General features: G+C 73.4%; 51 protein-coding genes, 1 rRNA gene and 1 pseudogene (1 of these 53 only partly in view). 42 read left to right on the forward strand and 11 right to left on the reverse strand.

Annotated elements, in window-relative coordinates:
• From rrf to ACZ6C6_RS22360, 3 genes and pseudogenes are all read left to right on the forward strand, one after another.
• Positions 1–92 (forward strand): 5S ribosomal RNA (gene rrf / locus ACZ6C6_RS22350); the annotation flags it as partial.
• A gap of 214 nt (positions 93–306) precedes the next feature.
• A pseudogene (locus tag ACZ6C6_RS22355) lies at positions 307–900 on the forward strand (DEAD/DEAH box helicase); the annotation flags it as partial.
• Positions 901–1,578: 678 nt separating this feature from the next.
• Entirely contained in the window at positions 1,579–2,271 is a 693-nt protein-coding gene (locus tag ACZ6C6_RS22360; RefSeq protein ID WP_469205317.1) for a tetratricopeptide repeat protein, read from the forward strand.
• Between the two features lie 49 nt (positions 2,272–2,320).
• Here ACZ6C6_RS22360 and ACZ6C6_RS22365 read toward each other — a convergent pair whose 3' ends face one another.
• Positions 2,321–3,601, reverse strand: a complete 1,281-nt coding sequence (locus ACZ6C6_RS22365; protein ID WP_469205038.1) for a DUF1015 family protein — start codon at positions 3,599–3,601, stop codon at positions 2,321–2,323.
• 71 nt (positions 3,602–3,672) lie between these two features.
• Here ACZ6C6_RS22365 and ACZ6C6_RS22370 point away from each other — a divergent pair, with 71 nt between their 5' ends.
• The 4 genes from ACZ6C6_RS22370 to ACZ6C6_RS22385 all read left to right on the forward strand — a co-directional run bounded on the left by ACZ6C6_RS22370 (position 3,673) and on the right by ACZ6C6_RS22385 (position 7,784).
• On the forward strand, positions 3,673–4,701 hold the full coding sequence (locus tag ACZ6C6_RS22370) for an HAD-IIA family hydrolase (protein ID WP_469205039.1): 1,029 nt from the start codon (positions 3,673–3,675) through the stop codon (positions 4,699–4,701).
• 46 nt (positions 4,702–4,747) lie between these two features.
• The gene (locus tag ACZ6C6_RS22375; RefSeq protein ID WP_469205040.1) at positions 4,748–5,812 is read left to right on the forward strand and encodes a FecCD family ABC transporter permease; all 1,065 of its coding nucleotides are present in this window, start codon (positions 4,748–4,750) and stop codon (positions 5,810–5,812) included.
• Entirely contained in the window at positions 5,809–6,879 is a 1,071-nt protein-coding gene (locus ACZ6C6_RS22380) for a FecCD family ABC transporter permease (RefSeq protein ID WP_469205041.1), read from the forward strand. Before ACZ6C6_RS22375 ends, ACZ6C6_RS22380 begins: the two co-directional genes overlap by 4 nt.
• 80 nt (positions 6,880–6,959) lie before the next feature.
• A complete protein-coding gene (locus ACZ6C6_RS22385) occupies positions 6,960–7,784 on the forward strand; it encodes an ABC transporter ATP-binding protein (protein WP_469205042.1) in 825 nt (274 codons plus the stop codon).
• Positions 7,785–7,798: 14 nt separating this feature from the next.
• On the opposite strand, the gene ACZ6C6_RS22390 is transcribed toward ACZ6C6_RS22385, so the two are convergent.
• Positions 7,799–8,146, reverse strand: coding sequence for an SCP2 sterol-binding domain-containing protein (locus ACZ6C6_RS22390; RefSeq protein WP_469205318.1), 348 nt, complete (start codon positions 8,144–8,146; stop codon positions 7,799–7,801).
• 54 nt (positions 8,147–8,200) lie between these two features.
• Here ACZ6C6_RS22390 and ACZ6C6_RS22395 point away from each other — a divergent pair, with 54 nt between their 5' ends.
• From ACZ6C6_RS22395 to ACZ6C6_RS22420, 6 genes are all read left to right on the forward strand, one after another.
• Positions 8,201–8,473: a hypothetical protein gene (locus ACZ6C6_RS22395; protein ID WP_469205319.1), complete on the forward strand. Its 273-nt coding sequence runs from the start codon at positions 8,201–8,203 to the stop codon at positions 8,471–8,473.
• 7 nt (positions 8,474–8,480) lie between these two features.
• Positions 8,481–9,296 carry a TlyA family RNA methyltransferase gene (locus tag ACZ6C6_RS22400; protein WP_469205043.1) on the forward strand — a complete coding sequence of 272 codons (816 nt, stop codon included), beginning with the start codon at positions 8,481–8,483 and terminating at the stop codon, positions 9,294–9,296.
• Complete coding sequence (locus ACZ6C6_RS22405) at positions 9,293–10,198, forward strand: NAD kinase (RefSeq protein WP_469205044.1); 906 nt, start codon at positions 9,293–9,295, stop codon at positions 10,196–10,198. The genes ACZ6C6_RS22400 and ACZ6C6_RS22405 overlap by 4 nt, the downstream gene beginning before the upstream one ends.
• 74 nt (positions 10,199–10,272) lie before the next feature.
• A complete protein-coding gene (gene recN / locus ACZ6C6_RS22410; protein ID WP_469205045.1) occupies positions 10,273–12,018 on the forward strand; it encodes a DNA repair protein RecN in 1,746 nt (581 codons plus the stop codon).
• 224 nt (positions 12,019–12,242) lie between these two features.
• Entirely contained in the window at positions 12,243–13,328 is a 1,086-nt protein-coding gene (locus ACZ6C6_RS22415) for a glycosyltransferase family 4 protein (RefSeq protein WP_469205046.1), read from the forward strand.
• 57 nt (positions 13,329–13,385) lie between these two features.
• Positions 13,386–14,330 carry a sulfurtransferase gene (locus tag ACZ6C6_RS22420; protein ID WP_469205047.1) on the forward strand — a complete coding sequence of 315 codons (945 nt, stop codon included), beginning with the start codon at positions 13,386–13,388 and terminating at the stop codon, positions 14,328–14,330.
• A gap of 60 nt (positions 14,331–14,390) precedes the next feature.
• Here the strand turns inward: ACZ6C6_RS22420 and ACZ6C6_RS22425 are convergent, their stop codons facing one another.
• Complete coding sequence (locus ACZ6C6_RS22425; RefSeq protein ID WP_469205320.1) at positions 14,391–16,193, reverse strand: glycoside hydrolase family 15 protein; 1,803 nt, start codon at positions 16,191–16,193, stop codon at positions 14,391–14,393.
• Positions 16,194–16,595: 402 nt separating this feature from the next.
• Here ACZ6C6_RS22425 and ACZ6C6_RS22430 point away from each other — a divergent pair, with 402 nt between their 5' ends.
• The 13 genes from ACZ6C6_RS22430 to ACZ6C6_RS22490 all read left to right on the forward strand — a co-directional run bounded on the left by ACZ6C6_RS22430 (position 16,596) and on the right by ACZ6C6_RS22490 (position 30,963).
• Entirely contained in the window at positions 16,596–18,266 is a 1,671-nt protein-coding gene (locus ACZ6C6_RS22430; RefSeq protein WP_469205048.1) for a CTP synthase, read from the forward strand.
• A gap of 90 nt (positions 18,267–18,356) precedes the next feature.
• Positions 18,357–18,983, forward strand: a complete 627-nt coding sequence (locus ACZ6C6_RS22435; RefSeq protein WP_469205049.1) for an NUDIX domain-containing protein — start codon at positions 18,357–18,359, stop codon at positions 18,981–18,983.
• Between the two features lie 205 nt (positions 18,984–19,188).
• Complete coding sequence (locus ACZ6C6_RS22440) at positions 19,189–21,252, forward strand: tetratricopeptide repeat protein (RefSeq protein WP_469205050.1); 2,064 nt, start codon at positions 19,189–19,191, stop codon at positions 21,250–21,252.
• 142 nt (positions 21,253–21,394) lie between these two features.
• Positions 21,395–22,510, forward strand: a complete 1,116-nt coding sequence (gene ald / locus ACZ6C6_RS22445) for an alanine dehydrogenase (RefSeq protein ID WP_469205321.1) — start codon at positions 21,395–21,397, stop codon at positions 22,508–22,510.
• Between the two features lie 368 nt (positions 22,511–22,878).
• Positions 22,879–23,997, forward strand: coding sequence for a ParA family protein (locus ACZ6C6_RS22450; RefSeq protein WP_469205051.1), 1,119 nt, complete (start codon positions 22,879–22,881; stop codon positions 23,995–23,997).
• Complete coding sequence (locus tag ACZ6C6_RS22455; protein ID WP_469205322.1) at positions 23,994–24,578, forward strand: hypothetical protein; 585 nt, start codon at positions 23,994–23,996, stop codon at positions 24,576–24,578. Before ACZ6C6_RS22450 ends, ACZ6C6_RS22455 begins: the two co-directional genes overlap by 4 nt.
• Positions 24,579–24,692: 114 nt before the next feature.
• Positions 24,693–25,682, forward strand: a complete 990-nt coding sequence (locus ACZ6C6_RS22460) for a segregation and condensation protein A (RefSeq protein ID WP_469205052.1) — start codon at positions 24,693–24,695, stop codon at positions 25,680–25,682.
• Entirely contained in the window at positions 25,679–26,320 is a 642-nt protein-coding gene (scpB, locus tag ACZ6C6_RS22465; RefSeq protein WP_365687520.1) for an SMC-Scp complex subunit ScpB, read from the forward strand. The genes ACZ6C6_RS22460 and scpB overlap by 4 nt, the downstream gene beginning before the upstream one ends.
• Positions 26,320–27,480, forward strand: a complete 1,161-nt coding sequence (locus ACZ6C6_RS22470) for a pseudouridine synthase (protein ID WP_469205053.1) — start codon at positions 26,320–26,322, stop codon at positions 27,478–27,480. Before scpB ends, ACZ6C6_RS22470 begins: the two co-directional genes overlap by 1 nt.
• Positions 27,481–27,610: 130 nt before the next feature.
• On the forward strand, positions 27,611–28,258 hold the full coding sequence (gene pnuC / locus ACZ6C6_RS22475; RefSeq protein WP_469205054.1) for a nicotinamide riboside transporter PnuC: 648 nt from the start codon (positions 27,611–27,613) through the stop codon (positions 28,256–28,258).
• Positions 28,255–29,334: an AAA family ATPase gene (locus ACZ6C6_RS22480; protein WP_469205055.1), complete on the forward strand. Its 1,080-nt coding sequence runs from the start codon at positions 28,255–28,257 to the stop codon at positions 29,332–29,334. Before pnuC ends, ACZ6C6_RS22480 begins: the two co-directional genes overlap by 4 nt.
• On the forward strand, positions 29,331–30,065 hold the full coding sequence (locus ACZ6C6_RS22485) for an NUDIX hydrolase (RefSeq protein WP_469205056.1): 735 nt from the start codon (positions 29,331–29,333) through the stop codon (positions 30,063–30,065). Before ACZ6C6_RS22480 ends, ACZ6C6_RS22485 begins: the two co-directional genes overlap by 4 nt.
• A 115-nt stretch (positions 30,066–30,180) precedes the next feature.
• Positions 30,181–30,963, forward strand: coding sequence for a nucleotidyltransferase domain-containing protein (locus ACZ6C6_RS22490; RefSeq protein ID WP_469205057.1), 783 nt, complete (start codon positions 30,181–30,183; stop codon positions 30,961–30,963).
• On the opposite strand, the gene ACZ6C6_RS22495 is transcribed toward ACZ6C6_RS22490, so the two are convergent.
• Positions 30,952–31,653, reverse strand: coding sequence for a nucleotidyltransferase domain-containing protein (locus ACZ6C6_RS22495; protein ID WP_469205058.1), 702 nt, complete (start codon positions 31,651–31,653; stop codon positions 30,952–30,954). The genes ACZ6C6_RS22490 and ACZ6C6_RS22495 overlap by 12 nt on opposite strands.
• A gap of 129 nt (positions 31,654–31,782) precedes the next feature.
• Between ACZ6C6_RS22495 and aroH the strand changes: the two genes are divergently transcribed.
• The 5 genes from aroH to der all read left to right on the forward strand — a co-directional run bounded on the left by aroH (position 31,783) and on the right by der (position 36,264).
• A complete protein-coding gene (aroH, locus tag ACZ6C6_RS22500) occupies positions 31,783–32,145 on the forward strand; it encodes a chorismate mutase (RefSeq protein WP_469205059.1) in 363 nt (120 codons plus the stop codon).
• Positions 32,142–33,227 carry a prephenate dehydrogenase gene (locus tag ACZ6C6_RS22505; protein ID WP_469205060.1) on the forward strand — a complete coding sequence of 362 codons (1,086 nt, stop codon included), beginning with the start codon at positions 32,142–32,144 and terminating at the stop codon, positions 33,225–33,227. The genes aroH and ACZ6C6_RS22505 overlap by 4 nt, the downstream gene beginning before the upstream one ends.
• Before the next feature lie 125 nt (positions 33,228–33,352).
• Positions 33,353–34,069, forward strand: a complete 717-nt coding sequence (gene cmk, locus ACZ6C6_RS22510) for a (d)CMP kinase (protein ID WP_164400931.1) — start codon at positions 33,353–33,355, stop codon at positions 34,067–34,069.
• Positions 34,066–34,728 carry a lysophospholipid acyltransferase family protein gene (locus ACZ6C6_RS22515; RefSeq protein WP_469205061.1) on the forward strand — a complete coding sequence of 221 codons (663 nt, stop codon included), beginning with the start codon at positions 34,066–34,068 and terminating at the stop codon, positions 34,726–34,728. Before cmk ends, ACZ6C6_RS22515 begins: the two co-directional genes overlap by 4 nt.
• Positions 34,729–34,794: 66 nt before the next feature.
• Positions 34,795–36,264 carry a ribosome biogenesis GTPase Der gene (gene der / locus ACZ6C6_RS22520; RefSeq protein WP_469205062.1) on the forward strand — a complete coding sequence of 490 codons (1,470 nt, stop codon included), beginning with the start codon at positions 34,795–34,797 and terminating at the stop codon, positions 36,262–36,264.
• 77 nt (positions 36,265–36,341) lie between these two features.
• Here der and ACZ6C6_RS22525 read toward each other — a convergent pair whose 3' ends face one another.
• Both ACZ6C6_RS22525 and ACZ6C6_RS22530 read right to left on the reverse strand, forming a co-directional pair.
• Positions 36,342–36,671: a hypothetical protein gene (locus tag ACZ6C6_RS22525; RefSeq protein WP_469205063.1), complete on the reverse strand. Its 330-nt coding sequence runs from the start codon at positions 36,669–36,671 to the stop codon at positions 36,342–36,344.
• Between the two features lie 152 nt (positions 36,672–36,823).
• Positions 36,824–37,606 carry a hypothetical protein gene (locus ACZ6C6_RS22530; RefSeq protein WP_469205064.1) on the reverse strand — a complete coding sequence of 261 codons (783 nt, stop codon included), beginning with the start codon at positions 37,604–37,606 and terminating at the stop codon, positions 36,824–36,826.
• A gap of 624 nt (positions 37,607–38,230) precedes the next feature.
• Between ACZ6C6_RS22530 and ACZ6C6_RS22535 the strand changes: the two genes are divergently transcribed.
• Entirely contained in the window at positions 38,231–38,446 is a 216-nt protein-coding gene (locus ACZ6C6_RS22535; protein ID WP_469205065.1) for an I78 family peptidase inhibitor, read from the forward strand.
• A 74-nt stretch (positions 38,447–38,520) separates the two neighbouring features.
• Here ACZ6C6_RS22535 and ACZ6C6_RS22540 read toward each other — a convergent pair whose 3' ends face one another.
• Complete coding sequence (locus ACZ6C6_RS22540) at positions 38,521–39,558, reverse strand: phosphatase PAP2 family protein (protein ID WP_469205066.1); 1,038 nt, start codon at positions 39,556–39,558, stop codon at positions 38,521–38,523.
• A gap of 466 nt (positions 39,559–40,024) precedes the next feature.
• Between ACZ6C6_RS22540 and ACZ6C6_RS22545 the strand changes: the two genes are divergently transcribed.
• Both ACZ6C6_RS22545 and ACZ6C6_RS22550 read left to right on the forward strand, forming a co-directional pair.
• On the forward strand, positions 40,025–41,749 hold the full coding sequence (locus tag ACZ6C6_RS22545; RefSeq protein ID WP_469205067.1) for an MFS transporter: 1,725 nt from the start codon (positions 40,025–40,027) through the stop codon (positions 41,747–41,749).
• A gap of 39 nt (positions 41,750–41,788) precedes the next feature.
• The gene (locus tag ACZ6C6_RS22550; protein ID WP_469205068.1) at positions 41,789–42,997 is read left to right on the forward strand and encodes an acyl-CoA dehydrogenase family protein; all 1,209 of its coding nucleotides are present in this window, start codon (positions 41,789–41,791) and stop codon (positions 42,995–42,997) included.
• Between the two features lie 15 nt (positions 42,998–43,012).
• Here the strand turns inward: ACZ6C6_RS22550 and ACZ6C6_RS22555 are convergent, their stop codons facing one another.
• The gene (locus ACZ6C6_RS22555) at positions 43,013–43,456 is read right to left on the reverse strand and encodes a cell division protein SepF (RefSeq protein WP_469205069.1); all 444 of its coding nucleotides are present in this window, start codon (positions 43,454–43,456) and stop codon (positions 43,013–43,015) included.
• A 365-nt stretch (positions 43,457–43,821) separates the two neighbouring features.
• Between ACZ6C6_RS22555 and ACZ6C6_RS22560 the strand changes: the two genes are divergently transcribed.
• The 5 genes from ACZ6C6_RS22560 to ACZ6C6_RS22580 all read left to right on the forward strand — a co-directional run bounded on the left by ACZ6C6_RS22560 (position 43,822) and on the right by ACZ6C6_RS22580 (position 49,214).
• Positions 43,822–44,991: a DUF5685 family protein gene (locus ACZ6C6_RS22560; protein WP_469205070.1), complete on the forward strand. Its 1,170-nt coding sequence runs from the start codon at positions 43,822–43,824 to the stop codon at positions 44,989–44,991.
• A gap of 435 nt (positions 44,992–45,426) precedes the next feature.
• Entirely contained in the window at positions 45,427–46,392 is a 966-nt protein-coding gene (locus ACZ6C6_RS22565) for an LLM class flavin-dependent oxidoreductase (protein ID WP_469205071.1), read from the forward strand.
• Positions 46,389–47,318 carry an LLM class flavin-dependent oxidoreductase gene (locus tag ACZ6C6_RS22570; RefSeq protein WP_469205072.1) on the forward strand — a complete coding sequence of 310 codons (930 nt, stop codon included), beginning with the start codon at positions 46,389–46,391 and terminating at the stop codon, positions 47,316–47,318. The genes ACZ6C6_RS22565 and ACZ6C6_RS22570 overlap by 4 nt, the downstream gene beginning before the upstream one ends.
• 5 nt (positions 47,319–47,323) lie before the next feature.
• Positions 47,324–48,124, forward strand: a complete 801-nt coding sequence (locus ACZ6C6_RS22575; RefSeq protein ID WP_469205073.1) for a DUF1684 domain-containing protein — start codon at positions 47,324–47,326, stop codon at positions 48,122–48,124.
• A gap of 190 nt (positions 48,125–48,314) precedes the next feature.
• Entirely contained in the window at positions 48,315–49,214 is a 900-nt protein-coding gene (locus ACZ6C6_RS22580) for a S1 family peptidase (protein ID WP_469205074.1), read from the forward strand.
• A gap of 65 nt (positions 49,215–49,279) precedes the next feature.
• Here ACZ6C6_RS22580 and ACZ6C6_RS22585 read toward each other — a convergent pair whose 3' ends face one another.
• The 3 genes from ACZ6C6_RS22585 to ACZ6C6_RS22595 form a co-directional block, all read right to left on the reverse strand.
• Complete coding sequence (locus ACZ6C6_RS22585) at positions 49,280–49,765, reverse strand: phospholipase (RefSeq protein WP_469205075.1); 486 nt, start codon at positions 49,763–49,765, stop codon at positions 49,280–49,282.
• A gap of 137 nt (positions 49,766–49,902) precedes the next feature.
• Positions 49,903–50,454 (reverse strand): hypothetical protein, encoded by a 552-nt coding sequence (locus tag ACZ6C6_RS22590; protein WP_469205076.1) that lies wholly within the window; start codon positions 50,452–50,454, stop codon positions 49,903–49,905.
• Positions 50,455–50,465: 11 nt separating this feature from the next.
• Complete coding sequence (locus ACZ6C6_RS22595) at positions 50,466–51,488, reverse strand: DUF3533 domain-containing protein (protein ID WP_469205077.1); 1,023 nt, start codon at positions 51,486–51,488, stop codon at positions 50,466–50,468.
• 129 nt (positions 51,489–51,617) lie between these two features.
• On the opposite strand from ACZ6C6_RS22595, the gene ACZ6C6_RS22600 reads away from it, so the two are divergent.
• From ACZ6C6_RS22600 to ACZ6C6_RS22610, 3 genes are all read left to right on the forward strand, one after another.
• Positions 51,618–55,130, forward strand: a complete 3,513-nt coding sequence (locus tag ACZ6C6_RS22600; protein WP_469205078.1) for a DNA polymerase III subunit alpha — start codon at positions 51,618–51,620, stop codon at positions 55,128–55,130.
• Complete coding sequence (locus ACZ6C6_RS22605; protein WP_469205079.1) at positions 55,127–56,212, forward strand: DNA polymerase Y family protein; 1,086 nt, start codon at positions 55,127–55,129, stop codon at positions 56,210–56,212. The genes ACZ6C6_RS22600 and ACZ6C6_RS22605 overlap by 4 nt, the downstream gene beginning before the upstream one ends.
• A gap of 222 nt (positions 56,213–56,434) precedes the next feature.
• Positions 56,435–56,658, forward strand: the start of a protein-coding gene (locus ACZ6C6_RS22610; protein WP_469205080.1) for an esterase/lipase family protein. Its footprint extends 670 nt past the window's final position; the window shows 224 of its 894 coding nt (coding positions 1–224); it begins with the start codon at positions 56,435–56,437; the stop codon falls past the right edge of the window.

Raw genomic sequence — 56,658 nt, forward strand, 5'->3', positions numbered from 1 at the left:
CGCCCGGTTACATTCCGAACCCGGAAGCTAAGCCTTTCAGCGCCGATGGTACTGCAGGGGGGACCCTGTGGGAGAGTAGGACGCCGCCGAACAATTTTTGAAGGACCCTTGGTCCCAGCGTTCAGCGCTGGGACCAAGGGTCCTTTTTGTTTTGCCCGAAGCGCGTCGGGTGTCCGGCTGCGCAAGAATGTCTGTAGTACCCCGATGACAGGAGCTCCACCCATGTCCACCAACTCTCCCGACGATCGTTCGGAGCGCGAGCCGCGTCGCCGGGAAGGCGGTGACCGGGGCGGCTTCGGCGGCGGTCGCGACGACCGCTCGCGCGGTCCGCGCCGGGACGACGACCGCGGTGGATACCGCCGCGACGACCGTCCCTCCGGGGGCGGCTTCCGCCGCGACGACCGGGACCGCGACCGGGATCGTGGACCGCGCCGCGACGACCGTCCCTCCGGCGGTGGTTTCCGCCGGGACGACCGAGGTGGTTCCACCGGTGGCGGCTTCCGGCGCGATGACCGGGGCGGCGGCTACGACGACCGTGGTGGGTTCCGTCGCGATGACCGTGCCCCGCGTCGTGATGACGAGCGTGGTGGCCGGCCGGGTGGTTACGAGCGCCGCGACGACCGGCCTCGTGGTCCCCGCCGGGATGACGACAACCGTGGCGGTGGCTTCCGCCGCGACGACCGTCCCTCCGGGGGCGGCTTCCGCCGCGACGACCGTGGGGGCAATTCCGGTGGCGGGTTCCGCCGCGACGACCGCGCCCCGCGCCGCGATGACGACCGTGGCGGGTTCCGTCGCGACGACCGTGCCCCGCGCCGCGATGACGACCGTGGTGGGTTCCGTCGCGATGACCGTGCCCCGCGCCGGGACGACGACCGTGGCGGCTACCGCCGCGACGACCGAGCCCCGCGCCGCGATGACGACCGTGGTGGCCGGCCGGGTGGTTACGAGCGCCGCGACGACCGGCCTCGTGGTCCCCGCCGGGATGACGACAACCGTGGCGGTGGCTTCCGCCGCGACGACCGTCCCTCCGGGGGCGGCTTCCGCCGCGACGACCGTGGGGGCAATTCCGGTGGCGGGTTCCGCCGCGACGACCGCGCCCCGCGCCGGGACGACGACCGTGGCGGCTACCGCCGCGACGACCGAGCCCCGCGCCGCGATGACGACCGCGGTGGCCGGCCGGGTGGCTATGACCGCGACCGCGCTCCGCGCCGCGACGACGACCGTGGCGGCCGTTCCGGCGGCTACGGTCACGACCGCCGCGACGACCGCCGGGACGACCGCCCCCGCGGTCCCCGCCGCGACGACAGCCGCCCGGCCGGCGGTGGCTTCCGCCGTGACGACCGGGACCGGGACCGCGACCGCGGCCCCCGCCGCGACGACAACCGTGGCGGCGGCTACCGCGGCCAGCGGGACGACCGCCGTGACGACCGGGGCGGCTACCGGGGCCGCGACGACCGCGGTGGCCGCCAGGGCGGTTACGAGCGCCGGGACGACCGCGACCGCGAGCCCATCAAGCGGCTGCCCATCCCGGACGACGTCACCGGTCACGAGATCGACCAGGACGTCCGCCAGGAGCTGCTGAGCCTGCCCAAGACGCTGGCCGAGGACGTCGCGCGGAACCTGGTCATGGTGGCCCGGCTCATCGACGAGGACCCCGAGCAGGCGTACGCGTACTCGCGCATCGCCCTCCGGCTCGCCTCGCGCGTCGCCGCAGTCCGCGAGGCCGCCGGTTTCGCCGCCTACGCGACCCAGAAGTACGCGGAGGCCCTGGCGGAGTTCCGGGCGGCCCGGCGGATGACCGGGTCCGTGGAGCTGTGGCCGGTCATGGCCGACTGCGAGCGCGGTCTGGGGCGGCCCGAGAAGGCCATGGCGATGGCCGGTGAGCCCGAGGTGCAGAAGCTGGACAAGGCAGGCCAGGTCGAGATGCGTCTCGTGGCCGCCGGCGCCCGGCGGGACATGGGGCAGCTCGACGCCGCCATCGTCACCCTGCAGAGCCCCGAGCTCGCCTCGAACGCCGTGCACCCGTGGACCCCGCGCCTGCGCTACGCGTACGCGGACGCGCTGCTCGAAGCGGGCCGCGAGGACGAGGCGCGCGAGTGGTTCGGCAAGGCACTGGAGGCCGACAAGGACGGCGCCACCGACGCGTCCGACCGCCTCGCCGAGCTGGACGGCGTCGAGTTCGTGGACGCCCTGGACGACGACGAGGACGAGCCCGTCGCCGCCGACGCGGACCGGGACGACGCCGACGAGGACGGCCCGTCCCAGGCGTAACGCATGAGAAGAGGGCGGCACCCCGCGCGGGTGCCGCCCTCTTTCGCGTTCAGCCCAGGTTCAGGCTGCGCAGGACCAGGCCCGTCGCCGGCTTCGGGCCGAACGACGTCGATTTGCGGGGCATGGTGACGCCCTGGCGGGCCAGGTCCCGGACGAGTTCCTCGCGTACCGGATGCATCAGCACCGCCGTGGAGCCGTTCCGCTCGGCCTGCTCCACCGCGGCGGCCGTGTCGTGGATGTACGCGATGTGCGCCGGGTCGTCCGGGATGCGCCAGACCCGGTCGAGCAGCGAGGAGTGGAGGACCGTCGCGTCGAGGGTGCGCCAGCCGGCCGGGCGGTTCGCCGGGACCGTGCGGGCCAGCAGCGCCGGGTCCGGGCGGTCGACCAGATGGAAGCCCCCGTCGCCCGCGAGCAGGAAGGCGTTGCCCTCCGCGGCCGCCCCGGCCAGGGCCGCCATCGCGTCCGGAAGCGGCCCCGCCACCTCCCGTATCCGGAACAGTCCGGCCAGGGTGGTCAGCGCGTCCGCGACCGGCAGCCCGTGCAGCAGGCGGTGGATGGCGCGGACCCGGAGCGGGTGGCGGGCGGTGTCCACCAGGAGCACGAGGCCGTAGTCCCAGGGGCCCGGGTCCGTGTGCTCCCGCTGGAGCCTGAGATAGGTGGCCCAGCGGTGGTGGCCGTCCGCGATGAGGGCCTGGTGCCGGGCCAGGTCCGCCTGGATCTCCGCGCGTTCGGCGGGATCGGTGACCGCCCACAGCCGGTGGCGGAAGCCGTCCTCCGTGGTCGTGCAGAGCAGCGGCTCGCGCTCGACGGTCCGCTCGACCACCGCGGCCGCCCCCGTCACCGCGTCCTCGTCGCCCCGATACGTCAGCAGCAGCGGTTCCAGATGGGCGGCGGTGGCCCGCATCAGGTCGGCCCGGTCCTCGACCACATGCGCCATGACGTCCTCGTGCGGAAGCACCACGCCCTCGGCCGGCTCCGACAGGGCGAGGGCGCCGATGACGCCCCGTTGCAGGATCTCGTCGTCGCGCTGCTCGTACACGTACAGGGCGGGCTCGGCGTCCGGGGCGAGGACGCCCTCCGCGAGCCAGTCGTCCAGGGTGGCGGCGGCCCGGGCGTTGCGGGCGGCGACCGTGCCGGCCTGCGGCAGGATCAGCCGGACGATGTTGTGCGGGTCCGCCGACTCCAGGTGCAGCAGCCCGTCGGGCCGCACGACCACGTCGTACGGAGGAGAGGTCACCGCGGCGAGGCTGCCGACCCGCTCGGGGACGTACCGCAGGCCACGGAACGGAAGCAGACGCAGGCCCTGGTCCGACGTGCCTCGTGTGTTCATCCACGCATCGTATGCGGGGTGCACCGATGCGCGATGATCGGGGGAGAAGCAGTCGAAGAGGAGCGCGGAACATGAGCGGGACGAGCAGGACCAGGCCGAGCGGCAGCAGCACCGCGCTGAGCGAGGCGTACGACACGGCGCTGCTCGACCTCGACGGTGTCGTGTACGCGGGAGGGCACGCGATCGACCATGCCGTCGAGGCGCTCGGCGCCGCGCGGGACGGTGGGATGCACCTGGCGTACGTCACCAACAACGCGCTGCGCACCCCGGCCGCCGTGGCCGAGCACCTGACCGAGCTGGGCGTTCCGGCCGAGCCCACCGATGTGATCACCTCGGCACAGGCCGTGGCCCGGCTCGTCGCCGACCAGTTGCCCGCCGGTGCCCGGGTCCTCGTCATCGGCGGCGAGGGACTGCGCGTCGCGCTGCGGGAACGCGGCCTCGAACCCGTCGAGTCGGCCGACGACGACCCCGTCGCCGTCGTCCAGGGATACGGTGGCCCCGACCTGCCGTGGGGCCGGTTCGCGGAGGCTTCGTACGCGATCAACCGCGGGCTGCCGTGGTTCGCGTCCAACACGGACCTGACCATCCCGGGCGCGCGCGGCATCGCACCGGGCAACGGGGCGGCCGTCGAGGTCGTCCGCATCGCCACCGGCGCCGAACCGCAGGTCGCGGGGAAGCCGCTCCCGCCGATGCACCGCGAGACCGTGCTGCGCACCGGGGCCGAACGGCCGCTGGTGGTCGGCGACCGGCTGGACACCGACATCGAGGGGGCGTTCAACGGAGGCGTCGACTCGCTGCTCGTGCTGACCGGGGTGACCGACGCGGCCCAGCTGGTGACCGCCGTCCCCGAGCACCGGCCGACGTACATCGACGCCGACCTGCGCGGGCTGCTCACCGGACAGCCCGAGGTGACCGGGGACGGCGAGGGATTCCGCTGCGGCGGCTGGACGGCATCCGCCAGGGGCGGCGCGCTCGTGCTGGACGGCGAAGGCGACGCGCTCGACGGGCTGCGAGCACTGTGCGCGGCGGCCTGGTCGCACGCCGGGGACGGGGCCTGTGACCTGGACGCGGACAAGGCCCTGGCCCGGCTCGGGCTGTGAGGACGGGCCCGGGGCCCACGAAGGCTGGGTAGGCTAACCTAACCGGGTGTTGGTTGAAAGCCCCCCGGATTCCAGTTCCGGCCCGATAACCGCGCCGGACCAGGCCGCCGCTCCCCGCAGGCGTCACGCGGCGAGAGCGGCGGGGCTCCTGGCGGCGGTCGCCGTCCTCGTGCTGGTGTGTCTCGCGTCCATCGGAATCGGCGCCAAGGCGCTGCCGCTCTCCGACGTGTGGCACGCCCTCTTCCACTACGCGGGCAATGGCGACGACGTCCTCGTACGCGAGGTCCGCGTCCCCCGCACGGTGCTGGGGCTGCTCGTGGGCGCCGCGCTGGGGCTCGCCGGGGCGGTGATGCAGGCGCTGACCCGTAACCCGCTCGCCGAACCCGGCATCCTCGGTGTCAACGCGGGGGCCTCGGCCGCCGTCGTCTCCGCGATCAGCTTCTTCGGCGTGACCTCGCTGACCGGCTATGTGTGGTTCGCCTTCGCGGGCGCCGCGACCGTCTCGGTGGCCGTGTACTTCCTCGGCGGAAGCCGGTCCTCCACCCCGGTGCGGCTCGCGCTCGCCGGGACGGCCGTGACCGCCGCGCTCTACGGGTACGTCAACGCCGTACAGCTGCTGGACTCGGCGGCACTGGACCGGCTGCGGTTCTGGACGGTCGGCTCGCTGGCCTCCGCGAACACGGAGACCGTCGGCAAGGTGTGGCCGTTCATCGCGGCGGGCGTCCTGCTCACCGTGTTCATCGCGCGCCCGCTCAACGCCCTGGAGATGGGCGACGACACCGCCCGGGCCCTGGGCGCGCACCTGACCAGGACCCGGGTGCTCGCGATGCTCGCCGTGACGCTGCTCTGCGGGGCGGCGACCGCCGCGTGCGGGCCGATCGTCTTCATCGGGCTGATGATCCCGCACCTGGTGCGCACCCTCACCGGTCCGGACCTGCGGTGGATCCTGCCGTACGCGGCGGTCCTCTCCCCGGTGCTCCTGCTCGGCGCGGACGTCGTCGGCCGGGTCATCGCCCGCCCCTCGGAGCTCCAGGTCGGCATCGTCACCGCGCTCATCGGCGGGCCCGTCTTCATCTACCTCGTACGACGCAAGAGGATGTCGCAGCTGTGAGCGCCACGAGCACGAAGGAGACGGCGCGTGCCGTCCTGCCGGTACGGGCCGTGCGGACGGGCGGGTACTCGTTCCGCATGAACGTGCGGGCGGCCCTGGTCGTCCTGCTCCTGGCCCTCGTGGCGGCGGGCGCCGCCGTCGTCCTCATCGGCAGCGGCGACTTCTCGATGACGCCCGGCGAGGTTCTGAACACGCTCTTCGGCCACGGCACCTTCCAGCAGGAGTTCATCGTCAGGGACCTGCGGCTGCCCCGGGTCCTCGTCGGACTCCTCGTCGGCGGGGCGCTCGGTGCCGGGGGCGCCGTCTTCCAGACCATCTCCCGCAACCCGCTCGGCAGCCCCGACGTGCTCGGCTTCGGGCAGGGCGCCACGGTCGGCGCGCTCACCGTGATCGTCCTCTTCGGGGGCGACGCGAACGAGGTCGCGGCCGGTGCGGTCGTCGGCGGCCTGCTGACCGGTCTCGCCGTCTACCTGCTGGCGTGGAAGCGCGGGGTGCACGGCTTCCGGCTGGTCCTGGTGGGGATCGGGGCGGCCGCCATGCTGACCGCCGCGACGCAGTACCTGATCACCAAGGCGAACCTGGTCGACGCGACCCGTGCCGTCGTCTGGATGACCGGCTCGCTCGACGGGCGCGACTGGGCGCAGGTCTGGCCGCTGCTGGTCGTCTGCGCCGTGCTGCTCCCGCTGGTGTACGGGCACGGCCCGGCCCTGCGCGTCATGGAGATGGGCGACGACGCGGCGTACGCGCTCGGGGTACGGGTGGAACGCACCCGTCTCCTCCTCATGGGCGCCGCCGTGCTGCTCGTCGCCGTCGCCACGGCCGCCGCCGGGCCGATCGCCTTCGTCTCGCTGAGCGCCCCGCAGCTGGCGCGCCGGCTGACCCGGTCGCCCGGGCCGAACCTGGTCGCCGCGACGTTCATGGGGGCGGCGCTCCTGCTCGTCGCCGACTGGATCGCGCTCGACGCGTTCGGCGACCGCCAGCTGCCCGTGGGTGTGGTCACCGGGGTGCTCGGTGGCTGCTATCTGGTGTGGCTGCTGGTGACCGAGCGCAAGGCGGGGCACATATGAGACCCCGTACCGCCGACCCTCTTCCACCGTTCGACAGCCGACCGTCCGACAGCCGACCGTCCGACCCCCGGAGTACGACCATGCAGCGCCTCACCGCGGACTCGGTGACCCTCGGATACGACCATCGGGTCATCGCGGAGAACCTTTCGGTCGAGATACCCGACCACTCGTTCACCGTGATCGTCGGCCCCAACGCCTGCGGCAAGTCGACGCTGCTGCGGGCGCTCTCCCGGATGCTGAAGCCGATCCGCGGCCGGGTGCTGCTAGACGGCGAGTCGATCCACGGACTGCCCGCCAAGAAGGTCGCGAAGACGCTGGGCCTGCTGCCGCAGTCCTCGATCGCGCCGGAGGGCATCACGGTCGCGGACCTCGTGGCGCGCGGGCGGTACCCGCACCAGGGGCTGCTGCGGCAGTGGTCGCCCGAGGACGAGCGAGTGGTCCAGGAGTCGATGGAGGCGACGGGCGTCGGTGAGCTGGCCGATCGCTATGTCGACGAATTGTCCGGCGGCCAGCGTCAGCGGGTCTGGATCGCGATGGCCCTCGCCCAGCAGACGCCGCTGCTGCTGCTCGACGAGCCGACGACGTACCTCGACATCCAGCACCAGATCGATGTGCTGGACCTGTGCGCCGAGCTGCACGAGACCCAGGGGCGGACGCTGGTGGCCGTCCTGCACGACCTGAACCACGCGGCGCGGTACGCCACGCATCTGATCGCGATGCGGGGCGGGGAGATCGTCGCGGAGGGGGCGCCGGGGGAGATCGTCACCGCGGAGCTGGTGGAGCGGGTGTTCGGGCTGCGGTGCCAGGTGATCCCCGATCCGGAGACCGGGACGCCTCTGGTGGTGCCCGCCGCGCGGGCGCGCGGCGGGGCTGAGAAGACGTCCTCAATCGCCGGACGGGCTTGATGGGACCGGCGCCGTCACAGCAGTGACTTCAGTTTCAGGAGGTCTCTGAAGCCCGCCTCCAGGCGGACCCGGCCCGAGGCCCAGGCCTTCGCGAAGTTCAGGTCGCCGTCGACCAGGGCGACCAGGTCGTCGCCGGTCATCGCGAGGCGGATCTCGGCCTTTTCGCGGGGTGGGCCCTCCAGTGTGTCCAGGACCCGGATGCGGCCGCCGGACAGGCGGCCGGTGAACGTGATGTCCAGGTCCCGGATGTGGCAGCTCAGCGAGCGGTCCAGGTCGGCGGCGCGGCGCACGTCGCCGTCGGCCCCCGCGAGGTTGTCGGAAAGTCTGTCGAGTGCGCTGCGGCACTCCGCCATGGTCGCCATCATGATCGACGTTACCCCAGCGCTTCGCGGTAGCGTTTCCGCATGAGCGACCCGATGCCCGAGCCCGAGACGGACGCCCCGCCGGAGCCGGCCGAGCCCGCGGGGCCCGCGCCCCTCGGCGTCGTACGGACGCCCACCGGCGACGCGGAGGTGGACGGCCTGCTGGAGCGGCTGGCCGACGCCGACCACCTCGCGGCGGACGGACACACCGAGGTGTACGAGGATGTACACCGGGGCCTGCGCGAGGCACTGAGCGCGCTGGACGCCGGGCCCGCCCCCGCACCGGGACCACCCGTACCGGTGCCCCCGTACAACCACAGGAGCTGAACCGAACGTGGCAGGAGTCGCCCGTCGCCGTCTCGACGCCGAGCTGGTACGCCGCAAGCTGGCCCGGTCGCGCGAGCACGCCAGCCAGCTGATCGCGGCGGGCCGGGTGACCGTCGGCGGCAACACCGCGACCAAACCGGCCACCCAGGTCGAGACCAGCGCGGCCGTCGTCGTCACCAAGGACGACAGCGACCCCGAGTACGTCTCGCGCGGCGGCCACAAGCTGGCCGGCGCCCTCGCCGCCTTCGTCCCGCTCGGGCTGGAGGTCGAGGGCCGCCGGGCGCTGGACGCGGGGGCCTCGACCGGCGGGTTCACCGACGTCCTGCTGCGCGCCGGGGTCGCCCAGGTGGTGGCCGTGGATGTCGGCTACGGGCAGCTCGCCTGGTCGCTCCAGTCCGACAAGCGCGTCGTCGTCAAGGACCGCACCAACGTCCGGGAACTGACCCTGGAGGCCATCGACGGCGAACCGGTCGACCTGGTGGTCGGCGACCTGTCGTTCATCCCGCTCGGACTCGTGATGCCGGCCCTCGTCCGCTGCACGGCCCCCGGCGCCGACCTGGTCCTCATGGTCAAGCCGCAGTTCGAGGTCGGCAAGGAACGCCTCGGCAGCGGCGGTGTGGTGCGCAGCCCCGAACTGCGCGCCGATGCGGTACGGGAAGTGGCCCGCCGGGCGTGGGCGCTGGGCCTGGGGGTGCGGGGCGTGACCGCGAGCCCGCTGCCGGGGCCCTCCGGGAACGTCGAGTACTTTCTGTGGCTGCGGGCCGGAGCACCGGAACTCGATCCCGCGGATGTCGACCGTGCAGTGGCGGAGGGGCCCCGTTGACGACGCATGAGGCACGTACAGTCTTCCTTCTCGCGCACACCGGCCGCCCGGCCGCGATCCGCAGCGCGGAGCTCGTCGTGCAGGGGCTGCTGCGCAACGGCCTGGAGGTGCGGGTCCTCGCCACCGAGGCGGCCGACCTGCCGCTGCCCCCGTCCGTGGAGACCGTCACGGATGCCACGCCGGAGGTGCTCAACGGATGCGAACTGCTGATCGTCCTCGGCGGTGACGGGACGCTGCTGCGCGGCGCCGAGCTCTCCCGCGCCTCCGGTGTGCCCATGCTCGGCGTCAACCTCGGCCGGGTCGGCTTCCTCGCCGAGGCCGAGCGCGACGACCTCGACAAGGTGGTCGACCGGGTAGTCACCCGCGCGTACACGGTCGAGGAGCGCATGACGATCGACGTCCTGGTGCACAGCAACGGGGACGTCGTACACACCGACTGGGCGCTCAACGAGGCGGCCGTGCAGAAGGTGTCGCCCGAGCGGATGCTCGAAGTGGTCCTGGAGATCGACGGCCGCCCGGTGACCGGGTTCGGCTGCGACGGCATCGTGTGCGCGACGCCCACCGGGTCGACCGCTTACGCCTTCTCGGCCGGCGGGCCCGTGGTCTGGCCGGAGGTCGAGGCGCTGCTGATGGTCCCGATCAGCGCCCACGCCCTGTTCGCCAAGCCGCTCGTGACCTCGCCGGACTCGGTGCTCGCCGTCGAGGTCCAGCCGCACACCCCGCACGGGGTGCTGTGGTGCGACGGGCGCAGGACCGTCGAGCTGCCCTCCGGGGCGCGGGTCGAGGTGCGGCGCGGTGCCGTGCCCGTCCGCCTCGCCCGGCTGCACCAGGCGTCCTTCACGGACCGCCTCGTGGCCAAGTTCGCGCTGCCCGTCTCGGGATGGCGGGGCGCGCCGCACTGACCCCGGGCGGTCGCACGATCCGGCGGCCCGGGCCGTGGCCCGTGTGCACGCGGGCCGGGAAACCTCGTATGGTCATGTCCGTGTTGGAGGAGATGCGGATACGGTCGCTCGGGGTCATCGACGACGCGGTGGTGGAGCTTTCACCCGGCTTCACCGCGGTGACGGGTGAGACCGGCGCCGGCAAGACCATGGTCGTCACCAGCCTGGGGCTGCTGCTCGGCGGGCGTGCCGACCCCGCCCTGGTGCGGATCGGTGCCAAGGCCGCGGTGGTCGAGGGCCGGATCACGGTGGCCGACGGCGACGCTGTGGCGCTGCGCGCCGAGGAGGCCGGGGCCGAGATCGAGGACGGGGCGCTGCTCATCAGCCGCACCGTCTCCGCCGAAGGGCGCTCCCGGGCGCACCTCGGCGGCAGATCCGTGCCCGTGGGCGTGCTGTCCGAGCTGGCCGACGAACTCGTCGCCGTGCACGGCCAGACCGACCAGCAGGGCCTGCTCAAGCCCGCCCGGCAGCGCGGCGCCCTCGACCGGTACGCGGGCGACGGGGTCGCCGTCCCGCTCGCCAAGTACGCGGCGGCCTACCGGCGGCTGCGGGACGTGGCGGCGGAGCTGGACGAGCTGACGACGCGCGCCCGTGAACGCGCCCAGGAGGCCGACCTGCTGCGCTTCGGCCTCAACGAGATCGCCGCCGTCGAACCGCTGCCCGGGGAGGACACCGAGCTGGCCGCCGAGGCCGAGCGGCTCGGCCACGCCGACGCGCTCGCCTCCGCCGCGGCCCTCGCGCACACCGCGCTGGCCGGCAACCCGGAGGACCCGGAGGCCCTGGACGCCACGACGGTGGTGGCCGCCGCCCGGCAGGCGCTCGACGGGGTGCGCTCGCACGACCCGGCACTCGCCTCGCTCGCGGACCGGGTCGGCGAGATCTCGATCCTGCTCGCGGACGTCTCCGGCGAACTGTCCGGTTACGCGGACCAGCTCGACGCCGATCCGCTGCGGCTCGCCGCCGTCGAGGAGCGGCGCGCCGCGCTCACCGCCCTCACCCGGAAATACGGGGAGGACATCGCCGCCGTACTCGCCTGGGCGCAGGAGGGCGCGGCCCGGCTCACCGAGCTGGAGGGCGACGACGACCGGATCGGTGAGCTGACCGCCGAGCGGGACGCCCTGCGCGCCGAACTCTCCGGCCTCGGACAGGCGTTGACGGACGCCCGGACGGCTGCCGCCGCCTCCTTCGCGGAGGCGGTGACCGAGGAGCTGGCGTCCCTGGCCATGCCGCATGCCCGGGTGTCCTTCGACATCCGGCAGGCGGAGGCGGCGGACGAGGCGTCCGGCATCGAGATCGGCGGCCGCAATGTGGCCTACGGCCCGTCCGGCGCCGACGAGGTCGAACTGCTCCTCGCCCCGCACCCCGGCGCCCAGCCGCGGCCGATCGCCAAGGGTGCGTCCGGCGGTGAGCTGTCCCGGGTGATGCTCGCGGTCGAGGTGGTCTTCGCGGGCTCCGACCCCGTGCCCACGTACCTATTCGACGAGGTCGACGCGGGCGTCGGCGGCAAGGCGGCCGTCGAGGTCGGGCGGCGGCTCGCGAAGCTGGCGAAGTCCGCCCAGGTGGTCGTCGTCACGCACCTGCCCCAGGTAGCCGCGTTCGCCGACCGGCAGCTGCTGGTCGAGAAGACCGTGGACGGCTCGGTGACCAGCAGCGGGGTCACCGTCCTGGAGGGCGAGGACCGGGTGCGGGAGCTGTCCCGGATGCTCGCGGGCCAGGAGGACTCCGAGACCGCCCGGGCCCACGCCGAGGAACTGCTCGCCACGGCCCGCGCGGACGGGTAGCCGTTCCGGCCGGGGCGCGCCCTGGGTGCGTGCCCCGGCTCTCGCACCCGCCGTACGGGTGTCGTGGCGCCGTACACGCTTTCACCCGTGCGGGTGGTGTCGGCTGTCCGATTTGTCGTGGTGAGCCCCGGAGTAACGGTTCCGTCGTGCCGGAACGTGCGTACGGACTGGCATCCTTGGCCGTGTTCGTACCCCCGACTCGGGAGCCCCGGGAGCCAATCGACGTGTCACAGCTGCGCACGGTCCAGGTACTCGGCGGCGGCAGTGCCGGCAGCAGCACGCACGCCGGCTCGCTGGCCGCCGGGCTGGTCGCCCGGGGAGTGCGGGTCACCGTCTGCGCGCCGGCCGCCCTGAACCGCATCCACGAGTTCGCCGCCACCGGCGCTCGCTTCGCGCCCGTGCCCCGGCGCAGCGACCCGGCGGCCGTCGCGGCCCTGCGCACCGCCTGCGCCGACGCCGACGTCGTCCACGCGCACGGCCTGCACGCCGCCGTGCGGGCCGCCCTGGCGATCGGTGGGCGGCGCACCCCCCTGGTCGTCACCTGGCACACCCGGGCCCACGCCGAGGGAGCCCGCCGCAGGCTGCTGCACCTCCTGGAGCGCAGGGCCGTGCGCACGGCGGCCGTGGTGCTCGCCACCTCCTCCGACCTGGTCGACCGGGCGCGCGCCCGGGGCGCCCGCGACGCCCGGCTCGCGCCTGTCGCCGCCCCCCGGCCGCAGGGCGGGGCCGGGGCTCCGGCCGTCAAGGTCCGCGCCGAACTGGGCGCGGTGGAAAGGCCGTTGATCGTGGCGCTCGGCAGTCTCGTACCGCATCACGGCTACGGCACCCTGCTCGACGCGGCGGCCGCCTGGCGCCTGCTCGACCCGGTACCGCTGGTGGCCGTCGTCGGCGAGGGGCGTGAGCGGGCTGTTCTGCGGCGGCGGATCACGGCCGAGAGCCTGCCCGTCGAACTGCTCGGCGACCGGTCCGACGCCGCGGCCATCCTGGCCGCCGCCGACGTCGCCGTCCTGCCCAGCCGCTGGGAGTCCCGCTCGACCTCCGCCCAGCAGGCGCTGCGGGCCGGGGTGCCCCTCGTCGCCACCGCGGTCGGCGGCACGCCCGAACTCGTGGGGGACGCCGCCGTCCTGGTGCCGTACGCGGACGCCGAGGCGCTGGCCGCCGGGGTGGCCCGGCTGGTCGGCGACCCGGCCGAGCGGGACCGGCTGGCCGCCGAGGGCCTGCGACAGGCGGCGAGTTGGCCGACCGAGGACGACACGGTGGCCCAGGTGCTCGCGGTGTACGACGAGCTGACCCACCCGCTGGCCCGTTGACAGCCCTCAGCCCGGCTGCGATCTTGAAAAATCGGACCGGGCAGCTGGGGAGGGCGCATGGGCGGGGAAACACAGGCGTACGGGGACGGGAGGACCGCCGTCGGCGCGTTGCCCGGACCCCTCGTCTCCACGGACTGGCTCGCGGCGCGGCTCGGCGCCCCCGGGCTGCTGGTGCTCGACGCGTCGGTGGGCGCTCCCGGGCAGGCACCCGCCGCGTCGGGCGGCGCGCACCGGGGGAGCGCGACGCGGATCGCGGGGGCCGGGGTCTTCGACATCGACGGCGCGCTCTCCGACCCCACGGCACCGGTGCCCCACACGATGCCGGACGCCGCCCGGTTCACCGAGGAGATGCGGGCGCTCGGCCTGCACGACACGGACACCGTGGTCGTGTACGACACCGCCGGGATCTACTCCAGTGCCCGGGCCTGGTGGATGCTCCGCGCCATGGGCTTCGACCGGGCCGCCGTGCTCGACGGGGGCCTGCCCGCCTGGACCGCCGCCGGACTGCCGGTCACCGAGGACGCGCCCGAACCGGCCCCTGGCCAGGGGGACTTCACGGCCCGGCCCCGGCCCGGACTCCTGGCCGGCGCGGGCGAGGTGGCCAGGGCGCTGGCCGATCCGGAGGCGGCGGTGCTCGACGCCCGGACCCGGGGGCGGTTCGAGGGCACGGAGCCGGAGCCGCGGGCCGGGCTGCGCGGCGGCCATATGCCGGGTGCCGTCAGCCTGCCGTTCGGACGGCTGCAGGACGAGGGGCGGATGCGGGCGCCCGACGAGCTGCGCGCAGCGTTCGCCGGTGCGGCCGGTGACCGCGAGCGGCTGTACTTCAGCTGCGGGTCCGGGGTGACCGCCTGCGTCCTCGCGCTCGGGGCCGACCTGGCCGGATACCGGGACCTGACCGTGTACGACGGGTCCTGGAGCGAGTGGGGGCTGCCCCCGGCGGACCCGGCGGCCCCGGCGCACCCTGCGGACCGGCCGGTCGCGACGGGCCCGGCACCGGGCTGACACGGCTCCGCCCGGCGGCCGGAGAGCGGCAGCCGGGCGGAGAACGCGCACCGAGGGGCGTCAGCCCACGTACGCCCCGCTCGCCGTCAGGCGCAGGGCCGTGTCGATCAGGGGCACGTGGCTGAACGCCTGCGGGAAGTTGCCCACCTGGCGCTGGAGGCGGGCGTCCCACTCCTCGGCCAGCAGGCCCAGGTCGTTGCGGAGGGACAGCAGGCGCTCGAACAGCCGCCGCGCCTCGTCGACCCGGCCGATCATCGCGAGGTCGTCCGCCAGCCAGAACGAGCAGGCCAGGAACGCGCCCTCGTCGCCCTCCAGACCGTCCACGCCCGCGTCGTCGCCCGCCGTCGGGTAGCGCAGGACGAAGCCGTCCTCCGTGGACAGCTCCCGCTGGATCGCCTCGATGGTGCCGATGACCCGCTTGTCGTCGGGGGGCAGGAAGCCCATCTGCGGGATCAGCAGCAGGGAGGCGTCCAGTTCCCTCGATCCGTAGGACTGGGTGAAGGTGTTGCGCTCGGGGTCGTAACCCCGCTCGCAGACGTCGCGGTGGATCTCGTCGCGCAGCTCGTGCAGCCGCTCGACCGGGCCCTCCGCGTCACCGGACTCGATGAGCTTGATGGTCCGGTCGACCGCGACCCAGGCCATCACCTTGGAGTGCACGAAGTGGCGGCGCGGCCCGCGCACCTCCCAGATGCCCTCGTCCGGCTCGTTCCAGTGCTTCTCCAGGTACTCGATCAGCTTGAGCTGGAGCCCGGTGGCGTAGTCGTTGCGGGCCAGGCCCGTCATGTGCGCCAGGTGCAGCGCCTCGGTGACCTCGCCGTACACGTCCAGCTGGAGCTGGCCCGCCGCGCCGTTGCCGACGCGGACCGGGGCCGAGCCCTCGTAACCCGGCAGCCACTCCAGCTCCGCCTCGCCCAGCTCCCGCTCGCCCGCGATCCCGTACATGATCTGCAGGTTCTCCGGGTCCCCGGCCACCGCGCGCAGCAGCCACTCGCGCCAGGCGCGGGCCTCCTCGCGGTAGCCCGTGCGCAGCAGCGAGGAGAGGGTGATCGCCGCGTCGCGCAGCCAGGTGTAGCGGTAGTCCCAGTTCCGGGAGCCGCCGATGTCCTCGGGCAGCGAGGTGGTCGGCGCGGCGACGATGCCGCCGGTCGGCGCGTACGTCAGGGCCTTCAGCGTGATCAGCGAGCGGACCACCGCCTCGCGGTAGGGCCCGTGGTACGTGCACTGCTCGACCCACTCGCGCCAGAAGTCCGCGGTCGCCTCCAGCGAGCCGTCCGGGTCCGGGAGCGCGGGCGGCTCGTGGTGCGAGGGCTGCCAGCTGATGGTGAACGCGATCCGGTCACCGGGGGAGACGGTGAAGTCGGAGTACGTCGTCAGGTTCTCGCCGTAGGTGTCGGCGGGCGTGTCCAGCCACACCGAGTCCGGGCCGGCGACGGCGACCGTACGTGAGTCCACCTTGTGCACCCAGGGGGTGACGCGGCCGTAGCTGAACCGCATGCGCAGCTCCGAGCGCATCGGCACCCGGCCGCTGACGCCCTCCACGATCCGGATCAGCTGCGGCGCGCCGTCGCGCGGCGGCATGAAGTCGGTCACTCTGACCGTGCCGCGCGGCGTGTCCCACTCCGATTCGAGGATGAGGGAGTCCCCGCGGTAGCGGCGGCGGTCGGCCGCGGGCGGCTCCGCGCCCTCGGGGCGGGCCGGCCCCAATCGCCAGAAGCCGTGTTCCTCGGTGCCCAGAAGGCCCGCGAAAATGGCGTGTGAATCGAAGCGGGGCAGGCACAGCCAGTCGGCTGTACCGTCCCGGCAGACCAGGGCGGCGGTCTGCATGTCTCCGATGAGTGCGTAATCCTCGATGCGCCCGGCCACGTGCATCTCCAGTCGAACGGCCATGTCGCCCCGTGGGGCGCTTACTGCGGGTCAAGAGGTTGTCGCAAGGGGTTGTTGTGGGGGGACCTGCGGACTTCCGGCCTCGCCCGAGCGAGTGTCCGAGCAGGATACGACGCAGCCGGGTGATCCGCGCGACCCTCTTGCCAACCGGATTCAGCCGATCGAGTGGGATGCGAGTGGCATATGCGGCTCACGCCGCGCTCGCGGGCCGGTGGCCGGAAGCAGTCTCCCCCCGGCGCTGATACCCTGGTAGCCCGTGGACCGGTGGTCGTCGGCGAGAGCAGACGAGGCCCCCGAACCGCAGCGACGGCATCTCCGGAATCTCCGGACGGCAAGCCGGTACGCACCTCATGATCGCGACCACGGGAGCCCCCTTTGGCTATGCAGCCCACATCCACGACGACCAAGCACATCTTCGTCACCGGGGGTGTCGCCTCTTCCCTCGGCAAGGGTCTGACTGCCTCCAGCCTCGGCGCCCTGCTCAAGGCGCGCGGTCTCCGGGTCACCATGCAGAAGCTCGACCCGTACCTCAACGTCGACCCGGGCACGATGAACCCGTTCCAGCACGGCGAGGTCTTCGTGACCAACGACGGTGCGGAGACTGACCTCGACATCGGCCACTACGAGCGCTTCCTCGACGTGGACCTCGACGGCTCGGCCAACGTCACCACCGGCCAGGTCTACTCGCAGGTCATCGCCAAGGAGCGGCGCGGCGAGTACCTGGGCGACACCGTGCAGGTCATCCCGCACATCACCAACGAGATCAAGCACCGCATCCGCCGCATGGCCACCGACGACGTCGACGTGGTCATCACCGAGGTCGGCGGCACGGTCGGCGACATCGAGTCGCTGCCGTTCCTGGAGACCGTGCGCCAGGTCCGCCACGAGGTCGGCCGGGACAACGTCTTCGTCGTCCACATCTCGCTGCTGCCCTACATCGGCCCCTCCGGCGAGCTGAAGACCAAGCCCACCCAGCACTCCGTGGCCGCCCTGCGCAACATCGGTATCCAGCCGGACGCGATCGTGCTGCGCGCCGACCGCGACGTGCCGACCGCCATCAAGCGCAAGATCTCGCTGATGTGCGACGTGGACGAGGCCGCCGTGGTCGCCTGCGTGGACGCCAAGTCGATCTACGACATCCCCAAGGTGCTGCACACCGAGGGCCTGGACGCCTACGTCGTGCGCAAGCTGGACCTGCCGTTCCGCGACGTCGACTGGACCACCTGGGACGACCTGCTGGACCGCGTCCACAACCCCGACCACGAGGTCACCGTCGCCCTGGTCGGCAAGTACATCGACCTGCCCGACGCCTACCTCTCGGTCACCGAGGCCATCCGGGCCGGCGGTTTCGCCAACAAGGCCCGGGTCAAGGTCGAGTGGGTCGCGTCCGACGACTGCAAGACCCCGGCCGGTGCGCAGAAGGCCCTCGCGGGTGTGGACGCGATCTGCATCCCCGGCGGCTTCGGCGAGCGCGGCGTCGTCGGCAAGGTCGGCGCGATCCAGTACGCCCGCGAGAACAAGGTGCCGCTGCTCGGCCTCTGCCTCGGCCTCCAGTGCATCGTGATCGAGGCGGCCCGCAACCTCGCCGGCATCCCCGACGCCAACTCCACCGAGTTCGACGCCGCGACCTCCCACCCGGTCATCTCGACCATGGAGGAGCAGCTCGCGTACGTCGAGGGCGCCGGCGACCTGGGCGGCACCATGCGGCTCGGCCTGTACCCGGCGAAGCTCGCCGAGGGCTCGCTGGTCCGCGAGGCGTACGACGACCAGCCGTACGTGGAGGAGCGCCACCGCCACCGCTACGAGGTCAACAACGCCTACCGCGCCGAGCTGGAGAAGAAGGCCGGGCTGGTCTTCTCGGGCACCTCCCCGGACAACAAGCTGGTCGAGTACGTCGAGTACCCGCGCGAGGTCCACCCGTACCTCGTCGCCACCCAGGCGCACCCGGAGCTGCGCTCCCGGCCGACCCGCCCGCACCCGCTCTTCGCCGGTCTGGTGAAGGCGGCCGTCGCCCGCAAGACGGGCGCCGCCGGGGGCGGGCAGGGCAAGTAGGCGGCACCTCCGCAGGCGTTACGGTTGACCGGGGCGCGCGTCCGAGCAGGGACGCGGGCCCCGGTCAACGTTTTTCGTGGGAGGACGCAGATGGGTTTCCAGGACACGCCCGAGGAATGGCGGGTCACCGAGAGCGCGACCCCGTTCCGGGGGAAGAAGACCAGCGTCCGCACCGACGACGTCGAGATGCCCGACGGTACGGTCGCGCACCGCGACTACCAGGTGCACCCCGGATCGGTCGCCGTGCTCGCGCTGGACGACGAGGGCCGCGTCCTCGTCCTGCGCCAGTACCGCCACCCGGTCCGCCACAAGCTGTGGGAGCTCCCCGCCGGGCTGCTCGACGTGCCCGGCGAGAACCCGCTGCACGCCGCACAGCGCGAGCTGTACGAGGAGGCGTACGTCAAGGCCGAGGACTGGCGGGTGCTCACCGACATCTACACCTCGCCCGGCGGCTCCGACGAGGCCGTACGGATCTTCCTCGCCCGGGCCGTCTCCGAGGCGGAGGGCGAGCGCTTCGAGGTCGCCGACGAGGAGGCCGACATGGAGCTGGCCCGGGTGCCGCTCCAGGACCTCGTGCGCAAGGTGCTCGCCGGGGACCTGCACAACAGCTGCCTGGTCGTGGGCGTGCTCGCGCTCACCGCGGCCCTCGCGGGGGACGGCGTCGACGCGCTGCGCCCCGCCGACGCGCCCTGGCCCGCCCGCCCCTTCGAGGCCTGACGGCCCGTCTGAAACCTCGCGGTGCGGTCGATGGGATCGGCCATGCGGTCACTCCCGTGCATCCCCCGATCGTAAAAAATGCTGATCCGATCGGGGGATGCCCGGGTCGCGCTCCCCCTTCTCAGGCCACCCGCCTGAACTACGCTTCGAATGCCCTGACCGGAGTCCCGCAGGGCGACGCGTGCAGCGAAGTGGAGCGTGGCCCGTGACGGATCAGGCGGTGGACACCAGCGGCCCGGCCGAGGCAGCGGGGACCGAGGAGCCGCCCGCCCCGGAACCGACCCGATTCTTCGGCCGCGAACGCGAGTTGAAGGAACTGCGCGACGACATCGAGCGCGCCGGACTCGACACCATGGCCGGCCGCCGCAGTGCCCGCGCCAGAGTCCTCCTGATCGCCGGACGCCCTGGCTCCGGCCGCACCGCGCTCGCCTCCGAACTCGCCCGCCGGCTCCTCGAAACCGGCGACTACCCCGACGGGCTGCTCCGCGTCCGGCTCACCGAGACCGGCGGCGGTGCCGTCCCCCCGGAGCGCGCCGCCCGCGACCTCCTGGGCCGCCTCGGCCTGGCCGGACCGCCCGGCGCCGACGCCGACGAGCTGACCGAGATGGTCCGCGAGGCCCTGGCCGTCCGCCGGGCCCTGCTCCTCCTGGACGACGCGACGGACGCCGAACAGGTCGACCCGCTCCTCCCCGACAACCCGGACTGCCTCGTCGTCGCCACCTCCGAGGGCCCGCTCACCGGCATCCCCGGCGTCCGGCCCTGCACCATCGGCGGCCTGGACGCGGGCTCCGCCGTCCAGCTCCTCGGCCGCGCCACCGGCCAGGTCAGGATCACCGTCGACCCGCTGACCGCCCAGACCCTGGCCGAGGAGTGCGGCGGGCAGCCGGCCGCCCTCGTCCTCGTCGGAGGCTGGCTCGCCGCCCGCCCGACCGCCTCGGTGGCCGACGCCGGGCGGCAGCTGCGCGAGCTGCCGGACGACCCCGAACTGCCCGCCGGGACACGCCCGCTGACCCGCGCCTTCCGCCTCGTCCACGACTCGCTGCCGGCCACCCCCGCCCGGATACTGCGACTGCTCTCCCTCGCCCCCGGCGGCCTTGCCGACGCCCACACCGCATCCGCGCTGGCCGGCTGCTCCGTCTCGGCAGCCCGGACCACCCTGGACGACTTCGTGGCCCTCGGCCTGCTGCGCCGCGAGGGCACCGACGAACCGCAGTACGAGGTGCCGGGCTGCCTCGCCGGGCTGCTGCGGGCGCTCCTGGAGGACCGGGACCGCCCCGCCGAGATCCAGCTCGCCCGGGCCAGGATGCTGGAGCGCACCGTGCGCCTGCTCCAGTCCTGCCGCGCCGTCACCGACCCCGAGGGCTCGCCGTCCCGCCGCAAGCTGGCCGGACTCCCGCGCACCCTGCGCTTCCCGAACCCGGAGACCGCCGCCGCCTGGCTGCGCGCCCGCAGGCCCGCCCTGCTCGCCGCCGCCCGGATCGCCGTGGAGGACGGGGACCTCGACACGCTGGCCCGCCGACTGGTCGCCGCGCTGGTGCGGGCGCTCGCCGCACACGAGGGCACCGAGGCCGCAGCGCCCGACCTCTACGCCCTGCACGGCCTGGTGCTGGCCGTCGCCGAGCGCCGCGACCTGCCCCGCGAGCGGGCGGCGGCCCTGCTCAACCTGGCCGACCTGGACGCCGGGACCGGCCGCACCCGTGAGGCGCTGGCCCGCTACCGGGCGGCGCTGGACGCCGGGCGGGCCGCCAGGGACCCGTATGCCACCGGGCGGGCCATGGAGTCCGTGGGCGGCGCCTACGCGGAGCTCGGCGACTACCACCGGGCCTCCGACTGGTACGGCCGGGCGCTCGCCCAGCGCCTCACCCAGGGCGAGCCCGCCGAGGCGGCACGCCTGTACGGGCGGCTCGGCACCGTCCACACCTATGCCGGGCGGTACGGCGAGGCGTTGCGGAACTGGCGGGCCGCCGCGGCGGGCCACCGCAGGCTCGGCGACCTCGCGGCCCAGGCGCGGGCGCTCAGCGAGACGGCCCGGGTCCAGGAGTACGCGGGTCGCCCGCAGGAGTCGCTGCGCACCTGCCGGGAGGCGGTGGAGTGGGCGCGGCGGGCCAAGGACGTACGGCTGCAGGCGGCGCTTGAGCTGCGGCTCGCGGACACCCTGGACCGGCTCGGTGACCCCGCGGCGGCCGGGCTGCACCGGGGCACGGCCGACAGATTGCTGGGCGAGGAGGGTGCGACCTGCGAAACCGGCAGTGCTTCATCGGAAAAATAATGCTTTGCAAGGCTAGACAGCGGGAAGCCCTTCATTAGACTGGCTGTACCGCGGCCATTCGCGGTGCCTTCACATGTGATGCATCTACCCTTTTTGCATTGCTGTGCCCGGATTATCCTCTGAGCCAAGGACCGTGATCGACATGAAGGTCGGCATCCCCCGCGAAGTCAAGAACAACGAGTTCCGCGTGGCGATCACGCCCGCCGGTGTGCATGAGCTCGTCCGCCACGGCCACGAGGTCGTCGTCGAGCGGAACGCCGGTGCGGGCTCCTCCATCACGGACGAGGAGTACGTCGCGGCCGGGGCGGAGATCCTGCCCACGGCCGACGAGGTCTGGGCCGCCGCCGACCTGCTGCTCAAGGTCAAGGAGCCGGTCGCGGAGGAGTACCACCGCCTCCGCAAGGGCCAGACGCTCTTCACCTACCTGCATCTCGCGGCCTCCCGCGAGTGCACCGACGCGCTCCTGGAGTCGGGCACCACCGCCATCGCGTACGAGACCGTCGAGACGGCCAACCGGGCGCTCCCGTTGCTCGCCCCGATGTCCGAGGTGGCGGGCCGGCTGGCCCCGCAGGTCGGCGCGTACCACCTGATGCGCTCGGCCGGCGGCCGCGGCGTGCTGCCGGGCGGCGTCCCCGGCACGGCGGCCGGCCGTGCCGTCGTCATCGGCGGCGGTGTCTCCGGCTGGAACGCCACCCAGATCGCGGTGGGCCTCGGTTTCCACGTGACGCTGCTGGACAAGGACATCAACAAGCTCCGCGAGGCGGACAAGGTCTTCGGCACCAAGGTGCAGACCGTCGTCTCCAACGCCTTCGAGCTGGAGAAGGCCGTGGTCGAGGCCGACCTCGTCGTCGGTGCCGTGCTGATCCCCGGCGCGAAGGCCCCGAAGCTGGTCACCAACGAGCTCGTCGCCAAGATGAAGCCCGGAAGTGTACTTGTCGACATTGCAATTGATCAGGGCGGCTGCTTCGAGGACTCGCACCCGACGACGCACGCCGAGCCGACCTTCCAGGTCCACGATTCGGTCTTCTACTGCGTCGCGAACATGCCCGGCGCGGTGCCCAACACCTCGACGTACGCCCTCACCAACGCGACGCTGCCCTACATCGTGGAGCTCGCCAACCGCGGCTGGGCGGAGGCGCTGCGCCGGGACGCCGCGCTCGCCAAGGGCCTCAACACCCATGACGGACAGGTCGTTTACCGTGAGGTGGCCGAGGCGCACGGCCTCGACCACGTCGACCTGCACACGCTCATCGGCTGACCGGGGTCAACCCCTCCGTCAACTCCGTGCGTCCGGCCGGACCTTGCTGTCAAGGTCCGGCCGGACGCATGCCGGGGTCGCACGCGCCCCCGAGCAACTCGTCTCGAACGTAACCCTTTAACCGTTTCGTACACCCGGGAAAAGTGTGTACCGAGGGTTGCGCGCCCTTGACAGCGGGGCGTTCGATTGCCGACACAACGGGCCGGGTCCGGCGGATTGTGTTGCTGCGGACAGGGGACACGCCATAGAGTCGCCAATCGTCGGCATGGTGCCACGCTGACCTATCGATAAGTTTCCTGGTCACGTCCAAGGAGGTAAGACGACTTGTGAATGAGTCGACAATTACTCCCGGGGGTGTTCAACCAGGGATGCCTGCGCGGGGCCAGAGCCCGAACGGGCTGAAGGCTGTCGGCTCCGTCGCTGTCCGCACCTTCTCCACCCACCAGCACATGACGACAGCCCCCCAGATGATGGACGGCCTACACGTGAACGCCATGGCCGGCAACGAGAGTGGCCGGGACACCGCCCCCCTCGCCGACTTCGCCGAGACGCCCCAGGCGCATTTCTACGACCCCGACGCCGAGTACGAGCCCGACCCGGAATACGCGGCCACGCTCGCGCCGGACGCCGCCCGGCAGCGCCGCGAGCGGATCGGTCCGACCGGCCGCCCCCTGCCCTACTTCCCGATCCCGGGCCCGCTGGCCGACCACGGCCCCGCGAAGATCATCGCGATGTGCAACCAGAAGGGCGGCGTCGGCAAGACCACGTCGACCATCAACCTGGGCGCCGCGCTCGCGGAGTACGGACGACGCGTCCTGCTCGTCGACTTCGACCCGCAGGGCGCCCTCTCGGTCGGCCTCGGGGTCAACCCGATGGAGCTCGACCTCACCGTCTACAACCTGCTCATGGAGCGGGGCATGGCGGCCGACGAGGTCCTGCTGAAGACCGCGGTCCCCAACATGGACCTGCTCCCCAGCAACATCGACCTCTCCGCCGCCGAGGTGCAGCTCGTCAGCGAGGTGGCCCGCGAGTCGACGCTCCAGCGCGCCCTGAAGCCGCTGATGGCCGACTACGACTACATCGTGATCGACTGTCAGCCCTCGCTCGGCCTGCTCACGGTGAACGCGCTCACGGCCGCGCACAAGGTGATAGTCCCGCTCGAGTGCGAGTTCTTCGCGCTGCGAGGTGTGGCGCTGCTCACCGAGACGATCGAGAAGGTCCAGGAGCGGCTCAACCCGGAGCTGGAGCTCGACGGCATCCTCGCCACCATGTACGACTCCCGTACGGTGCACAGCCGCGAGGTCCTGGCGCGGGTGGTCGAGGCGTTCGACGACCACGTCTACCACACGGTCATCGGGCGCACGGTCCGCTTCCCGGAGACGACGGTCGCGGGTGAGCCCATCACCACGTACGCCTCCAACTCGGTCGGTGCCGCCGCCTATCGCCAGCTCGCCAGGGAGGTGCTCGCCCGGTGTCACGCCGAGTGAGTCTGCCCGGGGCCGACGAACTGTTCCGTACGACCGGGGGGATGGGGCTCCAGTCCTCGTCGCCCGCCGAGCGGAGGCGCAAGGCGAACGGCGAGGCCCGGGTCCCGGCTCCGGCCGGTGAGAACGAACCCGGGGCCGAGACGCCGGGGGAGACCGCCCCGGACGCCGGCACCACGCCCGCCCGCCCGGAGCACTCGGCGGCCGGCGCCGACGCGGGCGACTCGCGCAGCCGGTCCGCCGACGGCGACCGGGTCGCGGTGGCCGCCCAGGCCGGCCGCCGCCCGCAGCCGCCCGGCGAACCGGCCCCGGCGCCCGTCGTGCAGCAGCAGCGCAGGCGCGGCGGCGGACGCGGTGCGAACCGGCGGCCCAGCGGCCGCGAGCGCCACGACGAGAAGATCACGGTCTACGTCTCCGCCGAGGAGCTGATGGACCTGGAGCACGCGCGCCTCGTCCTGCGCGGCGAGCACGGCCTCGCCGTGGACCGGGGCCGGATCGTCCGCGAGGCGGTCGCCGTCGTCCTGGCGGACCTGGAATCACGCGGCGACGCGAGCATCCTCGTACGGCGGCTGCGCGGCCGCTGACCGCTGCGGCGCCGGTAGCCTGCCCGGGAGGACCGCCGCCGGACGCGCGGCCCCGCTCCTTCCGTACGGGCCGCCGCCCGCTGCCGTAGCCCGCCCCGCGCACCCTGGACCTCCATGCCGACACCCGACGAGCCCGCCCGCACCGCCCGCCGCCGCCTGGGGCGCGGGCCGGGGGCGGGGGGCGTGCCCGTGGAGACGCCGGCCCCCGTCGCGGAGCCCGTGCCCGAGGCGACGGCGCCCGAGGAGACGGTGCCCGCGCCCGCCGTCCCCGACGCACCCGCCGCCGCCGACGACGGCCGGTTCACCGTGCGGCTCGCGAACTTCGAGGGCCCCTTCGACCTGCTTCTCCAGCTGATCTCCAAGCACAAGCTGGATGTGACCGAGGTCGCCCTGTCCAAGGTCACCGACGAGTTCATGGCCCACATCCGGGCGATGGGCCCCGACTGGGACCTGGACCAGACGACCGAGTTCCTGGTGGTCGCCGCGACCCTCCTCGACCTGAAGGCCGCCCGGCTGCTCCCCGCGGCCGAGGTGGAGGACGAGGCGGACCTCGCGCTCCTGGAGGCCCGGGACCTGCTCTTCGCGCGGCTCCTCCAGTACCGCGCGTACAAGCGCGTCGCCGACATCTTCAGCGGACGGCTCGAAGCGGAGGCCCGGCGCTTCCCCCGTACCGTCGGCCTCGAACCGCACCACGCCGCACTGCTGCCGGACGTCGTCATCAGCATCGGTGCCGAGGGCTTCGCCCGGCTGGCCGTGAAGGCGATGCAGCCGAAGCCCGCGCCGCAGGTGTACGTCGACCACATCCACGCCCCGCTGGTCAGCGTCCGGGAGCAGGCGGGCATCGTGGTCGCCCGGGTCCGCGAGTCCGGGGAGATCAGCTTCCGGGCGCTGACCGAGGACGCGCCGGACACGCTCACCGTCGTCGCCCGCTTCCTCGCCCTGCTGGAGCTGTACCGGGAGAAGGCCGTCGCCCTGGACCAGGACGTGGCGCTCGGCGAGCTGATGGTGCGCTGGGCCGGGGAGGCGGGCGCCGAGCCCGTCGTGACGGACGAATTCGACCAGGAGGCCACGGACGCCTCCGCAACCCCCGAGGAGACGCCATGACGGACCCCGCCGGCTCCGCGGTCGCGGACCTCGACCTCAAGCCCGCCCTGGAGGCCGTCCTCATGGTCGTGGACGAGCCCGCCACCGAGGAACACCTGGCCAAGGTGCTGGAGCGCCCCCGGCGGGCCGTGGCCGCCGCGCTGCGGGAGCTGGCCGACGAGTACACCGTGCAGCGGCGCGGCTTCGACCTCCGGCTCGTCGCGGGCGGCTGGCGGTTCTACACCCGGCCCGAGTACGCGGCGGCGGTCGAGGGCTTCGTCCTGGACGGCCAGCACGCCCGGCTGACCCAGGCGGCCCTGGAGACCCTGGCGGTCGTCGCGTACCGGCAGCCGGTGAGCCGGTCGCGGGTCTCCGCGGTGCGCGGGGTGAACTGTGACGGGGTCATGCGGACCCTGCTCCAGAGGGGTCTGGTCGAGGAGGCGGGCACGGAACCCGAAACAGGTGCGATCCTGTACAGGACGACGAACTACTTTCTGGAGCGGATGGGCCTGCGTGGCCTTGATGAGCTCCCGGAGCTCGCGCCCTTCCTCCCCGAGGCGGACGCGATCGAGGCCGAGACGCCAGAGGGTGTGCCGTCGTTCGATCCGGACGCACCGGACACCCCGGAAACTCACGCAGACGACAAGACGGACTTTTGATGCGAAGCAGTGGCAGGAACAGCGGTAGCGGCGGCAGGAGCGGCGGCAGCGGCGGGGGCCGGAGCGGCAGGAACAACAGCGGCACCGGCAGGAACAGCAACCCGAACGCGCGGGCCCCCCGCTCCGAGCGCGAGGACCGCCGGAACGAGGAGCGCCCCCGCAAGCCCAGGCCCGAGGAGCGCCGCTACGACCTGGGCTCCGACAAGCCCGCAACCGGCGACGGCGTCCGCAAGGGGCGCGGCGCGGCGGCCCGGGGCGGTGCCAAGGGCGGCCCGAAGAGCCCGCAGGGCGGCGGCGCGAAGGGCGGGGCCCGGCGCGGCCCGTACGGCGCCCCGGCGCGTCCGCGCGAGCTGGACGCCAAGATCGAGCAGCGCAACCGCGACCGGTACGCGAACAAGCCCGAGATCAAGACGCCCAAGACGCACCCGGGCGCCGAGCAGGAGGGCGAGCGGCTGCAGAAGGTCCTGGCCCGCGCCGGCATGGGCTCCCGCCGCGCGTGCGAGGAGCTGATCGACCAGGCGCGCGTCGAGGTGAACGGCGAGGTCGTCGTCGAGCAGGGCATGCGCGTCGACGTGCACAAGGACGAGATCAAGGTCGACGGGCTGACCGTCGCCACCCAGTCCTACCTGTTCTTCGCGCTGAACAAGCCGGCCGGTGTCGTCGCCTCCATGGAGGACCCGGACGGGCGTCAGTGCCTCGGCGACTACGTCACCAACCGTGAGACGCGGCTCTTCCACGTCGGCCGGCTGGACACCGAGACCGAGGGCATCATCATGCTCACCAACCACGGCGAGCTGGCCCACCGTCTCACCCACCCCAAGTACGGCGTGAAGAAGACGTACCTGGCGGCCATCCAGGGCCCCCTCCCGCGCGACCTGGGCAAGCGGCTCAAGGACGGCATCCAGCTGGAGGACGGCTACGCCCGCGCCGACCACTTCCGCGTCGTGGAGAACACCGGCAAGAACTACCTGGTCGAGGTGACCCTGCACGAGGGCCGCAAGCACATCGTGCGCCGCATGCTGGCCGAGGCGGGCTTCCCCGTCGACCGGCTGGTGCGCACCGGCTTCGGCCCGATCGCGCTGGGCGACCAGAAGTCGGGCTGGCTGCGCCGGCTCACCAACACCGAGGTGGGCATGCTGATGCGCGAGGTCGGTCTGTAGCCCGTCCCCGTAAGCGGCGCCCGAAGGCCCGCGGCCGGTTCCCCGGAATTTTCCGGAGAGGAACCGGCCGCGGGCCTTCCGCATGCCCGGCCGAGCATTTATAGTCACCTTGACCATTAAGGAGGCGGGCGTGAGTCTCGCGGACATACTCGATCCCCTGCAGCAGCCCCTGGTGACGGTTCTGGACACCCCGGTCAGCTGGACCGAGGTGCTGGGCTTCGGCAGCGGCGCGCTGTGCGTCTGGCTCGTGGCCCGCCAGCACCTCGCCAACTGGCCGATCGGCATCGCCAACAACCTCTTCTTCATCCTGCTGTTCACCCAGTCCGGCCTGTACGCCGACGCCGGACTCCAGATCGTCTTCATCGCCCTCGCCGCCTACGGCTGGTGGACCTGGACCCACGGGGGTGGACCAGGGGCCGACGGGCTGCCGGTGCGCCGCACCACGCGCACCGAGTGGACCTGGCTGCTCGCGGCGGGGGCGGTGGGGACCGTGGGGCTGACCGTCCTGCTCGACCGGGCGACCGACTCGACCGTGCCGTTCTGGGACGCCTTGACGACCGCACTCTCGCTCGCGGCGACCTACGGGCAGTGCCGGAAGCTGGTCGAGTCCTGGTGGCTGTGGATCGCAGCCGATCTCGTGTACATCCCGCTGTACGCGTACAAGGAGCTGTACCTGACCTCGCTGCTGTACGTCGGCTTCCTGACGCTGTGCCTGACCGGCCTGCGCAACTGGCGCCGAGACCTCACGGCGGCCGACCCCGCGAAGGTTCTGGCATGAAGCGCTACCCGCACGGACTCGTGCTCGGAAAGTTCTACCCGCCGCACGCCGGCCACCACCACCTCGTCCGCACCGCCGCCGCCCGCTGCGAACGGCTCACCGTCCTGGTCTGCGCCGCGTCGGTGGAGTCCGTCCCGCTCGCCGACCGGGTCGACTGGATGCGGCAGGCCCACCCCGACGTGACGGTGGTCGGCGCCATGGACGACACCCGCATGGACCTGCACGACCCGGCGATCTGGGACGCCCACATGGCCGTCTTCACGGCGGCGGTGCCCGAGCGGGTGGACGCCGTCTTCACCTCGGAGCCGTACGGGGACGAACTGGCCCGCCGCTTCGGCGCCGAGTCCGTCTGCGTCGACCCCGGCCGCACCGCGTACCCGGTCTCCGGCACCGCCGTCCGCGCGGACCCGGCCGGCCGCTGGGGCTTCCTCGAAGCGCCGGTGCGGGCGGCGCTCGCCCGCCGCGTCGTCGTCCTCGGCGCGGAGTCCACCGGCACCACCACGCTGGCCCGCGCGCTCGCCGCCCACTACCGGCAGCGCGGCGGGGTCTGGGCGCACACGGGGTACGTGGCCGAGTACGGGCGCGAGTTCAGCGAACGGAAACTGGCCGAGCTGCGCGAGCGGTGGCCCCGGGCCCAGTGGGAGGACGTCACCCTCTCCACCCACGACTTCCCGCACATCGCCGAGGTCCAGAACGCCCGCGAGGAGGAGGCCGCCCGCACCGGCTCCCCGGTGCTCTTCTGCGACACGGACTCCTTCGCGACGACCGTCTGGCACGAGCGGTACGTGGGCGGGCGCAACCCCCTCGTCGAGCGCGTCGCGGACCGGGCCCGGCACCACCTGTGGCTGCTCACGGACCACGAGGGCGTCGCCTTCGAGGACGACGGGCTGCGCGACGGCGAGGAGCTGCGCCCCTGGATGACCGACCGCTTCCGGGCCGAGCTCACCCGTACCGGCCGGACCTTCATCGAGGTGACCGGCAGCCGTGAGGCGCGCCTCGCCCGCGCGGTCGAGGCCGTCGACGCGCTGCTCGCCGAGGGCTGGGACTTCGCCGCGCCCCTCCCGGAGCACCGATGAGCGCCGCCGCCCCCGAGGGCTACGACCCGAGCGCCTTCGAGCCCTTCGCGGTCACCGTGGACCTGGCCGTCTTCACGGTCCGCGAGTCCCGGCTGCACGTCCTGCTGGTCGAACGCGGCGCGGAGCCGTACCGGGGCCAGTGGGCGCTCCCCGGCGGCTTCCTGCTGCCCCGCGAGTCCGCCGGGGCCGCCGCCCGCCGCGAGCTCGCCGAGGAGACCGGGCTGAGCGACGCCACCGTCTCCGGCCTCCACCTGGAGCAGCTGCGCACGTACAGCGACCCGGACCGCGACCCCCGGATGCGCGTCGTCTCCGTCGCCCACACCGCCCTCGTCCCGGACCTGCCCGAACCGCGCGGCGGCGGGGACGCGGCGGGGGCGCGCTGGTGGGACGCGGCCCGGACGGGCCCGCTCGCCTTCGATCACGAACGCATCCTCGCGGACGCCCGCGACCGGGTCGGCGCCAAGCTGGAGTACACCTGCCTGGCCACCGCGTTCTGCCCGCCGCACTTCACCCTGGGCGAGCTGCAACAGGTCTACGAAACGGTCTGGGGCGTCGAGCTCGACCGCCCCAACTTCCGCCGCAAGGTCCTCGCCACTCCGGGCTTCGTCCAGCCCGCCGAAGGCGCCCCCCGCCGCACCGGCGGCCGCGGCAAACCGGCCGCCCTCTACCGCGCGGGCGACGCCACGACACTGCACCCCCCGCTGCTGCGACCGGAAGGACGGCAGGCATGACGCCACCCGTACGGAGAGGGCCGCGCCGGGCGCGCTGACCGGGCTCGCGCCGATGGCTGCCGCCTTCACACAGGGTGGCCCGCACGAGGCCGGGGCCCTCTGGGACGCTTGAGCCATGCCCACGTACACCACGCTCCTCCAGGAGGCCGGGCTCCCGGTCACCGACCTCGGGCCGGTCCTCGCCGGTGAACCGCACCCCCTGCTGTTCGCCACGGTCTCAGGGGCGCACCTGTACGGCTTCCCGTCCCGGGATTCGGACGTGGACATGCGCGGGGTGCATCTGCTGCCTGCGGAGGACCTCGTCGGGCTGCGGGAGCCCGAGGAGACCCGCTCGCGGATGTGGGACCGGGACGGGGTGGAGATGGACCTCGTCACGCACGACCTGCGCAAGTTCGTCCGGCTGATGCTCAAGCCCAACGGCTACGTGCTGGAGCAGCTGCTCTCGCCGCTGATCGTGCACACCACCCCACTGCACGCCGAGCTGGTGGCGACGGCCCCGCAGGTCCTCACCCGCAACCACGCGCACCACTACCGGGGGTTCGCCAACACCCAGTGGCGGCTCTTCGCGCGCACCGGCGAACTCAAGCCGCTGCTGTACACCTTCCGGGCGCTGCTCACCGGCATCCACCTGATGCGCAGCGGTGAGGTGCTGGCCCACTTGCCGACGCTGCTCACGAGGGTGGAGGCGCCTGCCTACCTGCCCGGCCTGATCGCGGCCAAGGCGGAGGCCGAGCACGGGGGAGCGGACGGCGTGGACGCGGCTGCGGCCGGCCGGGACGTCGAGGCGCTGCACGGGGTCCTCGACGTGGCGCAGGAGAAGTCGGGGCTTCCGGACGGAGCGGGCGGCTTCGACGCGCTCCATGCCCTCGTGGTGCGGGCCCGGCTCTCAGCGCGCTGACGCCAGCGCCGACGCCCGGCGTGTGCGGACGAGGAAGTCCTCGACGCGGGCCCGGTCCGGCTCGGGCGGCAGCGGGGAGGTGTCCGCCGCCTCGTCGTTCTCGGTGCCGAGCCGGGTCATGCGGCGTTCGACCTCGGGCCAGGGGACCTCGCCGCGCTTGACCGCGAGGAGGGCTTCGCGGGCCTCGCCCACCTCGATCGTCAGTTCGCCGGTGCGCAGCAGGTCCCGGCAGCTCACCAGCAGCCGCAGCAGATGCATCGCGTGCTTCCAGCGCGGGGCGCCGTACTGGCGCACGTCCGCTTCCAGCTTCCGGCGCTGGGCCAGGGCATAGCGTACGAACGAGTCGTGCGCCCGGCGGGAGAGGAAGGCGCCGCGCAGGGCGAGCAGTTCCCTGCCGGTGTCGTCCACGTGGTCCACGAGCGGCGAGTGCAGGCACTCCAGCACGTTCGGGTTGGCCCGCAGCGCCAGCTCGCAGAAGCGTTCCAGCTCCCAGGAGAACTGCTCGTCCGCCGGGCCCTCGACGTGCGTGGGCGGCTTCTCGAAGCGCCAGAACAGCGGGGTCGGTGCCAGGAACACGCCCCGCCGGTCGGTGTCGCTGGACTCGGTGGCGAGACCGAAGGCACGCGATCCCATCACACAGGAGTACACCGTGTGGTCGCGCACCAGGTCCTCGTCGGTCGGCGTGATCATGCCGGGAGGCTACGCGAGGACCGGGTGCGGGCGCGTCTCACGAAAAGGGCGGGCGGGCACGGGACCCCGCCGCCCCTCTACGCTGATCGCACACGCACGAAGCGGTACGGAACGAGCGAGGAGCACTACGTGGCGGTACGAGCGGTCCGGGGCGCCGTCCAGCTGGACCGGGACGAGAACGGGCACCTGCACGAGCGGGTCGGTGCCCTGCTCGCCGCCGTCCTGGAGCGCAACGAACTCGTCGCGGACGACCTGATCAGCATCTGGTTCACGGCCACGCCCGACCTGCACAGCGACTTCCCGGCCGCCGCCGCGCGGTCCATGGGGATCGTCGACGTACCGTTGATCTGCGCCCAGGAACTCGACATCGAGGGGGCCATGCCCCGGGTGGTCCGCCTCCTGGCGCACGTCGAGACCTATCTGTCCAAGGCCGAGATCAACCACGTCTACCTCGGCGCCACCGCCGCCCTGCGCAAGGACATCGCCCAGTGAGAACCGCCGTCGTCATCGGTACCGGCCTCGTCGGGACCTCCGCGGCCCTCGCCCTCGCGGGCCGGGGCATCGCCGTCCACCTGGTCGACCACGACCCCGAGTCCGCCGCGACCGCCGCCGCGCTCGGCGCCGGTACGGACGAGCCGCCCGAGGGCCGCGTCGACCTCGCGGTCGTCGCCGTGCCGCCCGCCCACACCGCGACCGTGCTCGCCGCCGCCATGCGCGACGGGGTCGCCCGCGGCTACCTCGACGTCGCCAGCGTCAAGGGCGGGCCGCGCCGCGAGCTGGAGGCGCTGGGGGCCGACCTCACCCCGTACATCGGCACGCACCCGATGGCCGGCAAGGAGCGCTCCGGGCCGCTCGCCGCGACCGCCGACCTCTTCGAGGGGCGGCCCTGGGTGCTCACCCCGACCCGGGACACCGACACCGAGGTGCTGAACCTCGCCCTGGAGCTGGTCGCGCTGTGCCGGGCCGTCCCGGTCGTCATGGACGCCGACGCCCACGACCGGGCCGTCGCGCTCGTCTCGCACACCCCGCAGCTGATCTCCTCGATGGTCGCGGCGCGCCTGGAGGACGCCGACGAGACCGCGGTGCGGCTGTGCGGGCAGGGCATCAGGGACGTGACCCGGATCGCGGCTTCCGACCCCCGCATGTGGGTGGAGATCCTGTCCGCCAACCCCGGTCCCGTCGCCGACGTCCTCGCGGGCGTCGCCGCCGACCTGGAGGAGACGGTCACCGCGCTGCGCGGGCTCCAGTCCGCCGACGAGGAGAAGCGGCACGCGGGCACCGAGGCCATCCGCGATGTCCTGAGCCGGGGCAACGCGGGCCGGGTCCGGGTGCCCGGCAAGCACGGCGCCGCCCCGGCCTCGTACGAGACGGTCGCCGTCCTGATCAGCGACCGGCCCGGCGAGCTGGCCGCCATCTTCACCGACGCGGACCGGTCCGGGGTCAACATCGAGGACGTGCGCATCGAGCACGCCAGCGGCCAGCAGGCCGGTCTCGTCCAGCTCATGGTCGAACCCAGCGCCGCCCCCGTCCTGGCCGCCGCCCTCCGCGAGCGGGGCTGGTCGATCCGTCAGTAGGGACCGTGCGACCATGACCGGTCGCACACTTGTCCACAGGGGTGACCGGACCCGTCCCCGCACTCGGTAACCTTGTGCGGGGCGGGTTCACGCGTCCCGCCCAGCCCGCCCCGAGCACCAGGAAGGTGTCCACCACCGTGGAAACCGTAAGCGCCGCCGTCCGGACCGCCCCGGCCGCCGTGATCGTCGCCATCGACGGCCCCTCCGGCACCGGCAAGTCCAGCACCTCCAAGGCCGTCGCCGCCCAGCTCGGCCTCAGCTACCTGGACACCGGCGCCCAGTACCGCGCCATCACCTGGTGGATGCTGAACAACGGCATCGACGTGCACGACGCCGCCCAGGTCGCGACCGCCGCCGCCAAGCCGGTCATCGTCTCCGGCACCGACCCCGCCGCCCCGACGATCACCGTCGACGGCGAGGACGCCTCCGGTCCGATCCGCACCCAGGAGGTCACCTCCAAGGTCAGCGCCGTCAGCGCCGTCCCCGAGGTGCGCACCCTGATCACCGAGCTCCAGCGCACCATCGCCGCCGAGGCCGAGAAGGGCATCGTGGTCGAGGGCCGCGACATCGGCACCACCGTGCTGCCCGACGCCGACATCAAGATCTTCCTCACCGCGTCGCCGGAGGCCCGTGCCGCCCGCCGCAGCGGCGAGGTCAAGGGCTCCGATCTCGCCGCCACCAAGGAGGCGCTGATCAAGCGGGACGCGGCCGACTCCGGCCGCAAGACGTCCCCGCTCGCCAAGGCGGCCGACGCGGTCGAGGTGGACACCACCGAGCTGACGCTCCAGCAGGTCATCGAGTGCGTCGTCACCCTCGTCGGGGAGAAGCGGGCCGCGAAGTGACCGACGCCACGAGCGCGCCCTCGCCGCGTGGTGCGGCGGTCGGGCGCGGCATCGGGATCGGCCTGATGTACGGGCTCTTCAGGCCCCGTGTCCTCGGTGCCTGGCGGGTCCCGGCCTCCGGACCCGTCATACTCGCGGTGAACCACTCGCACAACATCGACGGGCCGATGCTGATGGGCACCGCGCCCCGGCCCGTCCACTTCCTGATCAAGAAAGAGGCGTTCGTCGGCCCCCTCGACCCGTTCCTGCGCGGAATCGGGCAGCTGGAGGTGGACCGTACGACCGCCGACCGCACCGCCATCACCCGCGCGCTCGGCGTGCTGGAGGACGGCGGGGTGCTCGGGATCTTCCCCGAGGGCACCAGGGGCGAAGGAGACTTCGCCTCGCTGCGCGCCGGGCTCGCGTACTTCGCGGTGCGCAGCGGGGCGCCGATCGTCCCCGTGGCCGTCCTGGGAAGCACCGAGCGCCGCGGCAGGTTGATATCGGCACTGCCTCCGCTGCGCAGCCGCGTGGACGTCGTCTTCGGGGACGCTTTTCAGGCGGGCGACGGCAGCGGCAGGCGTACGCGTAAGGCGCTGGACGAGGCCACGCTGCGCATCCAGGCCCGGCTGACCGGCCACCTGGAGCACGCCGGGCGCCTCACCGGGCGCACCGGGTAAGACTTGAGTAGTGGACCGCGCGCGCTGCGTGGTCCATCGATGATGATGCAAAGAGGAACGGACTTCATGAACGACCAGATTCACTCCGGCGGCTCGGACCACGAGCACGGAGAGCTTGGCGATGCCGAGTACGCGGAGTTCATGGAGCTCGCCGCGCAGGAGGGATTCGACCCCGAGGAGGTCGAGGGCGCGCTCGACGAGGCGGGGCACGGGCCACTCCCCGTGCTCGCCGTCGTCGGCCGGCCCAACGTCGGCAAGTCGACCCTGGTGAACCGGATCATCGGCCGCCGCGAGGCCGTCGTCCAGGACAAGCCGGGCGTCACCCGCGACCGCGTCACCTACGAGGCCGAGTGGGCGGGCCGCCGCTTCAAGGTCGTGGACACCGGCGGCTGGGAGCAGGACGTCCTCGGCCTGGACGCCTCCGTCGCCGCCCAGGCGGAGTACGCCATCGAGACGGCCGACGCGGTCGTCTTCGTCGTGGACTCCACCGTCGGCGCCACCGACACCGACGAGGCCGTCGTCAAGCTGCTGCGCCGGGCCGGCAAGCCCGTCGTGCTCTGCGCCAACAAGGTGGACGGGCAGAGCGGCGAGGCGGACGCCACCGCCCTCTGGTCGCTCGGCCTCGGCGAACCGCACCCGGTCTCCTCGCTGCACGGCCGCGGCACCGGCGACATGCTGGACGCCGTCCTGGAGGCCCTGCCCGAGGCCCCGCCGCAGTCCTTCGGCACGGCCCTCGGCGGACCGCGCCGCATCGCGCTCATCGGCCGCCCGAACGTCGGCAAGTCCTCGCTGCTGAACAAGGTGGCCAACGAGGACCGCGTCGTCGTCAACGAGCTGGCGGGCACCACCCGTGACCCGGTGGACGAGCTCATCGAGCTGGGCGGCGTCACCTGGAAGTTCATCGACACGGCAGGCATCCGCCGCCGCGTCCACCTCCAGGAGGGCGCGGACTACTACGCCTCGCTGCGCACCGCCGCCGCCCTGGAGAAGGCCGAGGTCGCGGTCATCCTGATCGACTCCAGCGAGACGATCAGCGTCCAGGACCAGCGCATCGTGACCATGGCCGTGGAGGCGGGCCGCGCCGTCGTGCTCGCCTTCAACAAGTGGGACACGCTGGACGAGGAGCGCCGCTACTACCTGGAGCGCGAGATCGAGACCGAGCTCGCGCAGGTCGCCTGGGCCCCCCGGGTCAACGTCTCGGCCCGCACCGGCCGCCACATGGAGAAGCTGGTCCCGGCGATCGAGACCGCGCTCGACGGCTGGGAGACCCGCGTCCCCACGGGCCGGCTCAACGCCTTCCTGGGCGAGATCGTCGCCGCTCACCCGCACCCGGTCCGGGGCGGCAAGCAGCCCCGCATCCTGTTCGGCACCCAGGCGGGCACCAAGCCGCCGCGCTTCGTCCTCTTCGCCTCCGGCTTCCTGGAGCACGGCTACCGGCGCTTCGTGGAGCGCCGTCTGCGCGAGGAGTTCGGCTTCGAGGGCACCCCGATCCACATCTCGGTCCGGGTCCGCGAGAAGCGGGGCCGCAAGAAGTAACCCCGTACGAGGCGGTACGCGACAGCCCCGGAGCGCTCGGTCACCGAGCGGTCCGGGGCTGCGTCGTACGCGAGGGCTCAGGCGTCCCGTGAGCCGGGCGGCAGCGCCGCGGGCCGGGTGCGCCCCGCATGGCGGCCCACCCGCTGCCAGCCGCCGAGGCTCCCGGAGCGCGTGCCCGTCCCGGAGCGGTCGCCCCCCGCCGTGACCGTTCCGCCGGGCGAGGAATGGCCCGAGTGGCCGCGCAGCGGGGCGCGCGAGCCGAAGAGGCCGAGGGCCTGGAGGCCCAGACTCTCCTCGCCGGTCCGGTCACCCGGCAACGCCCGGAACGAGCGGCGGTACTCGGAGTACAGCGCGTCGTAGATCGGGGTGTGGGACGGGCCGCCCGAGGGGTCCTGCGAGGGACGCATGGCAGGGATCGGGCTCGGAAGCTGGTGGGAGGGGTCGTATGAGTGCACGTAGGTGCCAACGACCTCGTCGGCCGTCGGATGCGGGCCCGCCGCGGAAACACCCGTCGGACAGACAACTGTTCGCCGTCGGCGCTCCGGATGCGCGGTCACGGTCAGGTCCCGGCCAGCGGCATGGCGGCGGCGACCAGCAGCCCGGCGGCCGATGCCTTCTCCAGCGCGTCGCGCAGCAGGTCCTCGCGGGGCTGCTGGCCGATGGAGCCCGCCGGGGCGGCGTAGACCAGCACGGTCTGCGACTTGTTGGCGGCGGTCCGCCAGCCCTCGGTGACCTGGAGCGGCGCGTGCGCCTGCCACCAGGCGACCGGGGTGCCGCCCCCCGTACCCGGCTGGAGCACGGCGTGCAGCTGGCCCATGGCGAGCAGGATCGACCAGCCGTGCAGCACCTCCGGCACCTGCTCCATGCGGTGGACCGGCTGGAAGCCCTGTTCCAGGAGGAGCTGGAGGAACTGGTCGCCGTCCCTGCCGTCCGTGCCCGGGCGGGCGATCGCGCCGGTCGGCTCCACGACCAGGGCCGGGTGCAGCTCGTCGTCGATCAGGACGAGGCCGCTGGTGATGCCGAGGACTGCCTGTTCGGGGACGACCCGCTCCGGCTCCCCCTGCTCGCCGCCGGTGATGCTGCGAACGGCGCCCTGAAGCTGCTCCTCGGCGACCTGGACGACCTGCGAGGGGATGCAGCTGGCGTGCGCGAAGGCGAGCACGGCGGTCTCTTCGCCGACGAACAGCACGGTGCTGGTGCGCTCCTGCTCGGAGTCGCCGGGGGTGCGGCAGGAGGTGCAGTCGTAACTGCCCGGGGCGTTGTCGCCGATGAGCAGCCGGTCGGCTTCGGCGTCGCCGATCTCGGCGCGTACGTCCTCGCTGACGTCGAGCATGCGCGGCACGGGTGGCTCCTCGAACTCGGTACGTGCGCCGGGCGGTTCCCGGCTCAGAGATGACAACGGGCGAGCCACTGCCGGGGTCACGCGGGAAGCCGTACGGAATCGGCCGCGGACGCGCCGGGAAGGCGGGGGACCGGCCGTGGACCACCCGACAAAGAGGGAGGAAACCGCCCGTGCGGTGGGCCCGCCGGAGGCGGCCGGGTCGGGGCGGCGGCCGGTCCGGAGGGCTCCCCCGCCGCACGCCGGAATGCGCGGAACCGGGTTGTCCGCTATACGGTCCGCCGGCCGCGGACCGGCCCGTCCGATGGTATGTCTGTCGGTTCCGGGGATAAGGGTGCGATAAGAGCGGGTGAATTATCGGCGAAGCCGGTCAATGCGGAACGTTTTCCCGCCGGGAATTCGGCCCCGTTCCCGGGTGGAAATCCTCGTCGTTTTCCCACCGGTCCGAAGATCGTTCACCGGCCTGTGCGATTACTGTGCGTCCGGTTGTGAATCGCACGTTCGGGTGAAGGGGGTCGGGGGGAACACGTGTCGGCATCCTGTGACACAAGTGTGACCGGTGAGGGACGTAAGGATGCCGTGCGCCCCCGCTACCGCCCCTGCGGCCGGGCGCCTACGGTGAGAGGTATGGCACCCATACCGACTCCTCCCGCCCAGCCCGACGACGCCACCGGCGCGTATGTGGGGCTCCCCGCAGAGACCGCCGAACAGCGGGCCCGGGAGCGCGGCTGGTCCACCGTACGGGCCCTGCCGCCGGGCATGGTCATCACCATGGAGTTCCAGGCGGGCCGGATCAACTTCGAGGTCGACGGCGGCGTCGTCAGGCGCTGCTGGACCGGCTGAGCCGCCGGACGCCGGGCGTACGCGTGAGGGGCCCCGACCGGATGTGGTCGGGGCCCCTCACGCGTACGCCGGGATCAGCCGCCGGCGACCGGCCGGGCCGGAGCCGTTCCCCCGCGCGGCGTCCGGTCGGCGTGCGGCGGGCGCCGGCTGCCGGCCGGCGTCACCGGGGACCGCTCCGAGCGCACCGCGTGGGCGGTGGCCGGGGCCGGATGGGGCCGCGGGCGTCCGCTCGCGGCTGTTGGGCGCCCGGTCTGGCCACGCGCCGGGCCCTGCGCCGACGGCTCCTCGACGGGCGGCTGCGCGGCGGGCTGTGCGGACGGCTGTCCGGCCGGGACGGGCGCCGGGGCGTCGGCGGCGGGCGCCGGGGCCGCGGGGCGGCTGCCGGGGGCGCCGAGCCGTGCGCGGGCGGCGAAGATCCAGTTCTCGGCGCGGGTGATCAGCGGTTCCACCCAGGGCAGGCCGAGCAGGATCAGCAGGCCCGCGGCCCAGCCGAGGAGCACGTCGCTCAGCCAGTGCGTACCGAGGTAGACCGTCGTCAGGCCGACGCCGAGCGAGACGATCGCGGACATGGCCGACAGATAGCGCCTGGCCCGCGGGGTGGCGGCCAGGTAGGCGAGGATTCCCCAGGTCACGACGGCGTTGGCGGTGTGGCCGGAGGGAAATATATCGCCGCCGGCGAAGAGCTCGGCCGATCCGATCCTGGTCGCGTAGTGCGGGCCGAGCCGGCCGAGGCCGATCTTGACCGCGCCCACCGTCAGGTTGAGCAGCAGCAGCGAGGCGCCGAGCGTCAGCAGCGGACGCAGGGTGTGCTGCCGCCAGGAGCGCCAGCCGAGCCAGCAGGCGACCATGACCGCGGTGGGCCCGCGCTGACCGAGGACCACGTAGTAGTCGAGGGCGGCGTGGATTTCGGGCCACTGCTGGTAGGGCCGGAAGAGCATGACCTTCCAGTCCAGGGCCACCAGCCAGGACGACATGAGCACGGCAACGACGATGGCCAGATAGAACGCCAACGTCCCGCCGAAGAGAGCGATGCGGTGACGGCTCATCCGCGGTGTCTCTATCTTCGGCGGTTCCGGCTCCCGGTCCAGCCGGGCGAAGATGTCGGTACGCACCCAATCGACGTTACAGCGAGTGAGTGGGCGCGCCTGTCGATCCGGGCGCTTTGTGATGACGATGTGATGTGGAGTATGTCTCAGCCACCGGGTTTTTCCAGGGAGTCTGAATAACTTCCCCATTCTTTTCGGCCTGTTATGCGATACCTGTTCGACAAGTAATTCGCTGAAGCTTGCGAAGAATTCCGGGGATCGCGAAGTGTGTTTATCCACGGTGCGGCGGAGCGGAACGGAGGGTGTCAGTCCGGTTACCGTACGGCTTCGGGCGGGGGCTCCCGCGGCGCCGCCGGGCGGTGCGCGCAGTGGCATACGCCACACTCCACCTGGTCGGACGGTATGAGATGGACCACGTGTGGCCCCGCCGAACTCGCGTACGCTGACGGATCACTCGCCCGTCGACGCCGGGCCCGGACACCGCGTCCCGTGGGCCCGCCGAGAGCGAGGGGACCATCTGGGAGGTAGATGCATGTCCGGGACGCCCACCGCCCGAATCCGCCTGCGCGCAGCCGCCGACGGTGCCAACCGCTGGGTCGTCCTGGTCGTCCTCTGCCTCAGCCTGCTGCTCGTCGCGCTCGACGCGACCGTGCTGCACGTGGCCGTCCCCGCCGTCACCGAGGACCTGCGGCCCAGCGCCGCCGGTCTGCTGTGGATCGTGGACGCCTACCCGCTCGTCTGCGCCTCGCTGCTGATCCTCTTCGGCACCCTCGGCGACCGGGTCGGACGCCGGCGCGTCCTGCTGCTCGGTTACGCCCTCTTCGGCGCTGCCTCGGCCGTCGCCGCCCTGGCCGACAGCGCCGGCGTGCTCATCGCGGCGCGGGCCCTGCTCGGCGTCGGCGGGGCGATGATCATGCCCGCCACCCTCTCGATCCTGCGCCAGGTCTTCCCCGACCGGCGCGAACGGGCCGTGGCGATCGGCGTCTGGTCCGCCGTGGCCGCCGTCGGCGCCGCCACCGGGCCCGTCATCGGCGGCTTCCTCGTCGAGCACTTCTGGTGGGGCTCGGTCTTCCTGATCAACATCCCGCTGATGGCCCTGATCCTCCCGGTCGGCCGGCTGCTGCTCCCCGAGTCCCGGGGCAACGACGACGGACCCTGGGACGTGCTCGGCGCGCTGATGGCCGCCGCCGGGGTGCTCGGCGTGGTCCTCGGTGTGAAGCGGGCCGGCACCGGGGAGGGCCTGGCAGACCTCGCGACCCTGGTGCCGCTGCTGCTCGGGGCCGTCCTGCTCGCGGCCTTCGTGCGGCGCCAGAAGCGGCGCACCCACCCGCTGATCGACATCGGCATGTTCACCCGGCCCGCGTTCTCGACCGCCGTCGGCTGCATCGTGCTGGCCATGCTCGCCCTGGTCGGCCTGGAACTCGTCGCCGTCCAGTACCTCCAGCTCGTCCTGGGCCTCAGTCCCCTGGAGACCGGCCTCAGGCTGCTGCCGCTCACCTTCGCCGCGATGGCCGCCGGTGCCACCGGCTCCCACACGCTGCGCCGGGTCGGGCCGCGCCGGATGGTCGGCTGGGGCTTCGTCCTGACGGCCGCTTCGGTGCTGACCCTGACTGTGATGGGCCGCGACGACCGGCCCGTCCTGCTGGCCGCCGCCTTCGTGGCCCTCGGCTTCGGCCTCCAGTCCACGCTGTTCGGCGCGTACGAATCGATGCTCAGCGAGGCCCCCGCCGACCGGGCGGGCGGGGCGGCCGCGATCGGGGAGACCTCCTACCAGCTGGGCGCCGGCATGGGGATAGCGCTCCTCGGCAGCGTGATGAACGCCGCCTATACGCCCGGCCTCGCGGGGCTGCACGCCGACGGCGTCCCCGCGTCCGCGGCGGCCGGGGCCGCCCACTCCCTCGGCGAGGCCTACCAGCAGGCCGCGGCGCTGGGCGGGCCGCTCGGCTCCGTCCTGCGCACCACGGCCCGGGACGCCTTCATCGACGGGCTGCATGTGACGCTGCTGGTCAGCGCGGGGCTCCTGCTGCTCGGGGCGCTGGCCGCGCTGCGGCTGCCCGGGGCGATGGAGTGCGCCCCGAAGCTCTGCGAGCCCCGGGAACCGGTGGAGCGCCCGGACGGCACACCGCCGCGCGAGGCCGCGGACCGGGTCGACGCGCCGCCCCGGGTGCCCGCGCGGCGCCGGCCGGGCGGGGCGGGCCCGGGACACCCTGGACGTCCGGCACCCCGGGTCGTAACGTCGGCCCGGCACCGTAACTAACGCCGCTAGTTTTCGCGCACCCGCCGGAGGCACACCCTCATGTCCACCGCCCCCTCGAAGCTCCCGCCCTTCGACCCCCGGGACCCGATCGGCGTCGACGACCTGCTGAGCCCCGAGGACCTCGCGATCCGCGACACCGTCCGCACCTGGGCCGCCGACCGCGTCCTGCCGCACATCGCCGAGTGGTACGAGAACGGCGAGCTCCCCGGCATCCGCGAGCTGGCCCGGGAGCTGGGCGCCCTCGGCGCGCTCGGCATGTCGCTCCAGGGCTACGGCTGTGCCGGCGCGACCGCCGTCCAGTACGGGCTGGCCTGCCTGGAGCTGGAGGCGGCCGACTCCGGCATCCGCTCGCTCGTCTCTGTACAGGGCTCCCTCGCCATGTACGCCATCCACCGCTACGGCTCCGAGGAGCAGAAGCAGCGGTGGCTGCCCGGCATGGCGGCGGGCGAGACCATCGGCTGCTTCGGCCTCACCGAGCCCGACCACGGCTCGGACCCGGCCGCCATGCGCACGTACGCCAAGCGCGACGGCGAGGACTGGGTGCTCAGCGGCCGCAAGATGTGGATCACCAACGGCTCGGTCGCCGGGGTCGCGGTCGTCTGGGCCCAGACCGACGAGGGCCCGGCCGGCACCGGCATCAGGGGCTTCGTCGTCCCGACGGACGCGCCGGGCTTCTCCGCGCCCGAGATCCGGCACAAGTGGTCGCTGCGCGCCTCGGTCACCAGCGAACTGGTCCTGGACGAGGTGCGGCTGCCGGCCGACGCCGTCCTGCCCGGGGTCACCGGGCTGCGCGGGCCGCTGAGCTGTCTGAGCCACGCCCGCTACGGCATCGTCTGGGGCGCCATGGGCGCGGCCCGGTCCAGCTTCGAGGCGGCCGTCGACTACGCGCGCACCCGGGAGCAGTTCGGGAAGCCGATCGGCGGCTTCCAGCTCACCCAGGCCAAGCTGGCCGACATGGCCGTCGAGCTGCACAAGGGCATCCTGCTCGCCCACCACCTGGGCCGGCGGATGGACGCGGGGCGGCTGCGCCCCGAGCAGGTCAGTTTCGGGAAGCTGAACAATGTGCGGGAGGCCATCGAGATCTGCCGCACCTCGCGCACGATCCTCGGCGCCAACGGGATCTCGCTGGAGTATCCGGTGATGCGGCACGCGACCAACCTGGAGTCGGTCCTCACCTACGAGGGGACCGTGGAGATGCACCAGCTGGTCCTGGGGAAGGCGCTCACCGGCCTGGACGCGTTCCGATGAGCGCCCGGAGGGCGGTCAGCTCTGGTTGAAGAAGCCGTCGGCCGGGCGGCCGACGGCTTCGCCGTTCATCACCTGGGTGTCGGCGGGGGTCAGCAGGAAGACGCGGGTGGCGACGCGGTCGATCGACCCGCGCAGTCCGAAGATCAGGCCCGCGGCGAAGTCCACCACGCGCTTGGCGTCGGCGGAGTCCATGGACGTGAGGTTCATGATCACCGGGACGCCGTCCCGGAAGAGCTCGCCGATGGCGCGGGCGTCCCGGAAGCTGTCCGGGGTCACGGTGGCGATCCGGCGGCCCGTCTCCTGGGCGGTCTCGGAGGCCACCCGCACCCGGGGATCGGTCACCCACGCCTGGCCGGTGCCGGTCCGCGCACCCTCGGCGTACTCGTCGTCGTCGTAGTACCGCTCGTCGTTGTCCTCTACGAGGCCCAGCCAGGCACTCGCCTTGCGCACCGATCCCATGGACGCCTCCTCTCACCGCGGTTCCTTGGTGTTCCGCATCTCTTTCGTATCCCTATGGTCGTCCATGATGCGGATCGTGCGCCAAGGGGATAGGCGGCGCGCAGGGCATTCGTGACGGTACTGGTGCAGAGGATGTGGCGATTCGTCAGGGTTCGTACGGTTAAAGGGCCCTGAAGAAAGAAAATATGATGTCCGGGCCGTACGGGTGACATGGGGGACGTACGGGTGAACCGGACGCTGGGTACGATGCCGTCGCGTCCGCGCCCGAGTGCGGCGCATACGCGAACGAAACCCGGGGGACGGCCGTGTTCGGAATAGTCAGGCCCTGTACGCATCGCCTCTCCGAGAGGCTCAAGACCGAGTGGATGGCCCATCTCTGCGGGCTCTGTCTGGCACTCCGCTCCGACCACGGGCAGTTCGCCCGGGTCGTCACCAACTACGACGGCCTGATCGTCTCGGTCCTGACGGAGGCTCAGGCCGAACGCACCCCGGGCCAGCGCCGCACGGCCGGCCCCTGCCCCCTGCGCTCCATGCGCACCGCGCCCGTCGCGCGCGGCGAGGGCGCCCGGCTCGCCGCCGCCGTCTCGCTGGTCCTCGCCTCGGCGAAGGTGCGGGACCACGTCGCCGACCGGGACGGCCTGTTGGCCCGCCGCCCGGTCGCCGCGGCGGCCCGCCGGGTCGCGGCGAGCTGGGACCGGGCCGGGGCGCGCACCGGTGCCCAGCTCGGCTTCGACACCGCGGTCCTGGTCGACGCCGTCGACCGGCAGACCGGCATCGAACTCCTCGCAGGCCCCGGCACTCCGCTGCTGACGGTCACCGAACCCACCGAGACCGCCACCGCCGCGGCCTTCGCGCACACCGCCGTCCTCGCGGGCAAGCCGCACAACGCCGGACCGCTCGCCGAGGCCGGACGCCTCTTCGGGCGCCTCGCGCACCTGCTGGACGCCGTGGAGGACCAGGAGGCCGACGCGGCGGCGGGTGCCTGGAACCCGCTCACCGCGACGGGCACCTCGCGCGCCGAGGCCCGGCGGCTGGCCGACGACGCGCTGAAGGGCGTACGGCTGGCGCTGGCGGACGCGGAGTTCACCGACGGCCGGCTCGTCCATGTGCTGCTGACCCACGAACTGCGGCGCTCGGTGGACCGGGCCTTCGCCACGGACGTCTGCTCCCACCGGTCCGGCGGACTCCTGACCGCGTCCGGCGGACCGTCAGGAACGGCGCCCACGGGCTCCTTCGGGCCGCCACCGGGCAATCCGTACGCGCCCACGGGGCCGGGCGGACCCTCCGGGCCCCGGCCGCCCGAGCCGCCGCGCGACCGGCGCGGACTCGTCATGGGCTGCCTGGTGTGGGCGGGGCTCGCCTGCACCTGCCAGATGTGCTGCGGCACCTTCGAGGACCCCTGGTCGCGTCAGCGGCGCGAGGGCCTGTGCAGTCAGTGCGACTGCGGGGACTGCTGCGACGGCTGTGACGCGTGCAGCAATTGCTGCGACTGCTGCAGCTGCTGCGACGGTTGTGACTGCGGGTGCGACTGCTGAGGCGGTGTCACCTGGACGTCGTCACCCCTGCGTCCCGCTCCGCGGCATGGCGGAGCGGGACGCGGCGAGGGGAGGGTGTGCTGCTGTGCCGGATGTGCGAGGGCGCGCCTGGACAAGGGTGGGGCGGGCGCGGGGAGCAGGGCGTCGGCTCAACAGGAACAGGACCACACGCGACCGAAGTCGATGTGGGAGCGCTTGACCAGCCACTGCTGCGATTGCATGGCCCCAGTGGAACAGCCATCCGATGACCCGTCAACTGCCCTGATACGTACTGCTCACAGTGTGGACAGGCTTGACAGCCGGCCTCCGGCACCGCTTGTCTCGGGGCAGGACCGGGCTGAGGGGCCCGTCCGCCACGCTTCACGCTGCTGCGATTCCGCGTCTCGCGCCGAGGGCGCGCCCCGTGTCCGATCACCGTATCCACGGAGCCTCCGCATGCACGCGCGTACATCCGCATCCCGTCCTGCCCTCCACCTGGCCGCCGAGATCGGTGGCCCGCCCCGGTACGACGCCGCCCACCACACCGGCCTCGCCCGGCTCGCGGAGGGCGGCGCGCTCGACTTCGTCACCCTCGGCGACTCCTACGCCCGGCCGGGCCCCGACGCGCTCGCCGTCCTGGCCCGGGTGGCCCCCGCCACCCGCCGCATCGGCCTCGTGCCGACGGTCACCGCCACCCACACCGAGCCCTCCCGCCTGTCGTCCGCCGTGGCGACCCTGGACTGGGTCAGCCGGGGCCGGGCGGGCTGGCGGCTCGGGGTGTCCGCGACAGAGGCCGAGGCCCGGCTGTTCGGCCGCCGCCCGGCCGCGTCCGCCGACGCGCTGTGGGACGGGGCCGGGGAGTGCGCGGAGCTCTGCGCCCGGCACTGGGACCACTGGGAACCGCCCCAGGGCCACCCCGTCCTCGTCATCGACGGCACGCCCGAACCGGCCAGGGCGGCCGCCGCCCGCCACGCCGACGTCGTCCTCGTGCGGGCCGCCACCCCCGAGCGGACCGCCGCGATACGCGAGGACGTGCGCCGCCGCGCCGCCGCGCACGGCCGGGATCCCGACGCGCTGCTGGTGTTCGCCGCGCTCACCGTCGACCTCGGCGACGCCGAGACGGCGCCGGAACCGGGGCTGGCCGACGAGCCGCCACCGGCCGACCGGGGGACCTACTACCGGGGCGGCCCGGTCGACTTGGCCGCGCTGATCACCCGGTGGTACCGGAGCGGCGCGGTCGACGGCTTCCACCTCACCCCGATCACCCCCGGGCGCGACCTCGAACGGATCGTGAACGGCACGGTGGCCCTGCTCCAGCACCGCAGCCTGTTCCGGACGTTCTACCCGGGCGGCACCCTGCGCGAGCACCTGGGGCTGGCCCGGCCCGCCCGCCGGTACGCATCCGCCGGGGCGCGCGCATGACGGCCGCGCGGCCCCGCCGGATGCACCTCGCCGCGCAGGTCCCCGGCGCCGGGGAGCGGGCCGGGTTCGCCTCGTACGAACAGCTCGCGCGCACGGCGGAGCGGGGCCTGTTCGACTTCCTGCTCGTCGCCGAGGGGGCGGCCGGCGGGCCCGACGCGCTCACCGTGCTGGCCGCCCTCGCCGCCGGGACCGACCGGCTCGGGCTCGCCGCCGGTACCGCCCTCGGGGAGCCCTACGAGCCGGCCCGCCGCCTCGCCACCCTCGACCACCTCAGCGCCGGCCGGGCCGCCTGGCACGCGCACCCCCCGGCCGGCGGGCACCCGCGCGCCGCCGAGTGCGTCGCCGTCGCGCGGGCGCTCTGGGACTCCTGGGCGCCCGACGGCACTCCGCGCCCCGTCGCCCGTCACGGGCGGCACTTCGCGGTGGAGGGCGAGTTCACCGTGGAGCGCTGTCCGCAGGGCCATCCCGTCACCGTGCTGGCGGGCGACTCGCCGGAGGACCGGGAACTCGCCGCGTCCGCCGCCGACATCGTTCTCCTCCCGCACACCACGTTCGGCGCCGCCCGCGCCGACTACGCGGAGGTGAAGGGACGGCTCGCGGCCCACGGCCGGACGCACGACGAGCTGAAGGTCATGCTCCGCGTCGGCTTCGTACTCGACGCCGACGACGCCGATGACACCGACGCCACCGACGCGCGGGAACCGTTCACCGGCAGCCCGGCCGCTGTCGCCGCGCTGCTCGCCGGGTACGTGACCGAGGGCGCCGCCGATGGCTTCGTCCTCGTGCCGCACGGTCCCGGCGGTCTCGACGGCTTCGTGGACCGGGTCGTTCCGCTCCTCCAGGACCGAGGGGCGTTCCGCCGTACGTACACCGGCTCGACGCTGCGGTCGCACCTCGGGATCACCGCGCCCGTATGGAAAGGTTGACCACCATGAGCACGCACGCACAGCAGCAGGCAGCGCGGGACTGGGAGCATTGGCACGAGGAGCGGACCGCCACGGTCTCGGCGCCCCACGGTCCGCTCTCCCTCACCGGGACCCACTGGCTCGCGGATTACCCGGAGGGGCGAATTCCGGCCGTCCCGGGCCGGTGGCGCGAGGAGGACGGCGCACTGGTGCTCGACGCCGCCCCGGAGGACGGGCTGACCGTCGACGGGAAGCCCTTCGCCGGGGAGGTCCGGCTCGGTGCCGACCGGGGGCCGGTCGGCGCGTCCCGGGTGGCCCACGAGGGGCGCAGGCTCGTCGTGCTCAGCCGCGAGGGCCTGTGGGCGGTCCGGGTCTTCGACCCCGAATCGCCCGCGCGGCGTGCCTTCCGGGCGATCGAGGCGACCCCGTACGACCCGCGCTGGGCGGTGCCGGGCACCTTCCGCCCGTACGCGGACGCGCGGACCGTCCGGGTCGAGAACGCGGACGGTGTCGAACGCGGCCTCGGGCTCGCCGGGGAGATCGCCTTCGAGCTGGACGGGGCCCGGCACACGCTCCAGGCCGCCGTCGAGCCGGACGGGTCGCTCTGGGCCGTCTTCGCCGACGCCACCAGCGGGAACAGCAGTTACCGCTTCCGGTTCCTGCGGCCCGCCGCGCCGGACGCCGACGGCGCGGTGACCGTGGACCTCAACCGTGCGCTGCTGCCCCCGTGCGCCTTCGCGGACCACTTCATCTGCCCCTTCCCGCCGCCCGGCAACACCCTTCCGGTGGCCGTGGAGGCGGGGGAGCGGCAGCGGGTCGACAGCTGAGGGGTCTGCCGGGACCTCAGGCCAAAAGGCACCCTTGCGCGAGAAGGTTGACGCCTTGAATACTCCCGAGCAGCGCTTGTCAGGGGCACGGCATATCCGGAATGCGGACGGATGGCCGTGTGCCTGACTGCGCCTCACGGGCCCGACCACCCCACAGGCGGGCCCCCGATTCCCCTCGGGAGGAATGACAGTGAGGATCAAGCGCACCACCCCCCTCAGCGGTACCGCCAGACGCAGCAGGATCGTCGCCATCGCGGCGGGCCTGGTGGCCGTAGGCGCCCTGGCCGCCCCCACCGCCCAGGCGAACTCCACCGGAACGTACAGCGCCAACCAGCTCGCCGCCGCCAGTGACGCCGTACTCGGCGCCGACATCGCGGGCACCGCGTGGAGCGTCGACCAGAAGACCGGGAAGGTCGTGGTCACGGTCGACAGCACGGTCTCCGCGGCGGAGATCAAGCAGATCAAGGACTCCGCGGGCGGCAACGCGGGTGCCCTGCGCATCGAGCACACGCCGGGCAAGTTCAACAAGCTGCTCTCCGGCGGTGACGCGATCTACGCCCCCGGCTGGCGCTGTTCCCTCGGGTTCAACGTCCACAGCGGCAGCACGTACTACTTCCTGACCGCCGGTCACTGCACCGACGGCAATCCGCCCTGGTACACCAACTCCTCGAACAGCACCTACATAGGCCCGACGGTCGGCTCCAGCTTCCCGGGCAACGACTACGGAATCGTGCGCTACGACAACACCGCGCTCGCCCACCCGGGCACGGTCGGCGGCGTCACCATCACCGGTGCGGCCAACGCCACGGTCGGCATGTCGGTGACTCGCCGGGGCTCCACGACCGGCACCCACAGCGGCTCCGTCACCGGGCTCAACGCCACGGTCAACTACGGCAACGGTGACATCGTCTACGGCATGATCAAGACCAACGTGTGCGCCGAGGGCGGCGACTCCGGCGGTCCGCTCTACTCCGGCAGCAAGGCCATCGGCCTGACCTCCGGCGGCAGCGGCAACTGCAGCTCCGGCGGTACGACGTTCTTCCAGCCGGTCACCGAGGCGCTGAGCGCCTACGGCGTCACCCTGAACTGACGCCCGGTCCCGTACGGACACATGGCCCCCGGTCCCGCCGGGGGCCATGTGCGCGCGGGTGCCGGTCAGCCTCTGCCCGCACCCGCCCCGGCCGGTGCCACGCCGAAGATGTCCACCGCGTGGTAGTACGTCCAGGCCGTGGCGTCGCACGAGGTCCGCTTGGCGCCGGAGTAGGCGGCGCACACGCGCTTGAGGTCCGCGTAGAGGGCGCTGTCGAGCCGGGCCTTGTTGGCGGAGAACGTGCCGGCGGCCTTGTAGTTGCGGTACCCGAAGTCGTGGCGGGCGCAGGCCGTCTGGAACGGGAAGCCGAAGGGGTTGTCGGGCGAGGTGCTGCAGTAGTCCGTCGACCAGTCGAAGCCGTACGCGGACCAGGCGCCCTTGTTGTTGCGGGCGGAGTTCCACGCGTTGTAACTGGCGGCGCTCGTCTGCGTCCAGGAGCTGAGGACCTGGGGCTTGTCCGCGGGGGCCGCCGAGGCGGACGCGACGGGCAGCAGGGCGAGCGGGAGCGACAGCCCGAGGGCGGCGAGCAGGGTGGCGACGCGACGGCGCATGAACAACCTCCGTGGGGAGAGGGGCAGTTGGACCGTCCTCGCGGATGTGCGAGGTCGCTCCAGAATGCCGCCATGCACCTGCCGTGCCTAGGGGCGTGTGGTGGCCGACCGGTGCTGTGCGCCGTGCGGGGTACGTGTCAGCGGGCGTGCCGCTGCCCCAGCAGGCGGGCCTGCTCCCTCTTCAGTTCGGTGAAGCCCTTGCGTGCGTACGCGGCTATCTCCCGGCTGGGGAACGACACCACCGAGAGGTGCTGTTCGTGGTTGCCCCGCGACCACCGGGCGGCCGTGATCTCGTAACCCGAGACATGGGCGCACAGCTGGAGCAGGAGGGGCGGCATCACCGGCTCGCTCAGGAGGTCGGCGTGGGCGAGGACGAGATCGCGCATGGCCCGGATGTTCGGGAGGAAGACGGTCGTGACCCACAGCCGCCACTCGGTGAGTTCCTCCTCGGTGGGCGGCGTCTCGTGGTCGAAGGGGGACCTGCCGTCGGGGCGGGCGTTGCGCTCCAGGAACGCGGCGAAGATGCGGCTGTTGGCCTCGGTAAGGGCGAACAGGGGGCCGTAGAACTCGCCGAGCTGGCGGTTCACCCGGGCGAGGCGTTCCTGGCGCTGGGCGAGGCGCAGCCCGTTGAGATAGGTGAGGGCGTAGCCCACGAACGTGAGCCCGATGGTGACGGCCAGAGTGATCATGGGGGCCGATGCTAGTGGCGGGGCGCCTCCGCCGTCGGCCGGTCCGGGGTCCTGCGCATCGCCGTCAGCAGCGTGCCCGCCGTGCCCGCCACCGCCCACGCGGACAGGACCAGGAGGGGGCCGGTCACCGCGTTGCCCTGGAAGTACGCGATCGAGCGGGCCGTCCAGGTCGAGGCGCCCGGCGGCAGGGCGGGGCCGATCGCGCGCCAGAAGTCCGGCAGCATCGGGAGCGGGAAGGCGCCGCCCGCGCTCGGGTTGCCCGCGATGACCACGATCAGGACGGCCAGGCCGATGCCGACGATGCCGGTGAGCCCCTCCAGGGCGAGGGTGATCATGCCGACCGCGAAGACGGTCAGCGCGCCCAGGCCCGACAGCCCCCAGAAGCTGCCGGGGAGGGCGCCGAGGGCCGGGCCGATGATGAGCGCGCCGCCGATGCCGCCCGCGATCGCGTACAGCGCCATGACCCCGGTCCGGATCAGCGCGCGCTGACGGTTGGCGGGGCGGGTGCCCGCGCTGATCGCCAGGATCGAGGCGCACAGATAGCCGCCGACGCACCAGCCCACCGCCAGGTAGAACGCGGACAGCCCGTCGAAGTCCTGGCGCGAGGCCGGGGCCACGTCGACGGCGCGCACGGTGCGCCGCTGGGCCGCCTCCGCCTCCTTGACGATCTTCGTGAGCGAGGTGGCCAGGACGGTGCCCCCGCCGGAGGCGACCAGCACGGTGTCCCTCGTGCCCCGGGGGTCCACGATCAGGGCGCCGTCGATCTCGCGGTCGAGGATCTGCCGGCGGGCGGTGGCCTCGTCGGAGACCGTACGCGGGTCGAGCGGCCCGCCCGGGAGGCCGTCCAGCTGTGCGACGAGCCGGGCGGACGCCTGCTGGGGCGCGACGACGCCGAAGGGGACGTCCGTCGGCTTCGGGTGGTGCAGCGCCCCGATGTAGGACGCGATGAACAGCAGCTGGAGCGCCAGCACCCCGATGACGAGCAGAGCTGCCCGGGGAGTGACGGCGTTCCTCACCTCGTCGGCGAAAGTCATGCCCCCACGCTCCGGGCTGCCCCTCGCGCGCGCAGTCGGGGCGCGGCCGAACGGCGGAAGGAGAGGGGTGCGTGACCGGGGCGGACCGGGCGGGCGCCGAGTATCGTACGAGTGTTCGAAACTTGGTTTATGGTGGAGAGCGAGGGGGTGGCCAGCGCGTACGAATCGGTTCAGGAGGTGCAGGTGCCAGGGTTCACGCATCTGCATACCGCCTCCGGGTTCTCCCTGCGGTACGGGGCCTCGCACCCGGAGCGGCTGGCCGAGCGCGCCGCCGAGCGCGGCCTGGACGCCCTCGCGCTGACCGACCGCGACACCCTCGCGGGCGTGGTCCGGTTCGCCCGGGCCTGCGAGCGGGAAGGGGTGCGCCCGCTGTTCGGGGCGGACCTCGCGGTGGGGCCGGTGCCGGGGGGCGGGCCCGCCCGACGCCCCCGCACCCCCGCCCGAGGAGGTGCCTTTGTCGATGAATCGGCGCCCCGGGCCACCTTCCTCGCCCGCGACGGCGCCCTGGGCTGGGCCGAGCTGTGCCGTCTGGTCACCGCCGCCCACGCCGCCGTCCCCGAGGGCGGCCGGCCCCTGGTGGACCGGCCCGCGCTGCCCGCCGAAGGGCTCGTCGTGCTGCTCGGCCCCGCCTCCGACGTGGGCCGGGCCCTGTCGGCGGGCCGCCCCGACCTGGCCGCCGCCCTCCTCGCCCCCTGGCGCGAGCTGTACGGCGACGGCCTGCGCCTCGAAGCCGTCCACCACGGGCGGACCGGCACCGGGCCGGGTTCGCTGCGGCTCGCCGCCCGTACCCTCGGCCTCGCCGCCGAGCAGGGCGTACGGGCCGTGCTGACCAACGCCGTCCGGTACGCCGACCCGGGACAGGGTCCGGTCGCCGACGTGCTCGACGCCGCCCGCCGGCTCGTGCCCGTCGACCCGCGCCGCGCCCCGCTCGACAGCGGTGAGCGCTGGCTCAAGGACGCCCGTGCGATGGCGGAGACCGCCGAGCGGATCACCTCCGCCGCCGGGCTCGGCGCCGGTGCCGGGGCGCGGCTGCTCGCGGAGACCCGGGACACCGCCGACGCGTGCGTGGTGGACCCCGGGGGCGACATCGGCCTCGGCTCCGTCCACTTCCCCGAGCCCGGTCTCGTCGGCGCGGAGCGGCGCACCGCCCAGCGGGTACTGGCCTCCCGCGCCGCTGCGGGCATGGTGCTGCGCGGCTACGACCGCAGGCCCGGGTACTGGGACCGGATGCACCACGAGCTGGACATCATCGCCCACCACGGCTTCGCCTCGTACTTCCTGACGGTCGCCCAGGTGGTGGACGACGTGCGCGCGATGAAGGTGCGGGTGGCCGCCCGGGGCTCCGGGGCCGGTTCGCTGGTCAACCACCTGCTGGGCATCGCCCACGCCGACCCGGTCGAGCACGGGCTGCTGATGGAGCGCTTCCTGTCCAAACGCCGATTCGTGCTGCCCGACATCGACATCGACGTCGAGTCGGCCCGCCGCCTCGACGTCTACCGCGCGATCATCGACCGCTTCGGCGCCGAGCGGGTCGCCACCGTCGCCATGCCCGAGACCTACCGGGTGCGCCACGCCATCCGCGACGTCGGCGCCGCGCTCTCCATGAACCCGGCCGAGACGGACCGCCTCGCCAAGGCGTTCCCGCACATCCGGGCCCGCGACGCCCGCGCGGCCATGGAGGAACTGCCCGAACTGCGCGAGGTCGCCAGGACCAAGGAGTCGTACGGCAGGCTGTGGGAGCTGGTGGAGGCGCTGGACGCACTGCCGCGCGGTGTCGCCATGCACCCGTGCGGGGTCCTCCTCTCGGACGCCTCGCTGCTGCGCCGCACTCCCGTCGTGCCCACCAGCGGCGAGGGCTTCCCGATGTCCCAGTTCGACAAGGAGGACGTGGAGCACCTCGGGCTGCTCAAGCTCGATGTGCTGGGCGTACGGATGCAGTCGGCGATGGCGCACGCGGTCGCCGAGGTGAAGCGGGCCTCCGGGCGCGAGGTGGACCTGGACGCCGTGGAGCCGGGCGATCCGCGCACGTACCAGCTGATCAGGACGGCCGAGACGCTGGGCTGCTTCCAGATCGAGTCGCCCGGCCAGCGGGACCTGGTCGGCAGGCTCCAGCCGGAGAACTTCCACGATCTGGTGGTCGACATCTCGCTGTTCCGGCCGGGCCCGGTCTCCGCCGACATGGTCCGCCCGTTCATCGAGGCCCGGCACGGCCGCGCGCCGGTCCGCTATCCGCACCCCGACCTGGAGGGCCCGCTGCGCGAGACGTACGGCGTGGTGGTCTTCCACGAGCAGATCATCCAGATCGTCGACATCATGACCGGCTGCGGCCGCGACGAGGCCGACCGGGTCAGGCGCGGGCTCTCCCACCCCGAGTCCCAGGCCCTGATCAGGGTCTGGTTCGCCCAGCACGCGGCGGCGCGCAAGTACGACGCGGAGGTCATCGCCCGCGCCTGGGAGATCATCGAGGCGTTCGGCAGCTACGGCTTCTGCAAGGCGCACGCGGTGGCCTTCGCCGTACCCACGTATCAGTCGGCCTGGCTGAAGGCGCACCACCCGGCGGCCTTCTACGCCGGGCTGCTCACCCACGACCCCGGGATGTACCCGAAGCGGCTGCTGCTCGCCGACGCCCGGCGGCGCGGGGTGCCCGTGCTCCCGTTGGACGTGAACCGGTCGGCGGCCGCCCATCGAATCGAACTGGTGTCTGAGGAAGGGGAGGGGGCGGAGCGCTGGGGCCTGCGGCTCGCGCTCTCCGACGTGCACGGGATCAGCGAGGCCGAGGTCGCCCGGATCGAGGCCGGTCAGCCCTACAGCTCACTGCTGGACTTCTGGCAGCGGGCCCGCCCGGGAAAGCCGGCTGCCGAACGGCTGGCCCAGGTCGGTGCGCTGGACGCCTTCGGGGCCAACCGGCGCGATCTGCTGCTCCACCTGTCCGAACTGCACCGCGCCCAGCGCGGCGCGGGCTCCGGTGCGCAGCTCCCGCTCGGCGGCGGGCACCGCACCGCGTCCGCGGGCCTGCCCGACCTCAACGAGGCGGAACGGCTCAGCGCCGAACTGGGCGTGCTGAGCATGGACGTCTCGCGCCACCTGATGAGCGATCACCACGCCTTCCTCAAGGAGCTCGGCGCGGTCTCGGCCAAGCGGCTGCGCGAGGCGCGGCACGGGGAGACCGTGCTGGTCGCGGGCGCCAAGGCGGCGACCCAGACCCCGCCCATCCGCTCCGGCCGGCGGGTCGTCTTCACCACCCTGGACGACGGTACGGGCCTGGTCGACCTGGCCTTCTTCGACGACAGCCACGCCGCCTGCGCGCACACCGTCTTCCACTCCTGGCTGCTGCTGGTGCGCGGGGTGGTGCAGCGGCGCGGGGCGCGCAGCCTGAGCGTGGTCGGCGCGGCCGCCTGGAACCTGGCGGAGCTGGCCGAGCTGCGGCGCACCGGCGGACTCGACGCGGTCGCGGAGCGGCTGGCGCAGGTGCCCGAGGCCGAGACGGAGCCGGAGGCGGAGACCGGGTCCGGTGACGACGGGCGGCGCATCCGGATGCCCACCGGTTACGAGATGAACCCCTGGGCGGACCTCAAGCCGCCCGGCGAGGGGCTGCCCACCGGAAGGAAGCTGTGGCACCAGAGCCCGGGGAGCGCGGGATGACCGGGGCTTCCGTGGCTTCAGGGGCTTCAGGGGCTTCAGGGGCTTCAGGGACCTCCGGGGCGGCCGGTGCCTCCGGGGCGGCCGGGGCCTCCGGGGCCGACGTCCTCTGCCTGCGGTTCCGGCGGGTCGGCGGCGGGCCTCCGGACGCCGCCGGGTACGCGGGGCTGCTCGCCCTGCTCGGCTCGTTCACCCCGGTCGTGGAGGCGGCGCCGCCCGACGGGGCGCTCGCCGATGTGCGCGGCGCGCTGCGCTACTTCGGGCGGGACGTGCGGGGCCTGGCCTCGGTGATCCGGGTCCGCGCGCTGGCCCTGCACGGGGTCGACTGCGCGATCGGGGCCGCCCCGAACCCGATGCTGGCCCGGATGGCGCTGCGGCAGGCCGCGCCCGGGACGACCTTCGTGGTGCCCGCCGACGGGGTGGCCGCCTTCCTCGCGGACCGGCCGGCCGCCGCGCTGGACGGCGTCGGGGCGGCGACGGCCCGGACGCTGTGCGGGTACGGGCTCGACTCCGTCGGCCGGATCGCGGCGGCCCCGCTCGCCACCCTGCAACGGATCACCGGGACGCGGACCGGGCGTGACCTGTGGGAGCGGGCGCACGGCATCGACCGCACCGCCGTCCGGCCGAACGCGGCCGCCCGCTCGGTCGCCGCCGAGCGCACCTTCCCGCGCGACGAGCTGGACCCGGAGCGGCAGCGCCGCGCGCTCATGTCGCTCACCGAGGAGCTGGGGGCGCGGATGCGCGGCGAGGGGCAGGTGTGCCGCGCGCTCGCGGTCTCCGTGCGCTACGCCGACCGCGCCGGCTACTCGACGCTGACCCGGAGCCGTACCCTCCGCGAGCCCACCGCGCACTCCGCGGAGCTCACCGCGCTCGCGTACCGCATTCACGGCTCGTTCGGTCTGCAACGGGCCCGGGTACGGGGGATCGGGCTGCGCGCGGAAGGGCTGGGCGAGGCCGGGAGGGCGGCGCGGCAGCTGAGCTTCGACCCGGTGGACGAGCGGGCCCGGCGGATCGAGGCGGTCGCGGACGAGCTGCGGGAGCGGTTCGGCCCCCGGGCCGTGATGCCGGGGCGGCTGGCGGCCTGAGCGGTGCGCGCGAGGCCGTGCGGGCCCCGGGCCGGTCGCGTGATCCGGCCACCCGGCCGCGCCCGGGGGCCCCGCGGACTTTTTACCGACGCGTAACTTCCCAGCGAACCCTACTCGTGCGTAATTTGGCATGAGCACGCAGAACATCAGCGGAAACTTGTGGTCCGGGCCGCAGGGTGCACAGACATCGCAACTCCCTTGAGCCGCAAGGAGACCCCCACGATGCTGCCCTGGACCCGTGCGTCGCGCTCCCCACGCGCCCGCCGGACGCTCGCCGCCCTGCTTCTCGCCGTCGCCGCGGTCGCCACCCCCACGGCGACCGCGGCGGCCGCCCCCGCCACGGCGACGGCCGCCACCTCGCGCGGCTGGAACGACTACTCCTGCAAGCCCTCCGCCGCCCACCCCCGCCCCGTCGTCCTGGTCCACGGAACCTTCGGGAACTCCGT

This window comes from Streptomyces sp. NPDC041814, from assembly GCF_055590565.1.

What these genes read in the sequence shown, in the direction of transcription:
- ACZ6C6_RS22365 (WP_469205038.1), bottom strand. Translation starts at nt 3,601, where the DNA reads ATGAACACACGAGGCACGTCGGACCAGGGCCTGCGTCTGCTTCCGTTC.
- ACZ6C6_RS22370 (WP_469205039.1), top strand. Translation starts at nt 3,673, where the DNA reads ATGAGCGGGACGAGCAGGACCAGGCCGAGCGGCAGCAGCACCGCGCTG.
- ACZ6C6_RS22385 (WP_469205042.1), top strand. Translation starts at nt 6,960, where the DNA reads ATGCAGCGCCTCACCGCGGACTCGGTGACCCTCGGATACGACCATCGG.
- ACZ6C6_RS22390 (WP_469205318.1), bottom strand. Translation starts at nt 8,146, where the DNA reads ATGGCGACCATGGCGGAGTGCCGCAGCGCACTCGACAGACTTTCCGAC.
- ACZ6C6_RS22395 (WP_469205319.1), top strand. Translation starts at nt 8,201, where the DNA reads ATGCCCGAGCCCGAGACGGACGCCCCGCCGGAGCCGGCCGAGCCCGCG.
- recN (WP_469205045.1), top strand. Translation starts at nt 10,273, where the DNA reads ATGTCCGTGTTGGAGGAGATGCGGATACGGTCGCTCGGGGTCATCGAC.
- ACZ6C6_RS22420 (WP_469205047.1), top strand. Translation starts at nt 13,386, where the DNA reads ATGGGCGGGGAAACACAGGCGTACGGGGACGGGAGGACCGCCGTCGGC.
- ACZ6C6_RS22430 (WP_469205048.1), top strand. Translation starts at nt 16,596, where the DNA reads ATGCAGCCCACATCCACGACGACCAAGCACATCTTCGTCACCGGGGGT.
- ACZ6C6_RS22435 (WP_469205049.1), top strand. Translation starts at nt 18,357, where the DNA reads ATGGGTTTCCAGGACACGCCCGAGGAATGGCGGGTCACCGAGAGCGCG.
- ald (WP_469205321.1), top strand. Translation starts at nt 21,395, where the DNA reads ATGAAGGTCGGCATCCCCCGCGAAGTCAAGAACAACGAGTTCCGCGTG.
- ACZ6C6_RS22450 (WP_469205051.1), top strand. Translation starts at nt 22,879, where the DNA reads ATGCCTGCGCGGGGCCAGAGCCCGAACGGGCTGAAGGCTGTCGGCTCC.
- ACZ6C6_RS22460 (WP_469205052.1), top strand. Translation starts at nt 24,693, where the DNA reads ATGCCGACACCCGACGAGCCCGCCCGCACCGCCCGCCGCCGCCTGGGG.
- scpB (WP_365687520.1), top strand. Translation starts at nt 25,679, where the DNA reads ATGACGGACCCCGCCGGCTCCGCGGTCGCGGACCTCGACCTCAAGCCC.
- ACZ6C6_RS22470 (WP_469205053.1), top strand. Translation starts at nt 26,320, where the DNA reads ATGCGAAGCAGTGGCAGGAACAGCGGTAGCGGCGGCAGGAGCGGCGGC.
- ACZ6C6_RS22480 (WP_469205055.1), top strand. Translation starts at nt 28,255, where the DNA reads ATGAAGCGCTACCCGCACGGACTCGTGCTCGGAAAGTTCTACCCGCCG.
- ACZ6C6_RS22485 (WP_469205056.1), top strand. Translation starts at nt 29,331, where the DNA reads ATGAGCGCCGCCGCCCCCGAGGGCTACGACCCGAGCGCCTTCGAGCCC.
- ACZ6C6_RS22490 (WP_469205057.1), top strand. Translation starts at nt 30,181, where the DNA reads ATGCCCACGTACACCACGCTCCTCCAGGAGGCCGGGCTCCCGGTCACC.
- ACZ6C6_RS22495 (WP_469205058.1), bottom strand. Translation starts at nt 31,653, where the DNA reads ATGATCACGCCGACCGACGAGGACCTGGTGCGCGACCACACGGTGTAC.
- der (WP_469205062.1), top strand. Translation starts at nt 34,795, where the DNA reads ATGAACGACCAGATTCACTCCGGCGGCTCGGACCACGAGCACGGAGAG.
- ACZ6C6_RS22525 (WP_469205063.1), bottom strand. Translation starts at nt 36,671, where the DNA reads ATGCGTCCCTCGCAGGACCCCTCGGGCGGCCCGTCCCACACCCCGATC.
- ACZ6C6_RS22535 (WP_469205065.1), top strand. Translation starts at nt 38,231, where the DNA reads ATGGCACCCATACCGACTCCTCCCGCCCAGCCCGACGACGCCACCGGC.
- ACZ6C6_RS22545 (WP_469205067.1), top strand. Translation starts at nt 40,025, where the DNA reads ATGTCCGGGACGCCCACCGCCCGAATCCGCCTGCGCGCAGCCGCCGAC.
- ACZ6C6_RS22550 (WP_469205068.1), top strand. Translation starts at nt 41,789, where the DNA reads ATGTCCACCGCCCCCTCGAAGCTCCCGCCCTTCGACCCCCGGGACCCG.
- ACZ6C6_RS22555 (WP_469205069.1), bottom strand. Translation starts at nt 43,456, where the DNA reads ATGGGATCGGTGCGCAAGGCGAGTGCCTGGCTGGGCCTCGTAGAGGAC.
- ACZ6C6_RS22560 (WP_469205070.1), top strand. Translation starts at nt 43,822, where the DNA reads ATGGCCCATCTCTGCGGGCTCTGTCTGGCACTCCGCTCCGACCACGGG.
- ACZ6C6_RS22565 (WP_469205071.1), top strand. Translation starts at nt 45,427, where the DNA reads ATGCACGCGCGTACATCCGCATCCCGTCCTGCCCTCCACCTGGCCGCC.
- ACZ6C6_RS22570 (WP_469205072.1), top strand. Translation starts at nt 46,389, where the DNA reads ATGACGGCCGCGCGGCCCCGCCGGATGCACCTCGCCGCGCAGGTCCCC.
- ACZ6C6_RS22575 (WP_469205073.1), top strand. Translation starts at nt 47,324, where the DNA reads ATGAGCACGCACGCACAGCAGCAGGCAGCGCGGGACTGGGAGCATTGG.
- ACZ6C6_RS22585 (WP_469205075.1), bottom strand. Translation starts at nt 49,765, where the DNA reads ATGCGCCGTCGCGTCGCCACCCTGCTCGCCGCCCTCGGGCTGTCGCTC.
- ACZ6C6_RS22590 (WP_469205076.1), bottom strand. Translation starts at nt 50,454, where the DNA reads ATGATCACTCTGGCCGTCACCATCGGGCTCACGTTCGTGGGCTACGCC.
- ACZ6C6_RS22595 (WP_469205077.1), bottom strand. Translation starts at nt 51,488, where the DNA reads ATGACTTTCGCCGACGAGGTGAGGAACGCCGTCACTCCCCGGGCAGCT.
- ACZ6C6_RS22600 (WP_469205078.1), top strand. Translation starts at nt 51,618, where the DNA reads ATGGTGGAGAGCGAGGGGGTGGCCAGCGCGTACGAATCGGTTCAGGAG.
- ACZ6C6_RS22605 (WP_469205079.1), top strand. Translation starts at nt 55,127, where the DNA reads ATGACCGGGGCTTCCGTGGCTTCAGGGGCTTCAGGGGCTTCAGGGGCT.